The 57,671-nt window shown below is 62.4% G+C and carries 33 protein-coding genes and 1 pseudogene (1 of these 34 running past the window's edge); 14 read left to right on the top strand and 20 right to left on the bottom strand.

What is annotated here, in order from left to right; translation table 11 throughout:
- A pseudogene (locus tag ABWY06_RS23235) lies at nt 1-236 on the top strand (IS4 family transposase); the annotation flags it as partial.
- A 132-nt stretch (nt 237-368) separates the two neighbouring features.
- On the opposite strand, the gene ABWY06_RS23240 reads toward ABWY06_RS23235, so the two are convergent.
- The 10 genes from ABWY06_RS23240 to ABWY06_RS23285 all read right to left on the bottom strand — a co-directional run bounded on the left by ABWY06_RS23240 (nt 369) and on the right by ABWY06_RS23285 (nt 32,164).
- Nucleotides 369-749 (bottom strand): hypothetical protein, encoded by a 381-nt coding sequence (locus ABWY06_RS23240; RefSeq protein WP_353927966.1) that lies wholly within the window; start codon nt 747-749, stop codon nt 369-371.
- Between the two features lie 9 nt (nt 750-758).
- Nucleotides 759-4,973, bottom strand: a complete 4,215-nt coding sequence (locus ABWY06_RS23245) for an RHS repeat-associated core domain-containing protein (protein ID WP_353927967.1) — start codon at nt 4,971-4,973, stop codon at nt 759-761.
- Nucleotides 4,974-5,094: 121 nt separating this feature from the next.
- Nucleotides 5,095-10,992: a putative Ig domain-containing protein gene (locus ABWY06_RS23250; RefSeq protein ID WP_353927968.1), complete on the bottom strand. Its 5,898-nt coding sequence runs from the start codon at nt 10,990-10,992 to the stop codon at nt 5,095-5,097.
- 304 nt (nt 10,993-11,296) lie between these two features.
- On the bottom strand, nt 11,297-11,929 hold the full coding sequence (locus ABWY06_RS23255) for a hypothetical protein (RefSeq protein WP_353927969.1): 633 nt from the start codon (nt 11,927-11,929) through the stop codon (nt 11,297-11,299).
- Nucleotides 11,930-11,962: 33 nt separating this feature from the next.
- A complete protein-coding gene (locus tag ABWY06_RS23260) occupies nt 11,963-16,195 on the bottom strand; it encodes an RHS repeat-associated core domain-containing protein (protein ID WP_353927970.1) in 4,233 nt (1,410 codons plus the stop codon).
- A 112-nt stretch (nt 16,196-16,307) separates the two neighbouring features.
- A complete protein-coding gene (locus ABWY06_RS23265; protein ID WP_353927971.1) occupies nt 16,308-26,561 on the bottom strand; it encodes a hypothetical protein in 10,254 nt (3,417 codons plus the stop codon).
- 1,523 nt (nt 26,562-28,084) lie between these two features.
- The gene (locus tag ABWY06_RS23270) at nt 28,085-28,882 is read right to left on the bottom strand and encodes a transglutaminase-like domain-containing protein (RefSeq protein ID WP_353927972.1); all 798 of its coding nucleotides are present in this window, start codon (nt 28,880-28,882) and stop codon (nt 28,085-28,087) included.
- Nucleotides 28,845-29,552 (bottom strand): hypothetical protein, encoded by a 708-nt coding sequence (locus tag ABWY06_RS23275; RefSeq protein ID WP_353927973.1) that lies wholly within the window; start codon nt 29,550-29,552, stop codon nt 28,845-28,847. Before ABWY06_RS23275 ends, ABWY06_RS23270 begins: the two co-directional genes overlap by 38 nt.
- Nucleotides 29,542-31,350 carry a type II secretion system secretin GspD gene (gene gspD, locus ABWY06_RS23280; protein WP_353927974.1) on the bottom strand — a complete coding sequence of 603 codons (1,809 nt, stop codon included), beginning with the start codon at nt 31,348-31,350 and terminating at the stop codon, nt 29,542-29,544. The genes ABWY06_RS23275 and gspD overlap by 11 nt, the downstream gene beginning before the upstream one ends.
- A 1-nt stretch (nt 31,351) precedes the next feature.
- Entirely contained in the window at nt 31,352-32,164 is an 813-nt protein-coding gene (locus ABWY06_RS23285) for a type II secretion system protein N (protein ID WP_353927975.1), read from the bottom strand.
- A 542-nt stretch (nt 32,165-32,706) separates the two neighbouring features.
- Here ABWY06_RS23285 and ABWY06_RS23290 point away from each other — a divergent pair.
- Entirely contained in the window at nt 32,707-32,991 is a 285-nt protein-coding gene (locus ABWY06_RS23290) for a hypothetical protein (RefSeq protein ID WP_502948241.1), read from the top strand.
- An 87-nt stretch (nt 32,992-33,078) separates the two neighbouring features.
- Here ABWY06_RS23290 and ABWY06_RS23295 read toward each other — a convergent pair whose 3' ends face one another.
- The gene (locus tag ABWY06_RS23295; RefSeq protein ID WP_353927976.1) at nt 33,079-33,663 is read right to left on the bottom strand and encodes an NUDIX domain-containing protein; all 585 of its coding nucleotides are present in this window, start codon (nt 33,661-33,663) and stop codon (nt 33,079-33,081) included.
- Nucleotides 33,664-33,739: 76 nt separating this feature from the next.
- Here ABWY06_RS23295 and ABWY06_RS23300 point away from each other — a divergent pair, with 76 nt between their 5' ends.
- Nucleotides 33,740-34,516: a DeoR/GlpR family DNA-binding transcription regulator gene (locus ABWY06_RS23300; protein ID WP_353927977.1), complete on the top strand. Its 777-nt coding sequence runs from the start codon at nt 33,740-33,742 to the stop codon at nt 34,514-34,516.
- A gap of 52 nt (nt 34,517-34,568) precedes the next feature.
- On the opposite strand, the gene ABWY06_RS23305 is transcribed toward ABWY06_RS23300, so the two are convergent.
- Nucleotides 34,569-34,784, bottom strand: coding sequence for a hypothetical protein (locus tag ABWY06_RS23305; protein ID WP_353927978.1), 216 nt, complete (start codon nt 34,782-34,784; stop codon nt 34,569-34,571).
- A gap of 270 nt (nt 34,785-35,054) precedes the next feature.
- On the bottom strand, nt 35,055-35,366 hold the full coding sequence (locus ABWY06_RS23310; RefSeq protein ID WP_353927979.1) for a DUF1652 domain-containing protein: 312 nt from the start codon (nt 35,364-35,366) through the stop codon (nt 35,055-35,057).
- A 430-nt stretch (nt 35,367-35,796) separates the two neighbouring features.
- On the opposite strand from ABWY06_RS23310, the gene ABWY06_RS23315 reads away from it, so the two are divergent.
- On the top strand, nt 35,797-37,326 hold the full coding sequence (locus tag ABWY06_RS23315; protein WP_353927980.1) for an RICIN domain-containing protein: 1,530 nt from the start codon (nt 35,797-35,799) through the stop codon (nt 37,324-37,326).
- 78 nt (nt 37,327-37,404) lie between these two features.
- Here ABWY06_RS23315 and ABWY06_RS23320 read toward each other — a convergent pair whose 3' ends face one another.
- The 4 genes from ABWY06_RS23320 to ABWY06_RS23335 all read right to left on the bottom strand — a co-directional run bounded on the left by ABWY06_RS23320 (nt 37,405) and on the right by ABWY06_RS23335 (nt 41,911).
- The gene (locus ABWY06_RS23320) at nt 37,405-37,914 is read right to left on the bottom strand and encodes a DinB family protein (protein ID WP_353927981.1); all 510 of its coding nucleotides are present in this window, start codon (nt 37,912-37,914) and stop codon (nt 37,405-37,407) included.
- Nucleotides 37,915-38,233: 319 nt separating this feature from the next.
- Complete coding sequence (locus tag ABWY06_RS23325) at nt 38,234-38,680, bottom strand: hypothetical protein (RefSeq protein WP_353927982.1); 447 nt, start codon at nt 38,678-38,680, stop codon at nt 38,234-38,236.
- A 454-nt stretch (nt 38,681-39,134) separates the two neighbouring features.
- Nucleotides 39,135-40,145, bottom strand: coding sequence for a copper resistance protein B (locus tag ABWY06_RS23330; protein ID WP_502948242.1), 1,011 nt, complete (start codon nt 40,143-40,145; stop codon nt 39,135-39,137).
- Nucleotides 40,146-40,156: 11 nt separating this feature from the next.
- Entirely contained in the window at nt 40,157-41,911 is a 1,755-nt protein-coding gene (locus ABWY06_RS23335; RefSeq protein WP_353927984.1) for a copper resistance system multicopper oxidase, read from the bottom strand.
- Nucleotides 41,912-42,148: 237 nt separating this feature from the next.
- On the opposite strand from ABWY06_RS23335, the gene ABWY06_RS23340 reads away from it, so the two are divergent.
- Nucleotides 42,149-42,550, top strand: a complete 402-nt coding sequence (locus ABWY06_RS23340; protein WP_353927985.1) for a hypothetical protein — start codon at nt 42,149-42,151, stop codon at nt 42,548-42,550.
- A 123-nt stretch (nt 42,551-42,673) separates the two neighbouring features.
- The gene (locus ABWY06_RS23345) at nt 42,674-43,564 is read left to right on the top strand and encodes a serine hydrolase domain-containing protein (RefSeq protein ID WP_353928013.1); all 891 of its coding nucleotides are present in this window, start codon (nt 42,674-42,676) and stop codon (nt 43,562-43,564) included.
- 152 nt (nt 43,565-43,716) lie between these two features.
- Here the strand turns inward: ABWY06_RS23345 and ABWY06_RS23350 are convergent, their stop codons facing one another.
- The gene (locus ABWY06_RS23350; protein WP_353927986.1) at nt 43,717-44,709 is read right to left on the bottom strand and encodes an AraC family transcriptional regulator; all 993 of its coding nucleotides are present in this window, start codon (nt 44,707-44,709) and stop codon (nt 43,717-43,719) included.
- Nucleotides 44,710-44,836: 127 nt separating this feature from the next.
- Here ABWY06_RS23350 and ABWY06_RS23355 point away from each other — a divergent pair, with 127 nt between their 5' ends.
- From ABWY06_RS23355 to ABWY06_RS23385, 7 genes are all read left to right on the top strand, one after another.
- Nucleotides 44,837-46,570 (top strand): N-acyl-D-amino-acid deacylase family protein, encoded by a 1,734-nt coding sequence (locus tag ABWY06_RS23355; protein ID WP_353927987.1) that lies wholly within the window; start codon nt 44,837-44,839, stop codon nt 46,568-46,570.
- 322 nt (nt 46,571-46,892) lie between these two features.
- Nucleotides 46,893-47,183 (top strand): hypothetical protein, encoded by a 291-nt coding sequence (locus tag ABWY06_RS23360; RefSeq protein ID WP_353927988.1) that lies wholly within the window; start codon nt 46,893-46,895, stop codon nt 47,181-47,183.
- Nucleotides 47,184-47,305: 122 nt separating this feature from the next.
- The gene (locus ABWY06_RS23365) at nt 47,306-48,754 is read left to right on the top strand and encodes an AlkA N-terminal domain-containing protein (RefSeq protein WP_353927989.1); all 1,449 of its coding nucleotides are present in this window, start codon (nt 47,306-47,308) and stop codon (nt 48,752-48,754) included.
- Nucleotides 48,755-48,756: 2 nt separating this feature from the next.
- The gene (locus ABWY06_RS23370) at nt 48,757-49,260 is read left to right on the top strand and encodes a methylated-DNA--[protein]-cysteine S-methyltransferase (protein ID WP_353927990.1); all 504 of its coding nucleotides are present in this window, start codon (nt 48,757-48,759) and stop codon (nt 49,258-49,260) included.
- 99 nt (nt 49,261-49,359) lie between these two features.
- Nucleotides 49,360-50,691: a deoxyguanosinetriphosphate triphosphohydrolase gene (locus ABWY06_RS23375; RefSeq protein WP_353927991.1), complete on the top strand. Its 1,332-nt coding sequence runs from the start codon at nt 49,360-49,362 to the stop codon at nt 50,689-50,691.
- 4 nt (nt 50,692-50,695) lie between these two features.
- On the top strand, nt 50,696-51,760 hold the full coding sequence (locus ABWY06_RS23380) for an FUSC family protein (RefSeq protein ID WP_353927992.1): 1,065 nt from the start codon (nt 50,696-50,698) through the stop codon (nt 51,758-51,760).
- Between the two features lie 104 nt (nt 51,761-51,864).
- Entirely contained in the window at nt 51,865-54,819 is a 2,955-nt protein-coding gene (locus ABWY06_RS23385; RefSeq protein WP_353927993.1) for an HD domain-containing phosphohydrolase, read from the top strand.
- Nucleotides 54,820-54,968: 149 nt separating this feature from the next.
- Here ABWY06_RS23385 and ABWY06_RS23390 read toward each other — a convergent pair whose 3' ends face one another.
- Nucleotides 54,969-55,313, bottom strand: coding sequence for a YggL family protein (locus ABWY06_RS23390; protein WP_353927994.1), 345 nt, complete (start codon nt 55,311-55,313; stop codon nt 54,969-54,971).
- A gap of 236 nt (nt 55,314-55,549) precedes the next feature.
- Here ABWY06_RS23390 and dacB point away from each other — a divergent pair, with 236 nt between their 5' ends.
- A complete protein-coding gene (dacB, locus tag ABWY06_RS23395; protein WP_353927995.1) occupies nt 55,550-57,013 on the top strand; it encodes a D-alanyl-D-alanine carboxypeptidase/D-alanyl-D-alanine endopeptidase in 1,464 nt (487 codons plus the stop codon).
- Between the two features lie 58 nt (nt 57,014-57,071).
- Here the strand turns inward: dacB and rlmKL are convergent, their stop codons facing one another.
- On the bottom strand, nt 57,072-57,671 hold the 3' portion of the coding sequence (gene rlmKL / locus ABWY06_RS23400; protein WP_353927996.1) for a bifunctional 23S rRNA (guanine(2069)-N(7))-methyltransferase RlmK/23S rRNA (guanine(2445)-N(2))-methyltransferase RlmL. The gene runs 1,671 nt beyond the window's last position; only the last 600 of its 2,271 coding nucleotides appear in the window; its start codon lies off the right edge, out of view; the stop codon is at nt 57,072-57,074.

The following is a 57,671-nucleotide window of genomic DNA, read 5'->3' on the forward strand; positions in this document are numbered from 1 at the left end:
TGATCGCCGCGTTGGCCAACTACCTGATTTTGTTGGTGGGTTTGCAGGCGCGCCAGTTGGGCCATGAACGGCGCTTCCAGAGCAACAGCCTCAGGCGTAAGCGGGTCCTGTCGCTGTGGCGCTTAGGCCTGGAGTACGGCCGAAAACACCCTGCGACCATGACTTGGCGCGTCTTGGAAGACCTGGAGCGCCGACTACGCGTCGATGCGCAACAGCAGAGCATGACGGAGGGTTAAATATGTGGGGATCACTCAGACTCTGCCCCCTATTTCGCTGACCCCGAGGGATCTGGTTGAAAAATAGGCTTTCACCAGTGTTAAAATAACTCCGATCCGATCTTTATCCCCTCTATTTGCTTTCCTACTTCCTTACATATCATCACTTGGCAAACCCTTACCATCTCGCAAAGCTAAAGCTGTACGAATCAACCCAAATACAACAAAAAAAACCACTAAACCCAATCCCCACCGCACATAATAGGGCAAGCCATCAAGCATTGGTAAACCGCCATCTGGCATTGGGAAAACTACAACAGCAAACAGAACAAAACCAACGACAAATATCTCAAAGGCCGAAATCAAAAGAACCAATCGAACGAATTTAATTACGGCGATAACCTGCACCCCCCCAACGATCAACAAGATCAAATTTGAAAGTCTCAAACCAACAACACATATTGACGCAAGAGAAAAAGCAACCAATACAAAACTCACAGAAAAAGCAACTAGATGCGGTGTTTTTCGTTCCATTTCGTCCTACTACTTAAGGCACTGGCAATTTTTTAAAGGCTTCCAAGGTGCAGGTGTAAAATAGTACTCCGTCATCGAATCAGTTGCACCATCATATCCCGCCTCCATCGCATCGAGAGATGCAGGGGAGTGCATGTTTATATCGAAAAAATTCTCGAGATACCTAAAACCTTGCCAGCCAGGAGTAGCAATAAGCGCCATACCCATCCAATCAATAAAAACCAAGGCGCCAGGCTCAACAAAAGCATAATTAGTTATATAATTTTCAGCATCTCTCAAATCTTTTCCTTCTGGGGTAAGCGCTTCCCAATCTCGCCTCATTCGCGCTATCCTAAGCTCACTATGAGCACGATCACGATTACCGCAATTATTTATAAGCGCATTATCTACAAGCTCTCGAGCTCCACTACTGAGCAAGCCATATATATCCATATAACCACTTGGATTCCCCTTAACATATCCATAGGTGTTCAGCCCGCCCGCTAGCCCAACTGGATCGGTCTGCATATAGCGTCCAAGCGTCGAATCATAGTTCCTATAGTAGTTGTAGTGCAAGCCCGTTTCCGCATCCCAATATTGCCCAGGGAAACGCAGCGGGTTATTAACGTTTCCTTCCTGAACTAGTCTATCGCCAAAAGCACCCGACTTGGCCCGCCATGTCACTTCTCCACTTTTCTCAAAAGCCGCTTCCGGGGTGCCCAAATGGCTGGTTGCAAAATAGCTGACCGTCCATCGCTGATTATCATGACGCTGCGCCCGGGTAAACAACGGCTGGCTCATCCAAAGCTTAGTCGGATCGTAGGCATATTCCTGCTGAAGCTGACCTTGGGCGTCGTATTCACCCACCAAACCTTCTGCGCTGTATAAATAGTATATGCTTTTGTTGCTTGGCAGCAGGGTCTTACTGATACGCTGACCTAACGGATTGTATGCGTAGCGAACCAACAATTGGCCGTTTTTCTCTACTTCAACCAACCGCTCGCGACTGTCGTAACGATAGAACCAGTGGTCGACAGCTCCGTACTGACTTAGGCTCTGGTCGGCCTGCAGAGCGCCCTTTTCGATCAAGTGGCCGTCCGCGTTGTAGCGATAACCGACTCCATTTTGGCTGACCAACTGGTTATGAGCATTATATTGCCACTGGCCAATATCCAGCTCAGCCTTGCTAGTCTTGGCATCCAAGCGGTTACCTACACCGTCATAAGCATAGGCCTCGTTAGTCCGGCTATCGCCTTGCGGGTACTTCGCTTCAGTAAGCCGATAAAGCTTGTCGTAACCGTACTGGGCCTGACCCTCTTGGGTCCTGATGCTGCTGATATTACTGACCGGATCGTAATCGTAGCCGTAAGACTGGATCAGCTTGCCAGCCGGGTCCTTAAGGGTACGGTTGGTATAACGCTGCAAACCGTCGTATTTTACCGCCAAGTTACTTCCACCCGGGTAGATAATATTTTGCGGCAGCAACCAGCTAAAATCCTGATAGGCGAGACTACCTTCGCCCGGAATACTTACTCCTGCCAATTGCCCGTGGGCGGTATAACGATAGCCATAAGTCTGCTGTTCCGGGCTGGTATAACTGTCCTTGCGACCATTGGCATCGTAGGTATAGGAAAAGGTTTTGCTGAAGACCGGACTGGCGGTCTTATAGGTAACGGTGCTGCTGATCACCCGGCCCAGAGCGTCGTGCTGGTAAACCGCCTTACTTTCCTCGTCCTCGTAGTTCTTTAACCGATTGAGTTCAGTATAGCTATAACTGGTCGTACGCTCAGCAGTGCCTGCTCCGGCCAATATCGTATTGGCATAGTGCTGGCTCTGAATTAATCGATTGGCATCGTCGTATTGGTATAAATTAATATGACCATCGGGCGTGATAGCTTGCTTGAGGTTGCCTACCTTATCATAGCTATAACGCCGCTCAGTACGAGGCGTCTGGGCATCGTCCGGCTTGATTTCGGTAATTAATGCGTCGCGAGCGTCGTAGCGGAACTGGGTAATATGTCCAGCCGGATCCGTCACTTGTAACAGGCTGTCACGGGCGTCATAAGCAAAGCGGGTAATGCCGCTTTCGGCGTTCTTGCTCTCGTTCAGCCGACCTAATCCATCGTACTGACCTTCTGTGGTGTTACTCGCGGCATCCAGCCAGCGATCCATCTGGCCGTCGGCTAGATACCAGTACTGATCTGTCAGGCTTTTGATTTCGCTCCCTTGGACAAACTCACGGGTCTCGCTTTTGATCTGATCGTTGTTATCGTAGGCATAGTTTTCCCGAAAAGTCGGAAAATCCACCCCTGTAAGTCGTTCTTTATCATATCGATATTCAGTGAGATTGCCCGCTCCGTCTTTCTGGCTAAGCAGTCGGTCAGCGGTATCATAACGACGCTCCCGACGATTACCCAAGGGATCGATCACCGCTACTAGACGCTGACTGGTGTCGTATTCAAAGAGTGTCTTGGCATTGGCCGCATCGGTGATGGTTTTCGGCAGGCCGGCGGGAGTGTACTCAGCGATCCTTTCAGCGTTATTGGGCGCCACTATCTTGGTGCGCTGACCCAGTTCGTCATAGTGATGAGTAACCTTTTGCTCCAGCGGATCGGCCAGGCTGGTCAGGTTGCCCACCGCATCATAGGTACTGATCCAAGTCTTATTAAGCGCATTGGTCAGCGTCAGCACATTGCCCATCACATCATGGGTATAGGTGGTTTCGTGATTTAGCGGATCAATAACAACTGTACGGTTACCCTTGTTGTCGTAACGGTATTGCCACTTGGCATCCGGGGTCTCGCCACCGCCTGGTTTGCTCACTTCGACCAGTCGGCCCAGGGGATCGTAGCGATAAGTGGTAGTACGTTGCTCGGGGGTACCCGCCGCCTCGATCACCTGGCTGCGGTTACCCGCGCCATCGTAGCGGTACTGGGTCTTGACCCCCCGTTCGTCGACCTTTTCGGTAAGCCGACGGGTCTTGCCGTCGTAGCTGCGGGTTACCACGCTGGCGTCTGGGTACTGGATACGGGTGATCTGGTTATGCCGGTTGTATTCGGTGATGGTCTGCCGGTCCTCGGCGTCTGTTTCCACCCGTTTGACCACATAGGTCGGAATCGGCGGCGAGCGGTCGCTGCGCACGGCCGCGCCGCCGACACTGCCGGTACTGCGGCCCGAGATGCGATAGCCCTCGGCCACCTTGCCCACGTCATGGGTCTTGTCCGACAAGGTGTATTCCCGGGTGAACTGCAGCTCGCCATTGATCTGCTCGCGCACCACATGGCCCAGGCGGTCGTGCCAGCGCTCGGTCACCAGGCCGGACTGGTCCTCCTGACGCAGCGAGTACTGCTCGGTCTTGGTATCGTAGCCGCGGCTGTAGCGGGTCCAGCGCCCGTCCGGACGCCGCAGCTCCTGCAGGCTGTCGCCGCCCATCGACAGGGTGGTGCGTTGCTTCAGCGGGTCGGTGTAACCGGCCAGCACCTTGCCCGAGTAGTGGTACTCCCAGCGCTGGCCCAGCACATCGACCACCGCCATCAACTGGTGATCGGTGTACTCGTAGGTGACTGTGCGGCCGCTGTAATCGGCGACCTGGGTCAGGTCGTCGTCGGTGTAGGTAAAGGTCACCAGGTTGGTGCCCAGGTGGTCCTTGACCGCCAGCAGCCGCTGCTGGGCATCGCGCAGCATGCGCACCTGGATGCCGTTGAAGAACACGTACTGGGTCAGTCGGCCCTTGGGGTCGTAGTCGTTGCGGTTGCCGTAGATGTCCTGCCAGCGGTAACCGGACTTGCCGCGCTTGAGCGCGGTCAGGGTACGGAACGGCAGGTTGCTCAGCACCACGTCGGCATCCGGGTCTTCCGCCACGGCGCCACTGCTGCCGCCACTGCTGCCGCCGGCGCGCACATAACTCTTACCGGCGTGCATCACCGCGTATGGACGGCTCAGGGTGCCCACCCCGGTGCTGGGCGTTTCGCCGGGCGGCGTCTCGGTGCCGCCGATGATGCCCAGGTCGCCCCACTGCTCGTTCCACACCCACTGCCCATTGACCCAGCTGCGCTCGATGCGCACCGGGGTCGAGCCCAGGGCCTTCACCTCCAGGTCGCGCACCACCAGGTTCAGGCTCTGGTCGGTGTAGTGCGGGGTGCCGAACCGATGGTCCAGCCCTGGAACCGCGTGGACCCATTGGCCGGCGCCGGCCAGCAGGGTACAAATCAACAGACCCAGACGGGCCAAAGCGTTGCACTTCACGTACGGCTCCCTATTGGCGGCCCCTCCCGGGGCGGCCTTATGTCATTTACCAGCGCTTGCGCCAACGGCAGCGCACACGCCCAAAACGCCAGGCCCGCGCAGCGACGCGGGCCCTGGTCGGTCAGAGCTTGATCCAGGCCTGGCCAAGCGCAGCGGTAAGCTGGCTTTGCTGGGCCGCCGTGCGGGCGGCCGGATCCTGGGGCATGGAGGCCATCAACTGCTCCAGTTGCGCGGCATGGTTGGCCGGCAGGCGCCAGGCCTTGTCCAGCTCGATGGTTTCGACCAGGTTGTTGGCCGAGCCATAGACCCCGACCAGCACCACACCATCGGCGCTGCCGGTGACCAGCACCTGCAGATCGGCACCGACCTTCTTCAGCCAGATTTGCGTCGGCGAACCTATGCCTTCCAGCACCAGCGCATCCTGGTCCGAGGCGGCGCCCAGCTCGGTGAGGCTGTCCAGGCCATCGCCCGGCGCGAAACGGTAAGTGTCGTTCCCGGTCCAGCCGTACAGCTGGTCATTGCCGGGGCCGCCGCGCAATACATCGGCGCCCGCCGAGCCGCGCACCTGGTCGTTGCCGGCACCGGCGTCGATCAGTTGGATATTGAGCAACTGGGTGGCACTGAAATCCAGGGTATCCGCCTGGGTGGAGCCCAGGATCTGGTTCACCCCGCCGCCGCCGTCGATCAACTCCAGGGCGGCTTCCGGCAGGAAACGGGTCAAGCCGATCTGGGTGTTGCCGGCATCGCCCAGGATCCGGTCCTGGCCGTCGCCGCCAGCGATCTGGTCGAAACCGTCGCCACTGCCGACGACCAGGAACACATCATCGCCGCCCTCGCCCGAGAGGATATCGTTACCCGCCCCGCCGCGAACCCGATCAGCGTCCACCGAACCAAACAAGCTGTCATCGCCCTTGCCCAGGTCGATGTCGGCAATGGCGATCAGCTGGGTCTGGCGCAGGTCAAAGGTGTTGGCCGCATCGTCACCCAGCAGCCGGTTGATCCCACCGTCGCCGTCGATCCACTCGGTGCGGCTGTCAGCGCCGAACCCCTGCAACCCGAACACGTCATCGCCGGGACCGCCCTTGAGGCCATCGCGACCGGCGCCACCATTGACCACATCGAAGCCGGCGTTGGCACCGGTCAGCAGGAACACATCGTCGCCACCTTCGCCGTACAGGCTGTCGTTGCCGGCACCGCCCTGGATCAGGTCATTGCCCGCCGACCCAGCGATAGTGTCATTGCCACCCAGGCCATCGATACGGGCGATATTGAGCAACTGCGTCTGGCGCAAATCGAAGATATTGTCGCCGTCGTCGCCGGTCAGCAGGTTCACGCCCTCGGCACCGTCGATCAACTCGACACCGCGCTCCGGGTTGAAGGCCTTGAAGCGCAGCCAGTCGTCCTCGGCGCTGCCGAGCACACGGTCGTTGCCAGCACCGCCGGACACCAGGTCATGGCCCTCGCTGCCGACATAGACGAAGGTGTCGTCGCCGGCATTGCCGCTCAGGATATCGTCCCCTGCTCCACCGCGGATCCGGTCATTGCCGGCGCTGCCGAGAATGGTGTCATCCCCTGCCAGGCCGTCGATGGCCTCGATATTCAGCAACTCGGTAGCGCTGAAATCGAGCAGGTCGGCGTCGGCCGTACCTTCGATCCGGTTGCTGCCGCCACGCCCGTCGATACGTTCGACCCGCTGCGCGTCGGCAAAACGCTGCATGCGAATCACATCGTCGAGGTCGCCTCCGAGGATCTGGTCGAAGCCGTCGCCGCCCGCGAAGATATCCGCCGCGGTGTCGCGGCCGATGATCAACAGCGTATCGTCGCCCGCCTCGCCCATCAGCACGTCGGCACCACGGCCGCCGATCAGGGTGTCGTTACCCGCACCGCCCTTGAGGGTGTCGTTACCGTCGCCACCGTCAAGCAGGTCATCGCCGCTGGTGCCCACCAGAGTGTCGTCGCCCTCCTGGCCCGGCGTGACCGGCGCGACGGCACCGGGGCTGATCGCCCAGTGCAGGCGGCTGGCCTGCAACGGCTGGTTGGCCGGCTGACGCAGCACCAGGGTGTCCAGCGACGGGCTGCGAACCGCATTGAGCACAGCGCCGAATCGCAGCGGGCTGGCACCCGACAGCCCCAGATCACTGCCCTGCAGGGTAGGTACGGCGGTGGCATCGACCAGCGCCGCGCCCGTATTGGACAGCTCCGGGCGCAGGGTGAAATTCGCCTGGCCGTCGGTGCCGATCTCGCCGCGGCTGACCAGTTGATAGTTACAAATAAACAGCGTCTGCCCAGGCTGCTCGTTGTCCGCGGTGCTCAGCAACACATCGGCGGGGTCTAGCCCGGCGAACGCGGCGTCGCGGCTTTGCAGCGGCAACAGTTGCAGGCCAACAGGCTGGCTGCCGTCGATCAAGCAGTCGTCGACCCCCTGCACGCGGATACGCTGCGGGGTCTGCCAGTTTTCGGCGGTGAAATGCAGGAAGGCCGGTTCGTTGAGCAGGCGGGCTTCGCCCGTATCGCTCAACGCCAGGTTCAGGCTGACGCTTTCACCGGCCTGGGGCGCGCGGTTGAGGCTGACTTCCACCTCGGCCACGGCCTCGCCATATTCGTCCAGTTGCAGCGCGGTGAGCGGCCTGACGCTGACCTCGGCCGCGGCCGGCAGCAGCGTCACGCTGCAGCAGGACTCGACCGTTACCTGGGACGCGGCATCGCGAATCACCGCCTTGAGGCGATAAGTACCCGGTGCCACGCCGGCCAGCGACCAGCTGTAACGGTCGGCGTCGCCGTCGTCGTTTTCCTGCAGGCCCGAGGCGATCAGCAGCTCGTTGGCGTACAGGTCGAGGGTGGCCGCGCTGTCCGGGTCGGTGTCGGTCCACTGCACCAGCAGGGAGCCGCCAGTCAGCGAAACATCGCTGGCCGGCGCGACGAACGCCAGGCTCGGGGCATCGTCGCTACCGTTTTCGTTGACGAAGAACTGTTGCCAGGCGCTCCAGGCCGACATCAAACCACTGCTGTCCAGCGTCCGCACCTGCCAGCGGTAGGCATGGTTGTCCTCCAGGACCACGGCGGGCGTCCACTGCGGGTCCGCACTCAGCTGGGTGGCCAGGGTGACATCGCCCTGCACCTCGGCCAACACGAACTCGTAGCTCAGGCTGTCGCCATCCGGATCCTGGGCCGGGTGCACTTCCAGGCGCGGCGTGCGCACCTCCACCCAGGCGCCGGACGCCGGGTTGGCGATGGTCGGCATCGGCGGCGCTTCGGCGGTTTCGCTGACGCGGAACTGGCCGCTGACCCAGGCGGACTCCTGCACGCCATCGCTGGCACGGGCCCGCCAGAAATACAGCTGGTTCTCGCTCAACTCGCCCGGCACCGTCCATTGCAACGGCCCCTGCTCGCTGGCGAACCAGTCGGAATCCTGCAGCCCCAGGGAGTCGAAACGCTCGTTGAGGTCCAGCTGGATACGGTACTTGAGTGGCTGCCGCTCGGGGTCCTGGGCGGCGTCCAGGCGCAGGGCCACGGCGCTGCGTTGTTCGATGCGTTGCTGCTGCAACGGCCAAGCCAGGCCAGGGGCGCTGGGCGCCTGGTTGCTCAGGCTGACGCCGAACAGGCTTGGCTCGCTGCGTTTGACCGCGCCATGGCTGTCGCGGGCCTCGACCAGCCACAGGTAGAAGCGCTGCTCTTCCAGCGCCACTGGCGAACGCCACTGGGTGACGCCATCGGCGCCGGCCAGCAAACCCGAGACCTCGACCACCGGATCGCTGAAATCGTCATCGTCTTCGCTGAACACCCGCACCCGGTAACTCAGCTCGTCCTCGTCCAGGTCCAGGCTGTTGCTGAACTGGAACAGCGGCGTACGCTGGTCGGTAACGCCCATCGGCGTGGGGCTCAGCAGCAGCGGCGCGCTGGGGGCGTCGTTGGCGGTGTTGATGAAAAAACGCCCGTTGAGCCATTCGCTATGGGTGTCTTCATGACTGGCGCGCACCCGCCAGTAATAGCGGGTGTTGTCGCGCAGCTGGGCACCGGGCTCGAGCTGGTCGGCCTTGACCACCCACTCGGTGGTGGTGCTGCCCTCGGCCAGGGCCTGGGACTTGGCCAGCAGCTCGCTCATGCCGGCATCGGCGTACAGCTCGAAGCTGTAGGTCAGGGCACGACCGGCGCCGTTGCCGCTGTTTTTCACCCGCAAGGCCGGGTACAGGTCGGCGGTGTGCGCATTGTCCTGGGGCTCGTGCAGGGCCGGCGGCAGAGGCGCGGCTTCCACCACCTCCGGGTCGCTGCCCTGCTCGAACTCGTCCACATCGCTGATGCCGTCGCCGTCGAAGTCGCCGCTGCCATCGCGGTCGAGGTTGCCGAAGTGCTCCAGCTCCCAGGCATCGTCCATGCCGTCACCATCGCTGTCGCCCACGGCAAAGACCCGGATACCCACCGGCAACTGCGTCTGCAGCAGCTCATCACTGGCGGTGAAGGTCACCACATAACGCCCCGCCTGACCGACCAGGGGGTTCCAGTAGAAGGTGCCGCGGCCTGGGCTTTGTTCCTCGAAGATGGCGCCCGTGGGCAGGCCTTCCACCATAAGGGTTGGCAAGGTGCCATTGGGGTCGCTGGCCTGCACCACAAAACCCACCTGCCCGCCTTCGTGGGTGCTGCGGTCCATGATCGGCCGAAACACCGGCGGCTTGGGCTCGTTGCTCAAGGCACCAAACTGCACCTGGTACTCGCTGTCCGGTTCGAGGTCGAACAGGTTCAGGTAGTAATTGAATTTGTGCGTATCGCCCTTGTCGCGTTCCTTGCTCAGCCAGGCGTTATGCGGCGACAGCGCCACGCCATTGCTGCGCAGCACCCGCTGCAACGCCTTGGTGCCATTGTAGGGATCGGGCACGCGTACGTATCCGAAGCCTGGCTGCGCATCGACGGCCAGGGTATTGCCGCTGGCGCCGCGGGCCAGGGTCGCGCTCAGCTGATTGACGAAGGTGCAATCGACGCAGGGGGCATTCTCCGCCTCGCCCGAGCGATCGGACTCGAACACATACAACTCGTCGCCGACATAACCGAGGAAATCACGCACCAGGTCCTTGGTCGGCGCGTCCACCAGCACGTCGTGCAGCAGGAAATGCGCATTGGCTTTGTCGAGCACCGAGGTCAGGCGCCCGCCCAGCTCGTCGGGGTGGGAAAAGGACGCGGTGAAATCGACAAAACGACCGGACAGGCTGCTTTCCATCAGCCAGCGTCCGTGGCGGCTGCTGTTCGCCGGAATCGTACCGAAGTCCAGCAACAGGGTCGGCGCCGCCGGCGTCTCGTCGACAAAACTCTGGGTAATACGAAAATCGATGGCCAGGCCCAAGTCGTTCTCGACGATCTTCGGCTGCGCGGATTCCAGCTTGATGCCCTTGGCCTCACCACGGCCGCTGTTACGCACGCGCACGCCCAGGGTATAAGGCTCCGGGGCCTCGATGGAGGGGGTGAAGGCGTCGTCGGCGATCACTTCCTGGGTCAGGAAATAATCGAGGGTCAGCTGCGGCTGGGGTTTGACCGTGATGGTGTCGGGGTCCACCGTCACGGACTCTTCCTTGCCGCCGGCGTTATAGCTAAGGCTGGCACCGACCTTGTAACGCTTGCCCGCCAGGCTGTTGCCGGCGGCACCCGCGGTGGGGATGATCAGCCAGCGCAACACGCCACTGGCCTTGGCCGGGATCTTGCCGTGGGTGATGGCGCCGGCTGCGCCGGTCTGCACCGCTTCGACATCCTGGCTGTCGTCCAGGCGAATAAAAAACGCCGCGTCCTCGGCATCCGGGTCGGAGCTGGCCTTGATCAGGTTGCCGCTTTCGTCCTCGAACTGGATGGCCACCTCCAGCTCGTCCAGGGCAATGGTGTCCAGGCCGTTGTTGATGCGCATGGTGGCCTCGAACCCCTGCCGCTCCAGGGTCAATTCCTGGACGATCTCGATCACCACCACCGCGCACAAATCCTCGGCCCAGGCCCCGGCACTCCACAGTGCCAGCAGACCGACCATCCATTGTTTGAACATCATCCCCGATTTCCCCACACAAGCGGCGCAAAAGGCGCCATTAAAATTCTGCAAAAACACAATTTAACGTGCTAGCGCATAAATCCAACCGCTAACTACCCAACATACATCTTCAATGCCGAACCGAATTATTTGAAAATCATTAAGAACGGCGTTTATGGCCGCGCCGCACGACATAAAGCACCTAATCCTCACATCACAACCCTTGGCAATCTCGCCATTGCAAATCAACCTACATTAATACCATTCCATTACAAACCCGCAACCAAAAATACACTCTCACCCAAAACCCTTCAACATTAAAAATTTAAATCACCCCCGACATTTTATTCCGATGCCTAATATGCGCGTCAATCACAGCTTCAACAGGAGAACTAATATAATCAAACAAACTATCCATTGCCAATATGCGAGCTTCGTCTCGCTCAGAAACCTCATCATATTCAGCAGGATCTTCAAGTTCAACCAAACGAATCAAATCTTGCTCTTCAAGCTTAGCCAAGAGAGAACAAACAGTTTTTGTATGCTCAAAACAGTCTCTATGAGAGTCTCTGAAAATTCTGAAAAAAACATCCGAAGAAAATCCATCTTTTTTAAAAGAAGCATTTACCTCACCTAAAAAATTTGTACTCCTGCGCCGATAGCGAACCTCCATATTAATAAGAAAACGAACGGGGTCCTGACATCCCCAATCAGCAGGAACACCTATCTCAGACAATACCTCTTCAACAAGAAGATGCAGTTTTTCAAGAACTTCATCCCTCGTCACACCTCGAGCAACGCACCGCTTACGCAATGATTCTCCCGTATCCTTACGAAATATTTTACCATTTGCAAACCAACTCCCTTCCGCCAAACAACACACAGTAACTTCTGAACGAAAAAAGTCCGTCTCTAATTGCTCAAATCTTTCATCATGAACCTTTTCAAAATCAATCATATTCGCCTCTCCCAACATCAGCACGTCAACTAACTAAGGCTCACACCTATCTTCCTCTCCCGGACAATTCGCTGTAGCCTCCTCAAGCTGCTTGAGCTTTTTCCTAATTTTCTCAATTCTCGGCTTGTGAAGCCTTTCCTGCTCTTGATTACCAACACCATATCTCTCTCTACCCTTCTGCAAATTTAGCAGCTGCCTAGTAAGAGCTTTTTTCAATATCGATATTTTACTAATATTTTCAACGCAATATTTATCCCCCATCCCAATACGCTCTTCCAGAACTTCATTTTCAAGATCATGATTATCCGCCTCTTCACTATCATCCCATTCAAGCCCTCCAGATATAGCGCTGTACCCCTGATTTGCCAGGCTAATTGCTCTATAAAGTCGATAAGCTCGATAAGAAGTATAGGCAAGAGTCGCACCCTCCCACGCTAATGGAATCAAAAATGCAAATGTACCGTGCGGATCCGTATACCTGAGAGAATTTGAATTTCCGTAATTATATTGATTGACTCCTCCATTCATCCCAATCGGATCAGCCTGAATATATCGGCCAAGCACTGCATCATAGTCCCTTAAAAAATTATAATGCAGCCCTGTTTCCTCATCAAAATACTGACCAGGGAAACGCAACTCATTATCAATAACACCAGAACTCAAAACAGCATTACCAAACACCTGAGTCTTAGCGCGCCAAGTAACCTCACCACTTTTCTCAAATGCTACATCTGGTGCTCCCAGATGACTAGTACCAAAATAGCTAACTGCCCACTTCACCGTATCGCTACGCTTGGCTCGAGTAAACAGAGGCTGACTCATCCAGGGTTTGGTAGGATCGTAAGCGTATTCCTGCTTGAGATTGCCTTGCTGGTCATACTCAGCAACTAGCCCTTCTTCGCTATAAAGGTAGTAAATAACCTGATTGCTTTGAGCCAAATTCTTGCTGATACGCTGACCCAAAGGGTTATAAGCATATCTAACTAATAGCTCGCCATTTTTCCGTACCTCGACCAAGCGTTCACGGCTGTCATATTGATAATGCCAATGGTCGATACCGCCACTCTGGATCAGGCTGAAATCACCCAGCAAGGCGCCCTTTTCGATCAGGTGACCATCCGCGTTGTAGCGGTAGCCGATTCCATCACGCTGGACCAACTGATTGTGAGCATTGTATTGCCACTGACCTATATCCAATTCTTCCGGCTTGCTGGCCTCGTCCAGACGGTTACCCACCCCGTCGTATACATAGGCTTCATTGGTTCGGGCATCACCTTGCGGATAGCGAGTCGCGGTCAGACGGTGGAGTTTGTCGTAGCCGTATTCGATTCTTCCATCCTGGCTGTCGATGGCGGTGATATTGTTGACCGCATCGTAGCTGTAGTCCTGGGTCTGGATCGGATTGCCGGCCGGGTCCTTCAAGTGGCGACTGGTATAGCGCAACAGGCCATCGTATATCACGCTCAGTGATCCACCTCCCGGATAAATAACACTCTGCGGTTGCAGCCAGCGGAAGTCCTTAAAGCTAATGCTGCCCTCGCCAGGAATACTGACGCCCGCCAATTGACCGTGGGAAGTGTAAAGATAAGCGTAGGTTTGCTCTTCCGGATTTGTATAGGTAGCTTTGCGGCCGTTTGCGTCGTAGCTGTAGGCGTAACTCTTGCTAAAGTTCGGACTAGCCGTCTTGTAGGTAATAGTGGTTTCGCTCACTCGCCCTAGAGCATCGTGTACGTAAACCGCCTTGCTTTCTTCATCCTCATAGCTTTTCAGATGGTTAAGCGCGGTGTAGCTGTAGTCGGTGGTCCGTTCGGCCTGATTGTTATCTACTAGAGTTATATTGGCAAAATGCCGGGTCTGGATCAGTCGGTTAGCGTCATCGTAACGGTACTGACTAACACGACCATCCGGGGTAACCGTTTGTTTAAGATTGCCCACGGCATCGTAGCTGTAACGCCGCTCGGTACGAATCGCAGTAGCATCGCCGGGTTTGATTTCGGAGATCAACGAATCACGGATATCGTATTTGAACTGAGTAATACGTCCGAGCGGATCGGTTACTTGACTCAGATTTCCGCGTTTATCATGGGCGAAATGGGTGGTACCACCTTCGGCATCGCTACTGCTGATTATATGCCCCAAGGCATCGTAACCATTACCTGCGGGATTATTGGCCGCATCCTGCCATTGTTCCAGCAGCCCGTCGGCCAAGTAAGTGTATTGATCGATCTGATTTTTGGTTTCTTCGCTCTGAGCAAACTCTCGAGTCTCGCTTTTAACTTGGTCACGACTATCGTATTGATAACGCTCGTTATAAGTCGGGTAATCGATACCGCTTAAACGCGATTTATCGTACTGATAGTGGGTTCTGTTATTGGCCGCGTCTGTCTGATCAAGTAGGCGACCACGATTGTCATACTTGCGCTCATTACGATTACCCAACGGATCGATCAACGCTATCAGACGTTGACTGGAGTCGTATTCGAACAGCGTTTTCGCATTGGCCGCGTCAACAATGCTTGTGGGTAAACCGGCCGCACTGAACTCGATGGAAAACTCAGCCTCGTTCGGTGCAATCACCTTGATACCTTGGCCCAGCTTATCGTAGTGATAGATCACCTTCTGTTCGAGCGGATCGGCCAAGCTGGTCAGGTTACCCACCGCATCATAGGTACTGGCCCAGGTCTTATTAAGCGCATTGGTCAGCGTCAGCACATTACCCATCACATCATGGGTATAGGTGGTTTCATGGTTTAACGGGTCGACAACGACCGTGCGGTTGCCCTTGTCGTCGTAATGGTACTGCCACCTGGCATCCGGGGTTTCGCCACCGCCGGGCCGAAGCTCCTCGGCCAGTCGACCCAGGGGATCGTAGCGATAGGTTGTAGTACGTTGCTCGGGGGTACCCGCCGCCTCGATCACCTGGCTGCGATTACCCGCGCCATCGTAACGGTACTGGGTCTTGATACCCCGCTCGTCGACCTTTTCGGTGAGCCGACGGGTCTTGCCGTCGTAGCTGCGGGTCACCACGCTGTCGTCCGGGTACTGGATACGGGTGATCTGGTTATACCGGTTGTATTCGGTGATGGTCTGCCGGTCCTCGGCGTCCGTTTCCACCCGCTTGACCACATAGGTAGGAATCGGCGGCGAGGTGTCGCTGCGCACGGCCGCCCCACCCACACTGCCGGTACTACGACCCGAGATGCGATAACCCTCGGCCACCTTGCCCACGTCATGGGTCTTGTCCGACAGGGTGTATTCGCGGGTAAATTGCAGCTCGCCATTGATCTGCTTGCGCACCACATGGCCCAGGCGGTCGTGCCAGCGCTCGGTCACCAGCCCGGACTGGTCCTCCTGGCGCAGCGAGTACTGCTCGGTCTTGGTATCGTAGCCGCGGCTGTAGCGGGTCCAGCGCCCGTCCGGGCGCCGCAGTTCCTGCAGGCTGTCGCCGCCCATGGACAGGGTGGTGCGTTGTTTCAGCGGGTCGGTATAGCCGGCCAGCACCTTGCCCGAATAGTGGTACTCCCAGCGCTGGCCCAGCACATCGACCACCGCCATCAACTGGTGATCGGTGTACTCGTAGGTGACCGTGCGGCCGCTGTAATCGGCGACCTGGGTCAGGTCGTCGTCGGTGTAGGTAAAGGTCACCAGATTGGTGCCCAGGTGGTCCTTGACCGCCAGCAGCCGCTGCTGGGCGTCGCGCAACATGCGCACCTGGATGCCGTTGTAGAACACGTACTGGGTCAGCCGGCCCTTGGGGTCGTAGTCGTTGCGGTTGCCGTAGATGTCCTGCCAGCGGTAACCGGACTTGCCGCGCTTGAGCGCGGTCAGGGTACGGAACGGCAGGTTGCTCAGCACCACATCGGCATCCGGGTCTTCCGCCACGGCGCCACTGCTGCCCCCACCGCTGCCGCCGGCGCGCACATAACTCTTGCCGGCGTGCATCACCGCGTACGGGCGGCTCAGGGTGCCCACGCCGGTGCTGGGCGTTTCGCCAGGCGGCGTTTCGGTGCCGCCGATGATCCCCAGGTCGCCCCACTGCTCGTTCCACACCCACTGCCCATTGACCCAGCTGCGCTCGATGCGCACCGGGGTCGAGCCCAGGGCTTTCACCTCCAGGTCCAGCACCACCATGTTCAGGCTCTGGTCGGTGTAATGCGGGGTGCCGAACTGGTGGTCCAGGCCCGGCACCGCATGGGCCCATTGGCCGGCGCCGGCCAGCAGGGTAACGATCAACAGACCCAGACGGGCCAAGGCGTTGCGCTTCACGTACTGCTCCTTGTCGGCCGCCCCTTCCCGGGGCCACCGCTTGCTAAAAAATGCGAGCCCTCGCGCTGAGCGGAGCTCGTCTGTTCATCAGGCGCTCAGGCGCTGGCGAACACTATTGCGCGCCGCCGCTGTTGCCACCGCCATGGCTGCCGTCGCCGCCGGCAAAACCGCCGCCCTTGGCGTTGCAGGTTTCGCAGTCCGGCGGCGGCGTGCACTGTTGCGCGCTGCCCATCCCCGTTGGCCGGGCGATAAACCCGCCCGAGCCGCCCCAGCCGCCACCGCCCAGCCAGCCCCAGGGCCCCGAGGGGCCACTCGGATTCGAACTATGGGTGCTGCAACTGGTACCGCTGGAACTCCAGGCCACGCCGGCACTGCCGGGCACCACCATGCCGTTGGCGCACATGCTGGAATAGGTGACCTGGCCCTGGTAGGCGAACGCCCAGCAGCCGGCCGCGCCATTGAGCGGGTCATCGGGATCGAAGCTCTGCAAGGCCAGCACGCGGTAGGGAACGACCACCACGTCGCCGGACTCCAGCGTATCGGGCACCGGCCGCAGGTACTCGAGCTTGGCCCGCGCATCGCCGCTGGGCAGTTTCGCCCTGACGTTGTCCGCCCGCACCAGGCCGTAGTTGGTCAGGGTCAGTTCGCCCTGCATCACATCGCCCTTGCGCATCTTCGGCAGATTGATCGACAACGGCTCGATCAACACCACGGCCGACGGCACATTGGTCTTGAAGGTGGCGTTGAGGACCACCTCGTAGCGGTCCTCCAGGGTGATCTCGCGCACCGACCATTCCACGGTCACCAGCTTGTTCATCAGGAACACGCTTTCGGCCTGGGTCAGCCCGGGCTTGATCCAGACCTGGCCCGAGACATCGTTGTGGTCCCAGGCCGAGACCCGGTAGCTGTATTCGCCGGCCGGGATATCGTCCAGGTGCGCCAGGCCCTGCTCATCGCTGGTCAGGCTGTACTCGGAGCTGAGCACCTTGCGGTTCTGCAGCTTGATGCGCGCACCCTTGAGGCCCAGCACCCGCGTGGCGCCGTCCAGGGTCCCGGTGTAGATGTCCTCGACCTTGAAGGCCACGCCGCCGCGGCCCGACTGATTGAGCACCGCTTGCATCGGAATGTTCACCACCGGGTGGTTATCGCTCTCGATGCGCAGGGTGAAGAAGTAATCACCCTCGGGCACGCTTTCGCTGGGCCGGAACGCCACGGCGATCGGCGTGGTGGCGCCGACCGCCAGGTTGCCCGGGCGCTCGCTGGTGCGCAGGCTGACCCAGCTCGGCGCGGGGCCGCCCTGCTCGTCCAGCAGGCTGAGGCGTACATTGCGCAGCAGGTCCAGGCCGCCGTTGCTCAGGGTCAGGTTTTCCACTCGCTCGCTGCCCCGCTCCAGGCCGGTCTGCAGCTGCAACGGGCTGACCTTGGCCATGGGCCGTGCATCGACCAGGGTGTACTGGATGCGGGTCTGGCCCAGCGGCTTGCTCAAGCCCTCGGCGACGATCCGGTAATCCAGCAGTCCCGAGGGCGCCGCGTTGTTGTCGGCGCTGATGCGCAGCGTCAGGCTGCCGCGCTGTTTGGCCGCCAGGTTCAGGGGCATCCCGACCAGTACCTTGACACCCGCGGGCAGGCCCGTGACGCCCTCGGGCTGCACGTATTCCAGGCGCAGGTTACGCAGCGGCGTATCGGCGCCGGCTTCCAGGGTAACGGTCGCCAGCTGTTCGTAGTTGCGCGGGAAGGCCAGGTTGAAGCGGGCCGGCGAATAGGTCGCGCCCTGTACCAGGAAGCGTCCCTGCTGCGGCCGCGTCTGGATGCTCGGGTGGACCACCGACACCTGATATTCACCGGCATCGGTGGACGCCGAGGCATGGCGATACTCGAACGCCCCGTCGCCATCGGTGGTCAACTGCACCACCTGTTCGAACCCCTGGCCGGCCACGACCAGCTTGAGTTCGCTATTGGCCTGCGGCGTCTTGTCGGCGCGTGTTAGTGCCCGCCCCTTGATGGTCACGCTGTCGCCGGCCTGCAGCGTCTGCGGCACGATGCTCTCCACTTCGGCGTAGTACGGCGCCTCCACCAGGGTGAATTCAGCGCTGCTGGCCAGGCCACCGATCTGCAACTCGCCGCTCAAACCGGTCTGGTAGTGCAGCGCGTCGACCTGCAGGCGCACCCGCACCTGGTCCGGTGCACCACTGGGGATCGGCAGGTTGAACGGACCGGTCTCCAGCACCGCCTTGGCGCCGACACGGGCCACGGTCCGCCCATCGCGTACCGTGATCAGGCCATTGCCGAGCGCCGCGTTGATCGGCTCGGTGGCCAGCACGTTGCCCTGCAGGTCTTCCAGGATCAGGCGCATCTCGGGCGACGCCTGCTTGCCGTTATTCAGCGCGGTCACCAGTTCGGTGTCCACCGCGCTGGGGTTTTCCAGGCGCAGGCGCACCTGGCCGATACCGCCGCGGGTGAACTCATCCCCCAACAGTTGGACCAGCAAGGCGCCCTCGCCAGCGTTTTGCGACTGGTTGCGTTGCAGCGTGACCTCTTCGCCGGGCTGGGGGGCATAGACCAGGGTGGCACTCAGCGGCACCACGCCGGGCAGCTGCTGGTAACCGGCAACGATCACCGGCACCTCGCTGACACTCCCCGCGGCCACGTCGAAGGCCTCCGACAGGTGTTGTTTCACCTTGCCGGCCACGTCCACCTCGACGCGCAACCGCACACGCTGCACGCCCTGGGTACCGGTGTTGCTGACCCGGTATTGCAGCGCATTGAACAGACCACGCTGGAACACCTGATCGGCGCGCAGCTCGGCTTTCAGCGCCGGCAACAGCAGGCGGTGCGGCAGGCTTTCGACGCCTTGGGCATCCACCGCGGTGACGCTGTAGTCACGCTCCGAGGTGACCGGCAGAACCACCCCGGTATCGACAAAACTTTTCTCGGTCAGCGGCGCCAGGTTGAGTTTCTGCGGCGGTGTGCCCAGGTAGAGGTTGTAGCCCACCACGTCCTTGCCGTTATGGTCCCACTTCAGGCGCGGCGGCTGGCCTTCGATCAGGCTGATGGCCAGGTCGCGCACCGGCAACAGGCCGGCGTTCAGGTAGGCGCTGGTAGCCGGCGCCGACTCGTTGCCCGCCGCATCCACCGCGGTCACGGTGTAGGCGTGCTCGGTGTCGGATGGTTTGTTGTCCAGCACGACCAGCCCGGCAATCTTGCTCCACAGCGGCGTCAGTCCATCGATTTCGACCGGCTCGCCCTGGCCGACATTGGCCCGGTAGAGGTTATAGGTGTAGGTGCCGCCTTCGACGGGCGGCTGCCAGCGCAGCACGACGCCCGCGCCATTCAGCTCCACCGCCAGCTCACGGGGCGCGCTGGGCGCCTGGCTGACCACCTGCACTTCGACCGCTTCGCTGGGCAGGCCCAGCACTTCGGTGCCTTCGTGCTCGCGAATGCTCGCCACTCGATAGAAATAGCGACCGTCGCCCAGACCGGCCGCCGGCAGGTTGTCCTCGAAGGCCAGTTCGCGCACTCGTCCAATCGGCGCGAAGCTGCTGTCCGTGGCCGCGCGGCGATAGACCTGGTAGGCGCTGGCCTCGGTTACCGCGCGCCATTGCAGCGCCACCCGGCCAGCGGCCAGGGCTTTGCCCGTCAACCCCTGGGGCATGTCCAGCGGTGGCAGGTCGCCCTGGTACACCTGGAACTCGCGGCGCCCCTGAATACGTTTGCTGATATTGCCCAGGTCGTCGCGGGCTTCGTAGGTGAAGCCCAGCAGTTGCGCCTTGGTCTTGCCGGCCTCCGCCGGCAGGCGGAAACGCCCCGTGTAGACCGGCGCACCGGGCTGGGACTGGTCGTCCTTGAGCAGCGCGATCGCCGCCGGCTGGGTCGCCAGGGGCAGCCCGTCCAGGTGGGGGACCAGCTGCGGCGGTTCGACCGGCTCTTCGTTGAGCCGCAGCACCACTTGCAGCTCGCGGCCCTGGTCGTCGACCAGCAGATTCTTCACCGGGTGTTCCGGCAGCAACGACAGTTGCTGCAGTTCGGGGCCACGGGTATCGACCGGCAGCGTCTTGCCCTCGAGCACCTCGCTGCCTTCGTTACCCACCGCATCGAACAGCAGCGTACGGGCATAGAGCTGGCCCGAAGGTATATTGGCACCCAGGTCGAAACGCCCCTGATAGACCTTCGGCTCGTTGGCCACGGCCGTCATGCGCAGCGCAATGGAAGCGCCTTGCGGCACGTCCAGGCTGAAGAACGGCGCATTGCGCAGCGGTTCGCTGACCTGCAGGCGCACGTCCACGCTGGCGGGGCCATGGCGGCCGTCTTCGGCCACCTGACCTTGCGTGGTATAGAGAATCCGCTCCACCTTGGGCGCCAGGCGATCGGCCACCGCTGATTTCTGCATGGACAATGCGCTCTGCACCCCGCCGGCCTTGACGCTGGCGACCCGGTAGTAATAGGTCCCATCCTCGGTTGGCTGATGCAGGTAGCTGGTGGCGGTCAGCGGTTTGTCGTTGACCTTGGCGACGCCGCCGGCACTGGTCGCGGCGAAGGGCTGTTTGGCCACGTAGAGGTCGTAGCCGGCGACCGAGGGGGTGGCGCTCCAGTTCAGTTGCACTTGGCCCAGGGGTTTGCTCAGTGCCTGCAGGTTGCCCGGGGCGTTCGGCAGTGCGCTGTCCAGCACGATCTGCAAGGGCTCGCTTTGCGGGCCGAACAGCTCGCGATTGGCGTAACGCAGGTTCGCCCGCAATTGGTTGTTGCCCTGCACCAGGGTCACCGGCAGTTCCGCCCGGCCGCTGCCGTCGAGACGCACGGCCTCGGCGTATGTGGCGCCATTGAGCAGCACCTTGGCCAGGGTATTGGCTTGCCCGACGATGATCAGACGCTGCTGCGGCTCGTTGGTCTGGCTCAGCGGATTGTGCAGGCTCAGGCTGGGCTTGCCCGGGGCCGCCAGATTGACCTGCAGGGTCACGCTGCTTTCGCTGAAATTATCCAGGGTGTCGTACAGTTTGATACCCAGTTGGTATTCACCGTCGACGACGCTGCTCACATCCCAGGCGTAGCGGTAATCCGCGTCGACCTGGTTGGCCTGCCCCAGGGGCTGGCCATTCAGGCTCAGTTCCACCCGGCCGATACCGGATTGATCCTTGGCCTGGATACGCCATTCGCCGATCTGTTGCAGCTCGCCGCCCTGCAGCAGGTCCTGCTCGAGCTCAGCGCTTTTCCAACCCAGGCCAAGCAATTCTGGCCCCTCGCTGTCCAGCACCGGGGTGACACTGGCCGATTGCACCAGCGGGTTCTCGCCGCCCGAGGCATTCACCACGGTGACGGCCACATGGTAGGTCTTGTCGTTGAGCAAACCGGCCACCACGGCACTGGCTTGCGCGGCGCTGGTCATGAGTTTGGGCTTGAGCCCGACGATGGAAGTGAACGGCGCGTCCGCCACGTACACACGGTAACCGCCTACCCAGGCGGCCGGCTGCACGGCGGTCCATTGGGCCTCGAAACGGTTGGCCTGGGGTTTGAGTTCCAGCCCCTGGGGGTTGTCCAGCCAGGTAATGCCAGGGTTGCGCACACCGGCACTTTCATTGCCGGTCGTGTCCAGGGCCACCAACCGTAGCGGGTTGGCGCTGGCCGGGCTCAAGCCTTCCAGGCGATAAACCAGACCGGCGCCCAGGCCAGCCAACGGCAAATCGATGCGCTGGGGATCGGTTTCGCCGACATACAGGGCGTAACCGGCCAAGTCACCGGCAAGGTTGGCGCTGGTCTGCCAGTTCAGTTGCAGGAAATCGGCGCCGGACACCACGCTTAATCCACCCACCTCTTCAGGGGCCTGCTTGTCGACCGGGGTCGCCGCTTGGGACTGCACGCTGCCCACGGCCAGGCCCTGCTGGTCCTCGGCCACCACCGCGTAATGGCCCAGCACGCCGCGTGGCAGGTTTTTCAACAACGCCTCTTTGACACCGGCACCCACGCGCAACAATGGCTGGGCCTGGCTCAGCAGGGTAAAGGGTTGCGCGGCACCGTACAGCACGTACTGCTTGATGTCGTTGCCATTGGCCGCTTCGTTATAGTCGGGCCAGCTGAAGGCCAGCTCCGTGCCGCTGCCATTGGGGTCGATGGTGAAGCCCACCAGCCCCGGGGCCTCGTTGTCGAAGCGCACGTTCACCAGCACCTCGGGGCTCTGGTTGCCCGCGGCATCGGTCTGTGTCAGGCGGAACTGGTTGTCGCCGGGCACCAAGGCCCGGAAGAACACCCAGTGTGTGTCATAGCCGTTCTGTGCAGAAAGTACGTTGCCAGCGCCGTCGAGCAGCTGCAGCAAGCTGCCGCTTTCCTTCAGGCCGCTCAAGCGGAACACGACGTTGGCGGTGACGGCCGGGTAGCCGTCGACCACCGGCGCCGCTGGCGCGATGTAATCCAGGTCGAAACTGAAGTTTCCAACCCGTTTATTGGCAGCCTTGTCTTGCAGGCGGACTTCCAGCGTATAGGGCCCCGCCAACAAGGTTGCATTGGGACGCAGGCGCAGGGTGTCGCCCTCCAGGCTCAGCTCCCCGGAGAGGCTGTTGCCGCCGTGTTTAAGCAGCAGCAGGCTGTTGGCCAGGTCCAGGCCGGTGCCGGTCTCGAGAAATTTCACCGAGATCAGCTCGGGGGCGACACGGATGGCGCCACTGGGTACAACGCCCTGAATGCTGGGCGCGACGCTGTCCACGCTGAACTTGAGCAGCGTGGCCGGCGACAGGTTGCCGGCCAGGTCACGCATCTGCACCTGCAACTCGCTATCGCCTTCAACCAGCTCGTAGTTGTCCAGCACCCAGGCACCGCTGCCGCGCGCCACCTGTACCTCGCCATCGATCAGGATCGCCGTATCATCTTCACGCTCGCCGCGGATATCGACCTTGCGCAGCGTCAGGCTGTTGATTGCCGGGGCTACCGCCGGCTGGGTCACCACGGGTGCGTCGGTGGCCTGGCGATCAACCACGAAGCCCAGGGTAAAGACGTCGTCCGGCTCGTTTTCGATGCCATTGCCGTTCTGGTCCATGCCATGGCCCTGGGCCGAGCGAATGCCCGGTCCGACGCGCAACGTGTACGCGCCATCCTCCAGGGGCGTGGCCAGGGTGAACTGGTAACGCACCGTATTCAGTGCCTGGATAGTGGTCAGCGACACCGGCCCCAAGGGGCCTTCGAGTTTCACCTGCTCGGCCGTTACCGAGTCAGGCAGCACCGCATTGATAAAATCGACGGTGAATTCACTAACCTCACGGCCTGTCACGGCCTCCAGGTTGGTACCGGCCACCGCGGTGGCCACCACCCGGTTTTCCAGATGCAACGAACCGGCACCGCCTGGAAAACCGTTTACGCTGACGCCACCGTTAACACTGATCTGGCTTAGCGGATCGAAGCCTTGCAGGCCTGCATAGTAAATGGCGATACGACCGCCGCCACCTGAGCCGCCGGACGCATTGTCCCTGGCAGAACCACCCCGGGCAAAGATACGCGTCGTCGCGCTGCCCGCTATAAGCTGGGCTTCAATCCACAGCGACCCGCCGGCACCGGCACCAGTCGAAGACCAGCCACCGATACCGCCACCGTCGGCCAGCAATTGCCCGTCGATTTGCAGCGAACGCGTTACCAACTTGAGTGCGCCGCCGCCACGAGTGACTACTGTGCCGTAGGTGCCGCCGCCCAGACCCAGGCTGACAGGGGTCAGGTACTCCCCGTAAACAGGATTGGGAACACAGTACGGTGCTCCGCCGAGGCCCCCGTGGCTGGCGCCACATCTTGAATCCATGCTGTCAGGTGCCAATAGCCCCTTGCCGCTGACATCGATACGTGAGGTGGCATCCACCAAAATCTCATCCGCGCTCAGGGTAATGCCCTGGGTAGCCCCGCTCACCACTGGCCGCATGCTGAGCACGCCGCTGTTGATAACGCGAATCTTGGCTATCTGAATATCTTTCGACAGTTCGAGGGTAAAACCGTCCACCAGCAACTCGTCGCTGGCGGCATTGAAGACGCCGCTCATATCGAGGGTACTGCCGCCGAGCAGGCTGTAGCTGTCGGCCGTCAGGGCAAAACCGCCCTGTCGCCAGGTACTGGCGCTCAGGTTCAGCTTCAGCGCGTGCAGCTCACCCGCTTGGGTGAGCTGGCTATTGCTGGCCTGGAGATGGGCGATCTGCGCCACATTCAAGCTAGCGACGCTGTCCCTGAACACCACAGTGCCCAGCTTGGCGCCAATGATTTCCACATTGGCGTTGATCACTGTCAGCTTGCTGGACAGCTCGCCCGAGATACCCAAGTCCAGTACCGTCTTGGCCGACTGGGCTTTATCCAGCCCGCTATTATCGATGACCAATTCCGATTGATCGCTGCCCAAATCGTGCAAAAACAAGGTGCCCGCCGCGCCGGACTGTGCGCGTATACCGGCGGCGCCCTTGGCCTGCAGCGCTGCAAGCAACGCCGTTTTGTCCAGCGCCCGATACTCGACGGCGATTCGCCCACCACTGCCGCCTCCCACAGAGCAACAGATACTGGCCGCGCCTGCGTTGGCGTGAATCCGCGCGGCAGCACCCAATTCGAGTGCTTCGACCCGCAACCACAAGGATCCACCGCTGCCAGAACCAAAAGACTCGGCCGCTTGACCGTTTGCCAACAGCTGACCTTCCAGTTTCAGCAGCTTGGCCGTCACCGTCAGCGCACCACCGCCACGACTGAAGCCATTGCCGCCATCCCGACCACCCGAGCCAAAATCGACAGGTTGGCGGAAATCGCCATGAATGCCGTTGCCGCCACCGTTGCCGTAAATCCCACCCCAGCCGCCGTGACTGCCCCCCGCATAGGCGCCCATCGCACTGGTGCCCAGGTCGCCCTTGGCGCTGACATCGATGCGTGAAGTGGCATCCACCTCGAGTACGTCGGCGGTGATGCCGATGCCTTGGCTAAAGCTATCGGAAGCTTCAGGGGTGGTGATAACGCCGCCATTAAGTACTCGGACCTTGTTCCAAGTACCGCTTTGGTGCAGGACCAGGGTAAAGCCGTCCACCAACAGGTCGGGGCCAGTAAGACCATTAAAGGGGCCGCTCATGTCCAGGCTATTGCCCAGGAATTGGTGCCGATCGGCGGTCAGGGCAAAACCGCCCTGTATCCAGGCGCCTTTATTGATACGCAGGTCGGTCACTTGCAACGCGCGGGCCTGGGTCACCTGACTGTTGGTGGCCTGCAGGGTGGTAATACTGTCCACCGCCAGGTTGACCACACTGTTGGTCAGCAGCAGTTCGCCGATAGCGGTGTCGACCAGTTCGACGCGGGCGTCGATCACAGTCAGTTTGGCGGTCGGCTCGCCGTTGCCGGGCAGGTCCAGCCGCGTGGTGGCGACGGTACCCTGTTCAACGCCGCTGTTATCGACGATCAATTCGCTCTGATCGGTCAGGGTATTTTTCAGGTACAGGGTGCCCGCCGCGCCGTTGTTTCCGCCGCTGTTAGAACCACCCTTGGCCTTTAGCGCCTTGATCAGTGCTGTGCGGTCCGACGTTTTGGAATAGACGGCGATACGCCCACCACTGCCGGTGCCGCGTCCCGTGCGCCATGCGGGCGAGCCGCCATTGGCTTCAATGGAGGCCTGGGCACCAATGGTCAGGGTGTCCGCGCGCAACAAAATGGAGCCGCCACTGCCGGTGCCGTAATCGTTATAACTCTGACCGTTGGCCTGAAGACGACCCTCGACCGTTAGCTTTGGCGTGATCAGCTCCAGTACGCCACCGCCATAGATGAAATTAGTTCCAGTTCCGCGACCGCCGGTTCCAGGGTCCCGCGGCTCCCGAAAATCACCATAAGGGGTGTTTGTCGATTGATTGGTCGCAACGCCGCCCTTGCCGCCGTGGCTACCGCCACTGTAATTGCCAACGTCTGTCGCGTCTTGTCCTTGTCCTTGTCCAGTGGCATCGATTCGCGAGGTCGCATCGATATGGATTTCATCGGCGGACAATTGCAGGCCCGACGGTGAATGGACCGTGATAACGCCGCCGTTACGCACCCGCACAGAGGAAAAATCCCGCTCTCCGGCCAGATACACCTGAGCCCCGTCGACGACCAAGTGTTTACCTTGGTGTTCGATGCCTATCCATTCCTCAGTGCGAATGATGAGTTCTTTGGCCTCAACGGTAAACTCATGACTCTGCTCGCTGCCCAGGCTTTTGCCACTGCTGGAAGTCAACGCGCCGTCGAATACCACCTTATAACGGCCGTCAGATAAACGGTTGGCGAAATACAGCTGGATTTTTCGTTCATCGACGTCGGTCGACGTAATCGGCACTTCGATCCAGCTATCGGCAGCGGCACCGGCAGTATAGAAATGTACCAGGCCGCCATCGAGGGCATTTTCGTCCATGGCAAAATTGAATTCAAAATCTAGACGCTTGGGTGCTCCTTCAAAAAGTTCTAATAGCCCTTCGGTTTTAAGGCGGAAAAGTCCGGTAGCGGACGGACGACCGAAAGCAATACCCTCACCCACGCGTTCAGCCAGATCGTTGCAATTACCTTGCTCTGCTAGGCAACGCACCTCGATACTTTCTGGGGTTGTATAATAGTTGTCAGTCCAAAGTCCTTCTGGACGCGAAAGATAGTCGTTATAGCCGGGCAGCCCATCGAATGCCCACAGATCCTCAATGGCACCGCCAGCCTGTTTGACATGGGCGTCGATTGTAAAATCCCGTGGTGCAGGGTTGCCGCTTGCCGGATAGAGAAAACTGACGAACCTGTCGCTACCGCGCTGCTCACTAACATCGCGATAATTGCCAAAGTGGATTTGTGTGTCACCCCAGCGTTCTATATACAGTGGATAATAGCTCCGCGCCGCCATCGCCATGACGATTCGCAGCATCTCTGTTTGGCTGGCATGTCGCCGATCCTCCTGCGGCGGTACAGGATCTGGAACGGGCTCGTCGTCGCTATCGGTGGGTTCGACGGGTTCATCAGCGGGTTCATCGAGCTCACATACTCGTGCCAGCGAAGGAGGACCGAAGGTAGAAGGAGGCGTTAACAGTGGCACAGTTTTGCGCCCGGGTAATCCCGCCGTACGAGGAACCACCGACCCAGGGAAACTCTCGTTCTGACCCAACCAATGAGGATGCCACGACTTAAGCGACTCAGCGTCCAGCACTATCAGTTCGTCTATTTTCCCTCTAAAGCCCGTCGCATCAAGGCCAAGCAGGTCGCGGCTGGCTGCCGAGCAATTGCCCAACTGTATGGTACTGTCACGCAAGGCCGGCCAGTCTTCTATCAGATACTCGCCCAGCACCTGATCGATACCGCTGTAGATGGTAATCCCCGCCTGACTGAAAACCAGATAAATGCCATGTACACTTATGGAAGTACTTGTTTCGGATACTGTGGGACTTTGCTCTCCCGCTTGATAGAGCGTAAAACCACTTCCGTCGGAACGTACGGTCATGGCGAATTGATCGCCAATCGACAGCAGGCACTGACTGTCAGTCGAGCCGCTAGTTGGCAAGTTTGCGAAAAAGCCTAATACCTGGGTAACGGGGTTGGCAGCGTTGTCCGACAGGAAATTTGCCTCCAACTGCAGGGCTTCAAATCCGGAAAACTGCAATGCCTTACCGGCATGCGCACCGAGAAAACTCGCCACGGGCGTCAAGGGCTCAGGGGAAATCAGCTGCAGGCGAGCGGAACTGGTTCCGCGATTTAGACCCCTGCCCTCTTCATCCGTCCCCTCGCCTTCACCTTCACCTTCAGCCGTATCCTCACTCTCCAGGCTGTCCGCGCCGAAATACACCAGCGGGCCCATCTTCAGGAGCTGGTCGGACATCTCGCTGGCCAATGCATTGGCGCAACCGGCAATCAACAGCCAGCCAAGGGCAAGACTTTTGAGTCCTTTCATATAAATCCTTATGACTAGCGCAGGTAAAGCTGCAGTCGTGACGAGTCGAGAACGAGGGGTTCGAGGCCGAGCTGGTGGCTGTTTTGGTAAAACATCAACGCGATATAGTGCTGCTGAGCGGTCGAGCCCAAAACACGCCGGGAGGAGTCAAACACTAGCCAGGTGCCATTATCCTGATATTCGATCCAGTTATGCAAGCTTGAAGCTGTTATATGAGTACGATCTTTATCAACGGCCACCCCCAGTACCCGCCGAATTGTGAAGCCGTTTCGCTGCAGCAACTCGCCGGCCAGCAGCATATGCTCGGTACAGTCGCCCTGACCGTTCAGCAAGGCGTGCTCGGCGCCGTCGATACCGCGGCGAATGCCGGAAAATACGATATTGTCGACCATCCATTGATGAATCGCCGCAACACGGGACGTTTCGGGCAAGGCGCCGAAACGCTCGGCGAGAGCCAATAACTGTGGGGAAGGCGCCGCTGTCAGGTCGTAATCCGGCGTATAGGCCTTGCCCCCTCCCTCGTCCGGCGCCAAGGGTTGCCACTGCAGCCTGATCTGCTGACTCTGGTACGGGCCGAAGGGCTCGAGCGCCAGGCAGTATGGGTTGCCAGCCAGCGCGGGCCCCTCGGCGCGGGCCACCTGCCAACGATACGCCACGCCATTCAGCGCCAACGGACGCACCCCACACAGGCGCGCGCCGGACACCAGCGCAGCGCTGTCGTTGCGCACCCGCACGGCCAGCTCGAATGCCGGCGCCGTTACGGACCACACCAGACTAATTGCAGTAATAATCGAACAGGTGTGCTTGATCATCCGCCGACACGCTCGCATGAAGACTCAATGCACGCTGGACCTTTTGCGCATCGTCGAATGACAGAAATACCCCCGGCAGGGGATTGGCCGAAAAAAACGCCATAAACGGCTGTTGAAGCTCGGCGCCGACAAACAGCACCACCGGCTGCACCTGCCGCTGCCCGCGCTCGATCAGCAGGGTTGCCACTTCGGCAGGATCGGTCAAGGTCGACTTCTCGAAGCCCTTGCCCACCACCGATTGCCCCTTGCCGATAAAGATCCCTTGCAAGCCCCCGGAAAGCAGGTTGGTGGCCAGGTTATCCACCGGCACCACCAACCAATCCCAGGCCGACACACCCTGCTGCGCCAAATAGCGCTCACGTCCACCCACGACCAACTGGGCATGCCGCAGATTAGCGGCGCTCACCTGAGCACATAGGCGTTGCGTCGCCAGCAGATCGTAGCCCGCCACCAGCAGACCCACGGGGGCCGTCGAACGCTGCAGGCGCGCATTCAGCTGGGTGCTCGAGACCGTCCAGGCACCCTGCACGGCGCCACTGCCGTCGACATCGATCAGTTGCGCCGGCTCGCCCAGCGCCCAACAGGCGGCCGGTATCGGAGTCGCCTGGGCCATCGAAGCGATGGTCAGCCACAGCACCAGGCCGAGCCCGGTAAGTTGCTCAGCGCGCATCGAGCTCGTACCCCATGCGTTGCGCCGCTTGGTCGACATAGCGGTAACGACCGCCCGTGACTACCTGGGCATCGTCCGTATCGCGGATGATGGTCGGGCGAATAAAGATCATCAGGTTGCTTTTTTTCGCACTGGTGGCGGTATTTTTGAACAACAGGCCGATAAGGGGGATCTTGTTCAGGTAGGGAATGCCCGAGTCGCCATCCTGGGACTCATCGGAAATCAAGCCCCCCAACACCAAGGTCTGACCGTCCTCGACCAGCACTCGGGTTTTCACCGACCGGGTATTGGTGATGATGTCCTGGGCTTGCGCCACCTTGGCGTTGGAGACACTGGAGATCTCCTGGGTGATCTCCAGGGTGACCGCATTGCCTTCGTTGACCTGGGGCTTGATCTGCAAGGTGATGCCCACATCCTTGCGTTCTATTGTCTGGAAGGGGTTGTCCACGGGTGTCGCCGCGCTGGTCGAGCGCCCGGTGACAAAAGGCACGTTCTGCCCCACCACGATCTTGGCTTCTTCGTTGTCCAGGGTCACCAGGTTGGGCTTGGACAGGATGTTCAGCGAACTATTGGTTTCGAGCGCCTTGAACAAGGCCCGGAGTGAGCCGTTGCGATAAAAACCCATGGACAGACCCGCCAACAAGTCGGGCTTGCTGTCAGCCGCCCCGGCCCCCGCGCCGTCACGGAACAGGGTACCGCCATACCAGCCATCGCCGCCCTTGGCGCTGTCGGAGGTGCGCCACTCGATACCCAACTCCTCGCCATTGCCCTCCATCACTTCGACTATGATCGCCTCCACCAGCACCTGAGCCCGGCGGATGTCGAGTTTCTTGATGATGTACTCCACCGAATCGATCACATCGGCCGGCCCGGTGACCACCAGGGCGTTGGTTGCCTCGCTGGCCTGTATATTCACTTCGATGGCCGTGCCCTTGGCGTTAAGCGCCTGCTTCTGGATGCTCGCGCTGAGGCTCTGCACCACCGGCAGCGTATCGGCAGCGCGCAGGTAGTGCAGGTAGAACACCTTGGTATTGCCCACCCCCTCGACCTTGCTGTCCAGGCGACTCACCACATCGCGCACCTGCCGACGCAGGACCTCGTCGCCGGCCACTATGATGCTATTGGTCCGTACGTCGGCACCAATCGAGAAAAAGCCTTCCGGGGTCTCGGCCTTGGGCTTGGGAAACAAGCTGGTGACCATGGTCAGGATATCCTGAGCATTGGCGTAGCTGAGAGGCAGTACGTCAGTACTGACTTCCCACTGCTGATCCAGGCGACTGACCAGATCATCGATCTTGGCAATATTCACCGCTCGGTCCGCAACGATGATGTAGTTACGATCCGGGTAGGCGGAGATATAGGCCGATTGCGGGACCATCGGCTTAAGCAGCGTGACCAACTGGCCAGCTGATACATTTTTCAGCTTGAACAATTTGACTACGTTGTCACCCGCCGCGGCATCACGCTCGTCCACGGGCAAGCTGGACGACTTGGCGTCCGCTTCAGGAATGACCTTGTAAATATTGTTTTCCTTGATCAAGGCATAGCCGTGCACGCTCAACACCGAACTGAGCAACTGATTAAGGTCCTCGGGTTCCACGGCTTCGCTGGTCACCACCGTGACCTGCCCCTTGACCCGCGGATCGATAACAATGTTCTTCCCCGTTTGCTCAGCCACCCACTCGATCAACGTACGAATATCCGCATCTTTCATATCCAGATCGAGTGCCTGACTTTGCTCTTCGGCATAACCGCATGCGCTGAATATCACCAACAGACTTACTACTAGCCAACGCATGTCAAAGTTCCCCACCCGCTACTGACTTCAATTTATTCAACTTATCCAACAAGTCGGGCCTGGCCGTCGGCAGCCCCGACGCCACAGCGCCGCGTGGCTGACTGGGCGGCACAGTGTCGACCGCCGCCGTGGACACTGGTTGTGCAACCGCGCGACCCTCGACCAGGCTGATGCTTTCCAGCATGCCGTTGCGCTTGATCAGCACCTGCCGCGCCTGCACACGAACCAACTCGACGCCGGGCAGTACTTCGTCACCGGCGAAAAAAAGCTTCTGTTTATGCTCGCCGCCGGCGAGCACCGCGGCGGAACGCCCTTTGGGCGAAACGAAACTGGCCAACAGCTTGAGCGAAAGTCCACTTTCCTTGACCGGCGCCGCAACAGGCATCGTATTGACGGTGCCGAACAAGGGGGGAATGTTCGCCGGGTCAACCACAGGCCCCAAGGCTACCGCTACCGGCACCGAATTCGAGGCAATAGCCGTCTCGTGTATCAGGGTTTGCCGCCAGGACCAAAAACTGAACCCGTAGAACGCCGGCAACAGCAGCAGGCAGGCCGCACACAGCCAGGGCGCCAGTTTGCCCGCAATAAAGTTGCCCCTCATTACCACCCCATGGCCAAAACCAAAAAAAATCAGCGGGCAAACACCAGCGCCGCGCGTGACTTGGGCATTGCGCACAAGTGGGCAGGCACGAATTAAATATGTAAAGGTCATCCAAACAAGGTCGGAGCGCCATGCCAGCCATACCTGGCATCGCAGTCGTACGCCCCACTTATCCCATAGGTAAAACCGGCGCGGAAAATACCACAGATTCACGCCCAGAATCCGTGCTTCATTCAATTTTCAGGCAAAGTGATATCACTCCTGGGGTAGGCGAACACCGTCTGGCGCATCCCGTTGTTACTAATTTCAGCAAAATTAGGCACTTAACCACGCCCCAAGATCGCTCGGCGACAAACTGCACTCTGCAGTGCCCACATTTGACGACCCTGCCCGGGAAGCGTGGCGGGATAAACTCAGTCGAGCAGCGTCTTATCGCCTCGAGGCAGACCGAGACCTACGGGCCCTTCCAGCGGTTGTACATTGCAAAACAGCCGGCATGGTCAATGCTCAGCCTCCAGCAAGGCGATGGTATACGCGGGGGTGTATCGGCAGGATGGCGGTTCAATCGCCCCCAGGATAGCGACGTCCGCTGAACAATGGACATTGACCCGCTCGCCAAGTCCGAGACTTCAAAAGCAACCGCTGGGCGGCGACACTTGGCCGTTTCGGTGCGGTTAACGCACAATATGCTGATAAACGTAGTGTATCGCTGTATACGCCTGCTCCGGCCATCGTCTTTTTTGGGGAACCTTTCGTTGAGCTCCACACCAATTTCCGAAGCGGAAATGCGCCGCGCCCTGGGCCTGGAACCCACCAAAACGCCCGATACCGTCAAAGCCAAAGGCAAGCTCAAAAGCCCGAAGCGCTACACCCTGGTGGAACTGAGCGTGCGGGACAAGTCAGGCGGTCCTCCCTTTCGCTTCGAGCACCGCTCCAGCTCCATCAGCACCCTGACCGCGCAACTCGAAGCCGAGCAGGCCGCCCGCAAACAAGGCCTGGACGTCTGGGTAGTGCTGGATATCCGCCAGATCAGCGAGTAGCCACCCGCCGCCCCTGCCGGCGGTACCACCCGTGCTCCTCGCTGCACAGGGCTTCTTGGAAGGCGCTGCACGCGCCAGCGGGCTCGCTCAGCGCCGCTGCTCCAGCGCCAGGTACTGCAGCAGCATGATGGTTTTGGCGTCGACAATCTGCCCGCTGCCAATGGCCGCCAGCGCCTGCTCCAGGGGCATTTCCAGCACCTCCAGGTCCTCGGTCTCGGCCTCCAGCCCACCCCCGGGCCCGACCTTGGAACGGGCGTCGTAGTCGGCCAGGAAAAAATGCAGTTTCTCGGTCACCGAGCCGGGGCTCATAAAGGCCTCGAACACCTTGCGCACGGCACCGATCCGGTAGCCGGTTTCCTCTTCCGCCTCGGCGCGGATGCGGGCCTCGGGCGCGGCCCCGTCGAGCAGTCCCGCCGCCGCCTCGATCAGCAGCTGCCGGTAGCCATTGACGAACACCGGCATGCGAAACTGCCGGGTCAACACCACGGTGTGGTGCTGGGGGTCGAACAGCAGAATCACCGCGCCATCGCCGCGGTCGTAGACCTCGCGGCTCTGGCGTTGCCAGCTGCCGTCGTTACGCAGGTAGTCGAATGTGATTTTTTTCAGCAGGTACCAGTCGTTCGACAGCAGGCTGGTCTCGGCGATTTTTACGCGCTCGGCAAGGTCAAGCATGATCGGGTTCTTCCTGGTGGGGCGGTGCGATTTATGCTAACGTGCAAAAACATGCAGATACAAGAAAAAACATGCAATGACTAATCTTGGCGTGCAACGCAAAATCCTCATCCTCGAGCTGCTCGCCAGCGACGGCCAGGTTCTGGCCAAGGACCTCAGCGAACGCTTTGGCGTGTCCGAGGACTCGATCCGTCGTGACCTGCGCGACCTGTCCAAGGAAGGCCTGTTGCAGCGGGTGCACGGTGGCGCGCTGCCGGCCTCGGCGGCGGTCGCACCGTTTCGGCGGCGCACCACCCTGGACACCACGGCCAAGCAGGCCCTGGCCACGGCCGCCCTGGCATTGCTGCGGCCCGGTCAAATCCTGCTGATTGATGGCGGCACCACCTGCGCCGAGCTGGTCCGCCAGATTCCCCGCGACCTCGCCCTGACCGTGGTGACACACAGCCCGAGCATCGCAGTGGAGCTGGTCGACCACCCGCGGGTGGAGGTGATCATGCTCGGCGGGCAGTTGTTCAAGCACTCGATCGTCAACCTGGGCGCGGCAACGGTAGAGGCCATGGCGCATATTCGTGCCGACCTGTTTTTTATGGGGGTTACCGGCGTGCACCCCACCGAGGGCTTGAGCACCGGCCATCTGGAGGAGGCCCATATCAAACGGGCGCTGGCTGCCCGCGCCGCCGAGACGGTGGTGATGGCTTCGAAGAGCAAACTCAATGCCGCGTCCAGCTACACCATCGGCCAGCTCGGGTTGATCCAGACGCTTGTCCTCGAGGCGGACAGCAGCCCCGCGTTGATCCGGGAGTTTCAGGCGGCGGGCCTGAGCGTCGTGTTGGCCGCCGCGCCCCCGCCCTGATCGGTGCGGTCGTCCAGCGTCAGGTGAGCAAGGGGCGGGTGCAGAGGCGGGCTCAGGCGCGCTTGATGCTATCGCCAGGGACCGTATCCTTGGCGGCGCGCAGCTCCAGGGCCCCTTTGTTCAATCGGTATACGACGGTCAGCAAGCGCTGGCGCAGCAATCGGTCGTTTAGTTGGTCAAGCGCGCGCATGACTTCCAGCGCCGCCGCTTCGTTGTCGGTGGCGACCGCGCAGAGGGTTCTGCGCAGTGTTCGGGTCGAGTGGTTCACGGGGAAAAGTCCTTTTTTAACAAGCCTGAGGCCTTAGGGCAGTGGCACCAGGGAATAATTCTTCCGTCTGTCCGGCCAGCGACGATAGCCCAGAGTGGCGGGCGGCGCTGAGGGCTCGAGCCTGGCGGAGTCGGCACTGGGCGGTCAGGAAAAGCGCGCGGCGCACGGCGCAGGCCAGCCCCCATGGCGGTTCAGATCAGCGCAGCGGGATGCGTCAATGGCCTGACCAGGTCGATGGCTGACCGCTCGAGGCGGCAATCACCGACAGCCTCAAGCGGTAACGGGGGTCAGCGGCACCCGCGAGATGCGGCCCTGGCTGGCGCGATCCAGCGGGCGGCCCTGGTTTTTCCGGGCCAAGGTGGCGTAGCGCTGGCGAACCTCCAGAACAAGCTGGGCCAGGGCCCGCTTGGTGGTGAAACGAGCCGCGCTGATGGCGTCCAGCTGCAGATAGGTGGTGCCCGCCTGGTCGAACAGGCGAATGGAAATATCGCCTTTGTCGTTCTTCTGGCATTCACAACTGAGCGGGGAAAACGACGCTTCGACGATGCCACGGCTTTCTTCGAATGCCAGCAGCTTGATCATGACTTCACCTCTACGTCCTGACGTGTCCAGCTCCCCGATAGAACGCGCCGCCACGGCGACGCATTCCGGCCCCGGAAGCGTGATCATTGGCCCTTGCCCCTCTTTGAAGGGACCGGTCATGGCAAGTTTCAGTTGCACGACGAGTGGCCGACAGGCCGTCCTGGGCCTCCGCTCACACGAAAAATTCCGCCGGCTGTGAACTGGCCGAGAAGAACGCGCAGCGTGCGCAACGCAATTGCGAAACAGGGCACAGTTACCTGAACGCCCCTTCGGGGGCTGCGTTGTCCCGGCGCCAGTATATGGCTAGCATCGCCCGCTTTACTAAATCAGCCACTCGAACGTCCGGTAGAACAGTATGCCATTGACCCCTCGCCCCCTCCCGCCAACGGCCGCACGCCCGTTGCAACGCCTCGCGGTCCTGCTAACCCTGATGACGGCCTCTACCCTCAGCCTGGCGGCAAACTGCTCGCAGCCACCCGTCAACGGTGGCCTTTACAGCATCATCAGTTTCGGCAACGGTGCTGCCCTGGACATCGCCGGCCGCTCCACCGCGGCGGGGGCCAAACTGCTGGGCTGGGACTACTCGAACAGTCGCCATCAGCAGTTCTACCTGGAGGACCTCGGCACTGGTTACTGGACGATCAGGGCGGCCCACAGCGGCCAACCGCTGGACGTACTGAATTTTTCCACGGCCGAGGGCGGCGCCATCATCCAGTGGCCGGCTACCGGCGCGGCCAATCAACAGTGGCTGTTGAAAAAATCCACCACGGGGGCGTACAACATCGTCTCTCGCCTCAGCGGCAAGTCCTTGAGCGCGTCGGCGAATGCCCGTGGCGCGAGCATCGTGCAGAAAGCCGATCGGGCCCTGGGTTCACAGCGCTGGTACTTCAATCCGGTGGGTGCCGCCTGCGGCAGTTCCACCCAGGTCAACGGCTTCGCCGCCCAGCCCGGTAACGATGGCCTGGCGTCCACCACCGGCGGTGGCGCTGCCACGGCGGTGACCGTCACCAGCTGCGCCGAGCTGATCAGCGCGCTCGCGGCGCCGACGCCCGCGGTGGTGCAGATCGCGGACAAGACCACCCTCGACTGCCACACCGCACCCCGTCCCCAAGTGGCCTGCCCGATCAAGTGCGCGGCGCCCCAGGACAATCCGAACAAGGTGTTCTACCGCGTACCGGTCGGCTCGCAAAGCTGCTCATCGCTCGGCTCGACCTCGGACGCGCTGGTGGCCAGAAGCCGCAACGAAACCCTGATCCGGGTGAAATCCGACAAGACCCTGCTGGGCCTGGGCGCCGCCTCGGGCATCAGTGGCGCGGTGCTGGACCTGAGCAATTCGCGCAACGTGATCATTCGCAACCTGACCCTGGAGGAGGTCAACCCCGAGCTGGTCGAAGCCGGTGATGGCGTGACGCTGAACAACAGCAGCCATGTGTGGCTGGACCACCTGCGTTTCAAGCGGATCAGCGACGGTCATGTGGATATCAGCGCCAGCCGCAACGTCACCCTCAGCTGGAACCAGTTCGACGGCTACAACACTGCGGTGTGCGGCAACCAGCATCACTACACGAGCCTGGTGCAGGACAGCCAGGTCAGCCTGCACCACAACCTCTGGCAACGGGTGTCCGGGCGCAACCCGAAGATGACCGGCCCTGCGACCCGCGCCCACCTGTACAACAACCATTGGCAAGACGTCAGCTACTTTGCCGTGAGCGCGGACGCCGGGGCGCAGGGCAAGCTGGAAGCGAACTTCTTCGAGAACAGCGCCAAGCCCCACTGGAACCAGGGGAACGGCTACCTGGAGGCCAATGTCTCGAGCAACCGCTACACCGGCATCTCGGAAACCGACGCCTACAAGGACACCGGCAGCAAGGCGTTGACGGACACCCCGCTGTACCTCTATCACGCCGACCCGGTCGACAAGGTGCCTGAACTGCTGCGCAACGGTTCCGGCCCGCGCTAAGGCGCGCCACGCCCAGCGGAGGCCGGCCTGGGACATACCAGGTGATGTCGGTGTTCCGCTGACGGTTCGCCCGCCGGGTCAGTCCCGGGCGGCACCGGCGCGCTGCTGGGCCAGGAACACCGGCAGGTCGGTGGTGGGCGGAACGAGCTGATGGTGGTACAGCATGTCGGCCACGTGCCCCCGGTGGTAGGTGCCGTGATTGACCACGTGCAGCAGGATTTCCTGGCGCGACAGCGCACCGCCGCCCCCGCCGATAAATTCGAACCGCACCTCTTCGGCCAGGGCTTGCTCATCCAGGGACTCGGCATAGGCCAGGTACCACGCGTTGATCTCCAGCTGGCAGGCGTGCAGCTCGGCAAACGGCGGGTGTTCAAGCGGGTTGCGCGTCGTATATCCGTGGGTTTCGCCCAGCAGGTGCGCCTGCCAGACCCGGTCCATGGCGTAGGCATGGTGCAGGGTGCGAATCAGGCTGCCGAACAGGATCGGCTGCGGCGCCAGCAGGTCCGCGGCGGGCAGCTGGGCTAGGGTCGACCAGAACAGCGCGTCGGCCCAGGCCTTGTAACGGGTCAATAATCGGACGGTGGTCATGGGCGCTCCGGAGGATTCGAGGGGTAAGTGCAGAATCGGCCCCCGCCAAGCCGGGCATGATCCAGCAGGCACGACACTTTACCTCGAGTCGTTTGGCCGGATAACCACCCGCTGATTTCCGCCGGACGATAGCCCCGTTCCCCAGGAAGGGACTGACTCTCCTGGGGTCCGGACCGCGCAGACCGAGCACAGCGATACTCAGCCAGTCAATCCGGGGCCGGTTGATCCCCTCTCCCCCTCAGGGCGAGGAACACCTCCTGCCGCTCGGCACACCAGGACCGGGCGCGACGCGACTGGGGTTGGCCCCGATGCGCGGTGTTTAAGGAATCAGCCCCAGTCGGCGTTTTTCGGCATCGCTCAAGATGCGCTCGCCGCTCGCTTGGCTGTCGCGGCTACTGACGAAACGCAGGTCCATATGGCCTTCGTTGTTGTCGAAGTAATCGTCGTTGATGGACATCCACAGGTCCATGCCGGCCTCCACCGCGAAGCCGATATTGCTGTACCCTTGCGCGGCGCCGTTTTCACCGTTTCTCATCACCAGTTGCCCGACGTAGGCGTTGGCTCCCTTGTAGGGGCAGCCATCGTCCGCGTCCACCGGGGTGGGCCAGTAGTTGGTTCTGCTGCCGACCGCCCCGGTGGCATCGCAGGTGCGATCTTCCCGTTGCGGGGTGCGGAAGCACCACATCCCCTCGGCGTATAGCTTGCCGTTCTCGGCGACCTTGCCGATGTGCTGCCAGCCTTTGTTGGCGTAAACCCGGGTTTCCATGGCGTCGTTCTCCTGTGTCGATGGCGCGCCCTTGACGTGTTCATGGGGCGTCCAGGGCAAGGCTAGGCAAGCTGCGCAAAACTGTCCAAGCGGCGATTTCCGCTGTGCAACCGAGCGCAGCGGCCGATCGCCGAGGCCGGCGAAGGGATGATCATGACTATTCGCACCTCACCCAACCCGCCGCGTGATGCGCACTACCGGCAACGCGCGTCCATCTGCTGCACCGGGTCGAGGATCGGCTGCGGGTCGACGCGGTGCGCTGGGGCTGGGGCTGGGCACGGTCCTGCAGCCTGTGGACACTCGCCAGACGCGCCCGGTTGCCGCGAAAATCGCCCACCTTGCAGGCGGCCCGCTCCTCTTCGGCGCGAGGGCGCGCCTCCCACAGGTTGCAGCAGCCACAGGTTCACCACCCATATGACGAGCCGCCACGCTTCCCCGGAGCTGCGACGCCCTGTCAGAACCACCAGCGAAGCCCAACGACCAGCGCCGTCTCGTCCACGTCCTCGCCCTCGTCGCGCAACAGGTCGGCCGAGCGGCCATGGGCGCGACGCCAGGTCACGCCGAGATAAGGCGCGAACTGACGAACGATTTCGTAGCGCAGCCGCAGGCCCAGCTCGCTGCTGGCCAGGCCGGCGCCCACCTCCCGCGCCGGGTCATTTTGGCCATAGGCATCGAGCTGGGCGCTGGGCTGCAGGATCAGCCGGTTGGTCAGCAACAGGTCATAGTCGGCCTCCAGACGCAGTCCGGTCTGGCCGCGCTCACCGAGAAAAGCCGTGGCCTCGACGTCGACCCCGTACAGCGGCGAGCCCTGCACCCCCAGGGCCGCCCAGGTCTGCGGCGACCCCGGGCTGAAGTCCTGGCGGACCCCGGCCAGCAGGTCCCACCAGGGCCCGGTCGAATGGCCATAAAGCAGCTGCAGCTCGGCCTCGGTGGAATCGCCCTCGGTGCGCTCACCCTCGGAGCGAAACCAGAGGCGGTCGATATCGCCGCCGATCCAGCCCGAGGCATCCCATGCCAGGCGGCTGCCCGCCGCAGCGTCCTGGTACTCGAATTGATCGAACAGCAGCACCCCATACAGGGCCCTGTCGTGGGCCGCGTGCCCAGGCAGGGTCGGGAACGCGGCCAGACGATCCGCCTCGGTCAATACCGGGATGGGGGTGTTCGGTGGCTGAGGCGCCTGTCCATGGCCCATCTGGCTGTGATCCATCTGAGTGGGGTCCACTCGATTGGAAGGGACCGCGGCAGGCGGTCGGGGGGCCTGCCCGTGACTCATCTGGCCATGCCCCATGGCGGAGTGATCAGCCTGCTCGGCTGCGGGGGCCTGGGCCGCTTGAGCAGGGTGGGCATGCACCTGCGTCTCGGCGGCCAGCGCCAGCGGGCCCGCCAGCAGGCTCAGGCCAACGACCAGCGCCCTGGCCGGGTTTCCGCGCGGCGCAGTAACGGCACGGACTGGGGCGAAATTCATCACGATCGTCTTCATTCTTCCACCCGGACTTCGCGCATCATGCCGGTTTCCATATGCATCAACAGGTGGCAGTGGAACGCCCAGCGCCCCAGGGCATCGGCGGTCACGCGATAACTGCGCCGGGTGCCGGGCGGCATGTCGAGGGTGTGCTTGCGCAGCATAAAACGCCCCTGCTCGTCCTCCAGGTCGCTCCACAGGCCGTGCAGGTGAATGGGGTGGCTCATCATGGTGTCGTTGACCAGGGTGATGCGTACCCGCTCGCCGTATGTCAGGCGCAGCGGCTGGGCGTCGGAGAACTTGACGCCATCGATGGACCAGGCGAATTTTTCCATATGACCGGTGAGGTGCAGTTCGAGGGTGCGGCTCGGCTCGCGGCCATCCGGATCGGCGAAGCGGCTTCTCAGGTCGGCATAGGTCAGCACCCTCCGCCCGTTGTCCCGCAGGCCCACTCCTGGGTCGTCGAGCTTGGTGCTGGGCCGCAGGGTCTGCATATCGACCAGCGGGTTGTCCTGCTCGGAGTTCGGGTGGGCCTGCAAAGGCGCGCCCTCGCCCGTCATGTTCGAGTGGTCCATACCGGCCATGGCGCTGTGATCCATGCCGGCCATGTCCACCGCGACGCCGCTGTGACCCGCATCCATTTGAGCATGGTCCATGCCCATATCCGCCATGCTGAGCAACGGCCGTGGGTCCGGCTCGGGCACGGCTGCGTCAAGGCCTACGCGCTGGGCCAGGGTGCCGCGGGCATAACCGCTGCGGTCCATGGATTGGGCAAAGATGGTATAGGCCTGCTGGTCGGCGGGCTCGACCAGCACGTCGTAGGTCTCGGCCACGGCGATGCGCAATTCGTCGACACTGACCGGCTCGACGTACTGCCCGTCGGCGGCCACCACCGTCATCTTCAGGCCCGGAATGCGCAGGTCGAAGTAGCTCATGGCCGAGCCGTTGATCAGGCGCAGGCGCAGCGTTTCGCCTGGCTTGAACAGCCCGGTCCAGTTGGCGTCCGGGGCCTGGCCGTTGAGCAGGTAGGTGTAGGTCTGGCCATTGACGTCGGCCAGGTCGGTGGGGCTCATCCGCATGCGGGCCCATTGTGTGCGGTCGGCCATCGCCGCCGCCCAGCCCTGGGTGCCGACATCATCGATAAAATCGCCCAGCGTGCGCTTGTGCAGGTTGTAGTAATCCGACTGTTTTTTCAGCGTGGCCAGCACCCGTGCCGGGTCTTCATCGGTCCAGTCGCTGAGCAGCACCACGTAATCACGCTGGTAATGGAACGGTTCGGGCTCGCGGGCATCGATGACCAGGGCGCCGTAGACGCCGACCTGTTCCTGCATCCCGGAATGGCTGTGGTACCAGTAGGTGCCGTTCTGCCGGACCTTGAAGCGGTATTCGTACAGGCCATCGGGAGCGATGCCCTGAAAACTCAGGCCCGGCACGCCGTCCATATTGGCCGGCAGAATAATGCCGTGCCAGTGCAGGGAGCTGGCCTCGCGCAGGCGATTTTTCACCCGCAGGGTCACGGTCTCGCCCTCGCGCCAACGCAGGGTCGGCCCTGGGATCGAGCCGTTGATCGCCATCGCGGTGCGCGGCGTGCCGGTGATATTGACCGGCAGCTGGTCGATGACCAGATCGAAGGCGTTGCCCGCCAGCACCCCGGGTTGAGCCGGCCCCTGCAGCGCCCAGACCGGCGTGCGCCACAGCCCCATACCACCCAGCATGCCGGTGGCCATAAGGCCCTTGATAAAGGTGCGTCGCGACGTGCTGCCAGGCATAGCGGGGTACTCGAACCGTCAGAGAAAACCAGGCGCAGCCATGGGCTGGTCGGTGGTGGGGGCCACGTGCAACGCGGATCCGCGGTGCCACATCGGGATGATGAAAGTGCCACAGATGCACCGCTGGCGTGATTACATTTCTGTCAGGTTGGCGGCGGCGCCGCAGCCCGGCCTTGCGTCTTATTTCCGGGTAACCCCCTGGGCAAGGGCGCTCGGGGATCGTTATGATCCTGGGCCATGACCGCCCACTTGCCCACTCGCTCACCCTGCCCGCCCGGCGCCTGCGATTGTCAACGCGAGCAGCTGCTGGACACCCCTGGCGCCGACCTGCGTGTGCTGTGCCTGACCCGCCAGGAGGAACAGCGCCTGCTCGATCGCCTGGAAAATATCCAGAGCCTGGCGGACCTCGAACACCTGCAACGGCGTATTTATGAGCAGCTGGGCATCCGCCTGAACATCGCCCCGGGCGCCAATGAAGTGCGCAGCATGCGCGGCATCGCCATCCAGATCGACGCCCTGCCGGGCCTTTGCCGTAAGACCCGCCAGTCGATCCCGGCGGCGATTCGCCGGGGCCTGGAGAAAACACCGGAGATCGCCTACCGGCTGCTGGATGCCCATGACCTGTTCGGTGGTCTTTAACGCCGAGGTCCCACCGCTGTCGACGCGGCCGCGGGCATGGGCGATAGTGCGGCCCCGCCCGGGTAGCGGCCGATGCTGTCGCCTCCTTTCGATCAGTCGATCCAGACCTCCACCGAGTGTTCCCTGATGTTTTCCCTGGTTTGCAACGGTGCCGCGCTGGCGCCTCGATGCCCGGTTACGCCGGTACCCTGGTGGAGCTTTGGCAAGACGGTGTTGGCGGCGGTGGCCCTGACGCTGGTGCGCGACGGCCTGCTCGCGCTGGACGATCCGCTGCCCGAAGGCCCCTTCACCCTGCGGCAACTGCTGCGCCATGAAGCCGGGCTGGGCGACTATGGCGCCCTCGCCGACTACCCGCTCGCGGTGGCCCGCAACGATGCGCCCTGGCCATTGGCTGAGCTGCTGCAACGCCTGCAGGCGGCCGGCTTGAACAGCGTGCCAAACGGCGACTGGCGTTATTCGAACCTCGGCTACCTCCATGTCGCCCGCCTGATCGAACGACTGACCGACCTGCCACTGGCCGAGGCGTTGCGCCAACGAGTCCTGGTACCGCTGGGGCTGCCCCATACCCGGCTGGCCAGCACCCGCGCCGACCTGGACGGGGTGGACCTGGGCGCCGTGTCCCGCTACGAGCCCGGCTGGGTTTACCACGGCCTGCTGGTCGGTCCGCTGGACGAGGCGGCACTGTTGCTCGAACGCCTGTGCAACGGGGCGTTGCTGCCCGCCGACCTGTTGCGGCAGATGCGGCAACCCCGCGTGCTTGGCGGCGCCATGACCGGACGCCCCTGGACCGCCCCCGGCTATGGCCTGGGGCTGATGCAGGGGCCGGTTGAGGGTGGCCTGAGCCTGAGTGGCCATACCGGCGCGGGGCCTGGTAGCGTCATCGCGGTCTACCACTGCGCGGTCGGTGACGACACGGCGACCTGCGCGGTGTTTCATGCCGGCGACGACCAGGGCGCCGCCGAGCATGAGGTGGTCAGGCACCTGCGCGCCGCCTTGCTCGCGGGTAAGCCATAAACCGCGAGTGGCGCCGCGAGGTATTCACCGCCCTGTTTCGTCGATCCTCCCCACTCTTGTGGTCTGCGGGCATGGACGCGGAGCGTCCAAACCGGGGTTACCACGCCGGAGCGTGGGAACCATCGAGGCAAAATTCGGCGCGAGCGTCCCGCTCAACTGGCATGCGCCTGACGCCACTGACGGGGCGACCGGCCAAAATGGCTGCGAAAGGCCCGGCTGAAGGCGGACAGGTCGGCGTAGCCGAGCATGTGGGACAGGCGGGTGATATCCAGGCTCGAGGCACGCAAGTGCCAGCAGGCGGTGTTCATCTTCACCTCCTGCAGCAGCTGCTTGAAGCACAGCTGCTGCGCCGCCAGCCGCCGCTGCAGGGCCCGTGGGTGCAGGCCCAATAGCCGGGCGATATCGTCCAGGGCCAAGCGCTGCAAACCCAGGGTCTGGGCGATCAGGTTGCGGACCTGCAGCTCCAGGTGCTGCCCCAGGCCGTCGCGAATGGCGGCCCACCGCGGATCGACGGACGCGCTCGGGATAACCTCAGGCCGGCGCATGGGATGATCGAACAGGGTGCCGGGATAGACCAGGCAATCGCACTCCTGGTCGAACAGCACCTCACAACCGAAATAGGCCGTGTAGGTTTTCAGCGACGAGACCGCACTGTGGGCGAACTCGATCCGCCGTGGGCTGATGTCGCTGCCGCCCAACAGCCGCGCCAGGCGGTGAAAGACCGCCAGCGCCATCTCCCTATACTGCTGGGCCGGGTGGGCGGACAAAGCATGGTCGGTTCGGTAGATGCGCACATGGTCGCCGTACTGCTGCATGCGCCAATATTCCGCCGAGCTGTGCAGCGCCATATGGTTCTGCGCGGCGCCGAAGGCCTCTCGCAGGGAGGCCGCCCGGGTGATCAGCAAACCCAGCACACCGAGCATCTCCAGGCCCTGGTGGCGGGCCACGCGCAGGCCCAGGTCCTGCCGGCCCAGCCGCCTGGCCGCCCGCTCCATCAGTGCCTGCAGCGGCTCGACATCCAACAGGCGGTCGCCGTCCTGCAATTGCTCGAGGCTGAGGGTCGTGCCCTCGAGCAAACCCGCCAGCGCGCTGCCGACTTCCGCCTGGAAACCGGTCAACGCCGCGCTGCGCACTTGATAACGCATGGAGCCAGCCCTTCCGAACCGCGGCCGATGGAACACGCACGGTCGCCAGACTGTCGCCTTATGTCAAGTACCGTAGCGGCCGGCGGCATAGGCTGCAGGCTCGATAACAAGAACCGGGGGTCATGCCATGTACGACATCATTATCAACAACGGTCGTTACTTCGACGGTACCGGCGCCGCCGCGGCGATTCGCAGCCTGGCGGTGCAGGACGGCAGGATCGCCCTGATCAGCCCGCAGCCGATCGACCCCCAGCTCGGCAAACAGCTGATCGACGCCAGCGGGCAATGGATAACCCCGGGCTTTATCGACAGCCACACCCACTACGATGCCGAGCTGATAGTCGCCCCCAGCCTCTCGGAATCGGTGCGCCACGGTGTCACCACCGTGCTGGTCGGCAGCTGCTCGCTGAGCATGATCTGCTCCGAAGCCGAGGACGCCTCCGACATCTTCACCCGCGTCGAGACCGTGCCGCGGGACAAGGTGTTGCCGATCCTGCGCCAGCACAAGACCTGGACCGGTCCGCGGCAATGGGCCGAATTTATTCAGCGCCAGCCCATGGGCCCCAATGTCATCAGCTTCCTCGGCCACAGCGACCTGCGCGTCGGCGTGATGGGCCTGCACCGCTCCACCGATCGCGCGGTGAGCCCCAGCGAGGCCGAGTTGCAAGCCATGGAGCGCATCCTTGGCGAAGCCTTGGACGTGGGGTTTCTCGGGCTGTCGACCATGTGCCTGAAATGGGACAAGATCGACGGCGACCGTGAGTGGTCGAAAAGCCTGCCCAGCACCTATGCCCGCTGGGGTGAAGTGCGCCGCCTGAACCGACTGCTGCGCCAGCGCGGCCGGGTGCACCAGGGCGCGCCCAACGCGGCCAACCCCCTGCAGATCGTCCAGTACCTGGCGCAGGCCATCGGGCTGCTGCGCCGGCCGCTGAAGACCACGCTGATTTCCTGGCTCGACCTCAAGGGCAACCGCACCATCGAACCCATGGCGCGCTTTTCCGCCTGGCTGACCAACCTGCTGGGCGGTGATTTTCGCTGGCAACTGCTGCCCACGCCCTTTGCCATCTACGCCGACGGCATCGATATCATCCTCTTCGAGGAATTCGGCGCCGGCGAAATGGCCTTGAACCTCAAGGGTGAAATCGAACGCAACGCCCTGCTTCAGGACGAAGGCTACCGACGGAAATTTCGCCGTTTCTATGCGCAGAAATTGTCGCCGCGGGTCTGGCAGCGCGACTTCGGCGACGCCACCATCCTCGGCTGCCCGGAGGCCGTGCTGGTGGGCCGCAATTTCGCCGAGATCGCCACTGAGCGTGGCCTGCACGTGGTGGACCTGTTTCTCGACCTGGTGGTGCAATACGGTCGCCAGTTGCGCTGGTTCACCGTGATCGGCAACCACCGCGAAGCGGTACTCAAGCGCATGGTGCGCAGTCCCAATAGCCTGATCAGCTTTTCCGACGCCGGCGCGCATATCCGCAATATGGCGTTCTACAACCTGCCGCTGCGCTTTCTCAAACTGGTGCAGGACAGCATCGACGTGGGGACACCGATCATGAGCATGGAACGGGCCGTGCACCGCCTGACCGGCGAGCAGGCTGACTGGCTGGGAGTCGAGGCCGGCAGGATCCGCCAGGGCGACCGCGCCGACCTGGTGGTACTCGACCCCGCCGGCCTCAAGCAGAACCTGGTCCAGGAGAACTGGGCGGAGATGGAAGGCTTCGATATCCAGCGCATGGTCTGCCGCAACCCGGGCTGCGTGCGCCATGTGCTGATCAATGGCCGATTGGCGGTGCAGGACGAACAGGTGATGCCCGAGCTGGGCCGCGAACCGGGCTTCGGCCAATTCCTGGCGGCACGTTAGGCGGCAGGAGTTGCACAGCCCTGCGGCGAGGGCGCTTGCCGGGAGCCCCCGGTCATCGCCAGCGCGAGTCACGGTGCGCAAAAAAGGACACCAAGGGCGGACGCTGGGCGCGGGCAATGATCAGGCCCTAGCGCCTGGTCGCTGCAACAGGGCTGTTGATCACCGCCAGTAAGCGGGGCGTCACGAACCGCTATCGGAGTTGGCCGAGCGTTAGCGAAACGTTTTGCCTCCAACCGGATCCACTACTGAGCCGCACATGACATCAGCCTTGGAAAACCACAGTCGGACCCCACCAGACCGCCTAACCGCTCAGGAGCCTCCCATGAAGTTCGCCCCCTTGCTCGCTGCCCTGCTCGCCGCATTGACCGGCACCAGCGCCCTTGCCGATGCCAGCGATGGCGCCGCTCAACCCTCAGCGCCCAGCGTAGCGCCCCAAGCGCCGAGCCCGCCCCAGGCACCACTGGCGCCGCGAGCGCCCAATGCCCCCGAGCGGCCCGCCCATAATCCAGCCCAAGGCACTGGCGACGCCGAGCCGGCGGCCGAACCCCTGAGCCTCGAGGAGCAACGCCGACAAAGTGGCGAGCGTATGGAAGAGCAACGCACCAGCCCCTGACACCTATTCCGCGCCGCGGGCGTACCCGGCCAGAGCCGACGCCTGCGCGCCCAGCAGTCACACCAAGGGGAGTTGTCCGAAAACGGCCAGTCGCAGGCGCCGATCAGGCTTAAGATGGGGCCATGAACCTCGATCCCCAGCACTGTTATGCCGCGCTGCAGGCGCGCGACGTCCGCTTCGACGGGCTATTTTTCGTCGCGGTCTCGACTACCCGTATCTATTGCCGGCCTATTTGCACGGTGCGTCTGCCGGGCGCTGATCGCTGTACCTATTACCCCAACGCGGCGATGGCGGAGCAAGCCGGCTACCGACCGTGCCTCAAATGCCGCCCCGAACTGGCGCCGGGGGCAGCCGTGGTCGACAGCGTGCAACGGGTCGCACGCCAAGCCGCCGCACGCATCGCCGAAGGCGCCCTGACCGACTCCAGCCTGGACGCCCTGGCCGCCAGTTTTGGTCTGAGCAGCCGTCAACTGCGGCGCACCGTGGAGCGTGAGTTCGGTGTGCCGCCCATCGCACTGGCGCAAACCTACCGCTTGCTGCTGGCCAAGCAGCTGCTGACCGATACCGCGTTGCCGATCACCGACATTGCCTTTGCCAGTGGCTTCGCCAGCGTGCGGCGCTTCAATCATTGCTTCCGCAGCCAGTACCGGCTCAACCCCGGAGCACTGCGCCGGCAGCAAGTGCCGACGCCCCCCGACAGGGGCATCGGCCTGCGCCTGGCGTATCGTCCGCCTCTGGCCTGGGACCGCCTGGTCGCTTTCCTGATAGCCCGCGGCAGCGCGCGAATCGAACATTACGACGGTACGGTCTACCGCCGTACCCTGCGCCTGGGGCGGGAGAGCGGTTGGATCAGTGCCCAACCGCTGCCTGGCAAAAATCAGCTATGGGTCCAGGTCGCCCCCAACCTGCTGAGCGGCTTGAACCAGCTGCTGCCAGCGATCCGTCGCCTGTTCGACCTGGACGCCAACCCCGCGGTGATCGAAGCCAGCCTGTGCCAGGACCCGCAATTGGCCGGTTACGTGACCGCCGCCAGCGGTCTGCGGGTGCCCGGTGCCCTGGAGGGATTCGAGCTGGCATTGCGGGCCGTGCTGGGCCAACAGATCAGCGTGAAAGCGGCCACCACCCTGTTCGGTCGCTTCGTGAATCAGTTCGGCGAGCCGCTACAGACCCCCTTCACCGGGCTGGATCGCCTGCCCCCGACCGCTGCGGCCATCGCCGACGCTTCGCTGCAGCAGTTGGTCGACCAGGGACTGACCGGCAAACGCGCCGCCACCCTGCATGGCCTGGCCCGCGCCATCGCCGATCGGCGTATCACGCTGGACAGCGGCGATGATCCCGAACAGGTGATGCAGGCCCTGCAGGAGCTCCCGGGCATCGGCCCCTGGACCGCACACTATATCGCCATGCGTGCGCTGTCGGCACCGGACGCCTTTCCCCACGCCGACCTCGCCCTGCTGCGGGCCATGCAGCTGCAGCGCGGTGCGCAGCTGCTGAGCCGCGCCGAAGCCTGGCGCCCCTGGCGCGCCTATGCCGCGCTGCATATCTGGAACAGCCTGAACGGCGGAGGATAATCATGACCTACTACTCGCTACGCCCCAGCCCCTTCGGTGAACTGCTGATGCTCGGTAATGGCCGGGCCCTGACCGCCCTGTATATGCCACCCCATCGCCACGCACCGCAGCTCGATACCCCGGCCAGCCTGGACTGGCGCCGCGACGACAGCCTGTTCCATGAAGCCGGACTGCAACTGGACGCTTATTTCGCCGGTCAGCTGCAACACTTCAACCTGCCGCTGGCCGCCACCGGCACACCGTTTCAACAGCGGGTCTGGCGCGAACTGCTGGCGATTCCCTTCGGCGAGACCCGCAGTTACGGTCAGCTCGCGCAACGCCTGGGGATGCCTGGCGCCTCGCGCGCCGTGGGCCTGGCCAATGGGCGCAACCCGCTGTCGATTATCGTGCCCTGTCACCGGGTGATCGGCGCCGACGGTAGCCTGACCGGCTATGGCGGCGGCCTGGAACGCAAGCGTTGGCTGCTGGCCCATGAACAGGCGCACTCGCCCTATCGTTTGAATTGAGCCCTGCCCGGCCCCCGGAAAAACACCTGAAAACCTTGCGGCGCCGGCCGCGAACCCTGAAGCTAGGGTTTTGCAGCCACTGAATGGCGAGGACTGGCCTTGGATTGGCAAACCCTGCTTACCCGCGAACGGCTCGGCAAACCGGTGCACAGCGCCGATGAGCTGGGCCGCAGCCCGTTTCACAAAGACCACGACCGGATCATTTTTTCCGGAGCGTTCCGGCGCCTCGGGCGCAAGACGCAAGTCCACCCGGTGTCCAGTAACGATCATATCCACACCCGGCTGACCCACTCGCTCGAAGTCAGTTGTGTCGGTCGTTCGCTGGGCATGCGCGTCGGTGAGGTGCTGCGTGACGCCCTGCCCGACTGGTGCGCGCCTTCCGACCTGGGCATGATCGTGCAGTCGGCCTGCCTCGCCCACGACATCGGCAATCCACCCTTTGGACATTCTGGCGAAGACGCCATTCGTCATTGGTTCCAGCAGGCTGCCGGGCGTGGCTGGCTCGACGCGATGAGCGAAGCCGAGCGAAGCGATTTCCTGAATTTCGAAGGCAATGCCCAAGGCTTCCGGGTGCTCACCCAGTTGGAGTATCACCAGTTCGAGGGCGGCACCCGGCTGACCTATGCCACCCTCGGCACCTACCTCAAATACCCTTGGACCGCGCGCCATGCCGATGCCCTGGGGTACAAGAAACACAAATTTGGCTGTTACCAGAGCGAACTGCCGCTGCTTGAGCAGATCGCCCGCAAACTTGGCCTGCCGCAGCTGGAAGAACAGCGTTGGGCTCGCCATCCGCTGGTGTACCTGATGGAGGCAGCGGATGACATCTGCTACGGCCTGATCGACCTGGAAGACGGCCTGGAAATGGAGCTGTTGGAGTACGCAGAAGTCGAATCGCTGCTGCTCAACCTGGTCGGCGATGACCTGCCGGAAACCTATCGCCAACTGGGCCCTAAGGATTCGCGCCGGCGCAAGCTGGCGATCCTGCGCGGCAAAGCCATCGAACACCTGACCAATGCCGCCGCACGGGCCTTCGTCGAACAGCAGGCGCAATTGCTGGCCGGCGGTCTGGAAGGCGACCTGGTGGAGCATATGCACGGCCCGGCCAAACGCTGCGTGTTGCAGGCCAAGGCCATGGCCCGGGAAAAAATTTTTCAGGACAAACGTAAGACCTTGCACGAGATCGGCGCTTACACCACCCTGGAAATCTTGCTCAACGCCTTTTGCGGCGCCGCGCTGGAGCAGCATGGGGGGCGCACGCCATCCTTCAAGAATCGGCGCATCCTCGACCTGCTGGGCAGCAATGCCCCAGATCCACAATGGCCCTTGTACCGTTCGTTCCTGCGCATGGTCGACTTTATCGCCGGCATGACCGACAGCTATGCCACCGAAATGGCCCGGGAGATGACCGGCCGTTCCAGCCCGGTATGACCCCATGAGCCAATTGCTGCGCGAGGTCCTCGCCTGGCGGCCCGGACGCCCTGCCTGGGGACCGGCCATGGTGGCCGGTTTTGGGTGCGCGCTGCCGCTGCTGCTCGGCCTGTTCAGCGGGCACCCCGGGTTTCTCTGGGCGGCGGCCGGGGCTTTCCAGGCAGCCCAGGCCAACCCCCTGCACCGTTTTGGCATGTTGCGCCTGATGCTGCTCACCGGCCTGGGCGCCTGCAGCGCCGGCCTGGGCTTCTGGGCAGCGCCGGAGCCGCTGCTGAGCCTGTCACTGTTTGCCGCCTACGGTCTGTTGTTGGCCTGGCTGCAGCGTTTCGGCGCCGAGGCCGGCAAACTGGGCCTGGGACTCGCGGTATGCCTGTGCCTGGGCCAAGGCCAACACGACATCGGTAACCTGAGCAACGCCTCGGCAGTGGCGGCGCTGTTTGTGTTGGGCGGGCTCTGGGTCGCGCTGCTGGCGTTCGGCCTACGCGGCGTGCACGGGTTACGCATGTGGCCGCATATGCCGCGCCTGATCAGCCTGCTCAAGGTATTACGGCGGCATGCGCGGCGCCTGCCCCAGCGACAATGGCGCTGGCACGCGTTGGCCTGCACCCTGACCTTCGCCCTGGCCGGCCTGGTCGTCAACCTGGCCGACTTGCCTCGGGGTTATTGGCTGACCTTGACCGTGGCCACCAGCCTCCAGCTGCAGCTGCAGCTGCAGGGCAGCCTGGTTCGCGGCCTGCAAACCGGCCTGGGGAGCCTGGCCGCGGCCGGCCTGCTGATCTTTTTTGGCCACAGCCTGCAGAGCCCGCCGCTGATGGTCGCCACGCTGTTGCCCTTGATCCTGTTGAGCCGGGCGTTTCAAGCCAACCACTACGGCCTGTTCGTGATGCAGACGACCCTGTGCTTCGTGTTGCTGGCCGAAAGCCTGTCCAAGGATTGGCACCTGGCCCAGGTCCGCCTGCTCAACGCGCTGATCGGCATCGTCCTGACCGTGCTGGTGGCCTTGCTCGTCCACTGCCTTCGTGATCACCTGGAAAAACGCGGGGTGGCCAAGCCAGCGGTAACCCCCTGAGTCGATCGGCGCCGCCGCCCCCAGGCCGCAGGTAAAAGCTGATGCAGCAACGTGCGTCCACTATGCTTGCCCTGCGTGCCGAGTCCGTCATGGAGTAGCAGCCGATGCCCAGCAATACCTCGCCCGCGGAACGGCGTTTCCCCCTGCATGTGCACATCAGCGCGCTATTCACCCTGTTGCTGTTGCTCACCGGCGTAGTACTGGGCCTGTTCAACTACCGGCAGACCAGCGCCATCATCCTCTCCAGCAGCGCCCAGCTGTTCGGCCGTATCCAGCAGGAGGTGCAGCTCGACCTGGAGCGCACCTATACACCGATTCGCCATACCCTTGGCCTGCTGGCACTGCACCCGGCCAGCGACGCCGCGAACCTGTCGCAACGCTTGTCCCTGCTGGCGCCTTTCGCCCAGACGCTGAGCGACAACCCCAAATTGGCCTCGCTCTACCTGGGCTATGAAAATGGCGATTTTTTCATGGTCAGGCGCCTGCGCGAGAGCCAACGGATGGCCTTGCAGGCGCCCTCCGAAGCCGCATTCCAGGTCTGGTCGATCGAGCAGAAGGGCGACGCCCGCGTCGCGCAATTCCTGTTCTTCGATACGGCCCTGCAGCTGATCGAGGGACGGAGTCCGGACAGCGAAACCTTCGATCCACGCGTGCGCAGCTGGTACCAGTTGGCCCGCGACAATGACCTGCAAATCACCACCGCGCCCTATGTGTTTTTCTCCACCGGCGAGATCGGCACCACCCTGGCCCGACGCACACCGGGCAAGGCCGTGCTGGCGGCCGACATGACCCTGGTCGACCTGTCGGCGACCCTGGCCGCGCACAAGGTCACACCCGCCACCGAAGTGCTGCTGTTCGATGCCCAGGGCCGGGCGGTGGCGTATCCGGACAGTACCCGCCTGGTGGTAACGAGCGAATCGGCACAGCTGATCAAGGCCGGCGCGCTCTCCGCCCCCCTGGCTGCGCTCCTCGACCAGCATCTGGCACTGATGGGCCAGGCGCCACGCAACCTGCGCCTGGGTGATCGGCAGTGGGTGGTTTCGCTCAGCCATATCGCCGAGGGCGGCCCTGAAGGCCTTAACCTGGCCTTGCTGGTTCCGGAGGACGAACTGCTGGTGGACGCCTACCGCATCCGTTGGCAAGGCGGCCTGATGACCCTGGGCATCCTGCTGCTGTGCCTGCCGCTGGGCTGGCTGAGTTCGCGCCTGGTGGTCAGGCCCTTGCGCGCCCTGGTGCAGGATGCCGAAGCCATCGGGCGCTTCGACTTCCGGCAGCCCAGTAGCGGACGATCGCCGGTGCTCGAGGTGGATCAACTGGCACTCTCCATGGCGGGCATGAAAAAAACCCTGTCGAGCTTTCTGGAGATCGCTGCCAGCCTGTCCGCGGAGACCCACTTCGAATCCCTGCTCAAGCGCGTGCTGCAGGAAACCGTGGCGATCAGCGCAGCCAATGGCGGCCTGCTGTACCTGGTCGATGCCGACAGCGGGCGGCTGGAGCCTCAGTGCCTGTTTCTCGGTACCACCCAGCACAACCTCGATGCCCACCACGTGCCGGTCTATGCCTCGACGGACGACAATATGCCCGCCTGGTTGCGCCAACCCGCCGCGGGCGGCGCCAGCGCGACGACGTCCCTGGGTTTCGACCAGGCGGGTGACTTTCGCAGCCTGTTGCAGACGCTCGACAGCCCACGGGCGCACCTGCTCGCCACCGGCTTGCACAACCGGCGCGGGGAAACCGTCGGCGTGCTGGTGCTGTTGCACCGCGACAATGGCGATGCGGCGGACCTGACGCTGCATCGCCCCGAGCGCGTGGCATTCGTCGAGGCGGTCTCAGGCGTCGCGGCGCTGTGTATCGACAGCCAACGCCTGCTGGAGAAACAAAAGCAGCTGCTGGACGCCTTTATCCAGCTGCTGGCGGGGGCCATCGACGCCAAGAGCCCCTACACCGGCGGCCACTGCCAACGGGTGCCGGAGCTGACGTTGATGCTCGCCCAGGCCGCCGCCGACTGCGACGAGCCCGCGTTTGCCCACTACCGACCCGGCCCCGAGGAATGGCAAGCGCTGCACACCGCCGCCTGGCTGCATGATTGCGGCAAGATCACCACCCCGGAATATGTGGTGGACAAGGCCACCAAGCTGGAGACCCTGTACGACCGTCTGCACGAAATCCGCATGCGCTTCGAGGTGCTCAAGCGCGACGCCTGGATAGACTATTGGCAGGCGTGCTGCGAGGGCGGTTCGGCCCTGGAACTGGCCGCGCAGCGCGACCGCCAACTGGCCATCCTGGATGCCGAATTCAGTTTTGTCGCGCGCTGCAACCTGGGCACCGAAAGCATGGCGGGGGACGACCAGCAACGCCTGCAGCGCATCGCTGCCCGCCGCTGGACGCGCACACTGGACGATCGTATCGGGCTCTCCTGGGAGGAAAACCAACGCCAGGAGCGCACACCGGCGCCCCCCCTGCCCGTCGAGGAGCCGCTACTGGGCGATCGTCCCGCGCACTTGGTCGAACGCCTGGACAGCGAACGCATGCCCACGGACAACCCCTGGGGGTTCAAGCTGGACGTGCCCGAGTACAAGTTCAACCGCGGCGAGCTGTACAACCTGTCCATAGGACGTGGCACCCTGACCCGCGAAGAGCGTTTTCTGATCAACGACCATATGGTCCAGACCATTCGCATGCTCAGCCACCTGCCCTTTCCACCCCACCTCAAGCAGGTCGCGGAAATTGCTGGCGGGCATCACGAGAAAATGGATGGCAGTGGCTATCCGAAACGGCTGAAGCGTGACGAGATGAGTTTGCCGGCGCGCATGATGGCCATTGCCGACATCTTCGAAGCCCTGACGGCCGCGGACCGCCCTTACAAAAAGGGCAAGCCCCTTAGCGAAGCCCTGGCCATCATGGCCGACATGTGCCGCACCGGACATATCGACCCGGAGCTGTTCGGCCTGTTTCTGGGCAGCGAAATACACCTGCGCTACGCCGCTGCTTTTCTCAAGGCAGAGCAAATCGACGCAGTCGATACCGAGCAACTATTGGAGCGGGCCGGAGTGCGCTGAACCGCGCTGGGCGAGACGAGCGTCGTTGAGGCAGGGCGTGCGGGACGCGTGGCCCGGTGCAGCGGGCCGGTCGAATGACCGGCCGGTGCGGGCCGATGGGACCTTGACCGGAGTGACCCGGTACGCCCACCAGCCGTTCTTCAGAGGCTTCAGGCAACCGGGGTGATGGATTTTTCCGGGTACCAGACATCCATCAGCGGGCTGAGTGTGTACTCGGTCAGCTCTTTGCGACCTTTCAACCAGCTGTCGACCAGGGTGCGCTGCTCTTCGGTGACCGAACCGCGTTTGCCCAGGCAGACCAGACCGTAGTCGTCGCCGCCGATATAGCCCAAGCCGTTGGCCTCGATGGCCTGCTCTTCGAACTGGTCGAGAAAGGCTTCGATGACCTCGTCGGCCAGGTCTTCCTGGTAATGCAGGGTCAGCTCGAATCCGACTTCCTGGAACTCGTCGACACAGAGTTTTTTACGCAGGCGGCGGGAGCGGTTCGTAGCCATGAAAACTTCCTCTTACTCATAAGTGATAACGCGCGGCACTTTAGCAGGTTCGCCTCGGCCTTGCCCGCCTCAGTGCCGAGGGCACCGACGGCAAAGCCGCTAAAAAGGCGCGATACGCTGGTCGCAGAGCGGCCCAGGGGGCAATCGCTTGAGGCATAATGCGTCCCACTTTCCTGGGCCTGATGTGAACTCGCACGCAGATTCAGTTTTATCCGCCCTCGCCTAAAGGGTTTCTGATGCGCCAATTTTGTCGTCGCCTGGCCTTCGCCGGCCTGTTGTTACCCCTCGCCCTGCCGCTCGCCGCGGCCCCGACCCAGAGCCAGCTGCCCGCCAAGGTGCAGCAGGCGCTCAAGGCCAACAAACTGGGCAATAACGCCCTGTCGCTGGTCATGCTGCCGTTGAACGGCCCCGGCCAGGCCACCTTCGTCAATGCCGACGTCTCGGTCAATCCGGCTTCGACCATGAAACTGGTCACCACCTACGCGGCACTCGAACTGCTGGGCCCGACCCATCAGTGGAAAACCGAGTTCTATACCGACGGGCCGCTGAAGAACGGCGTGCTGCAAGGTAACCTGTACCTCAAGGGTGGCGGTGACCCCAAGCTGAACATGGAAAAACTCTGGCTGCTGATGCGCGACCTGCGGGCCAATGGGGTGCAGCAGATCACCGGCGACCTGATCCTGGACCGCAGTCATTTCGTCCAACCGCAGTTGCCAGCCTTCAACGACGACGGCGGCGACGCCAACAAACCCTTCCTGGTGACACCCGACTCGCTGCTGGTCAATCTCAAGGCCCTACGCTTTATCGCCCGCAGCGAAGGCGGAAAGGTGCATATCGCCGTCGAGCCTCCGATCGCCAGCATCAAAATCGACAACCAGGTCAAGGCCCTGAAAGCGGCCAAATGCCCCAGCTGGCCGGACGTGCGCTACAACCCGGTGAGCCAGTTCGATGGCACCACGGTGGTGGTGAGCGGGCAGCTGGCCGACGGCTGCAGCGCCCAGACCTACCTGTCACTGCTCGACCACCCCAGCTATGCAGCCGGAGCCGTACGGGCGATCTGGCAGGAATTGGGCGGCAGCATCCAGGGTCGCGACCGTATCGAAGCCGTACCTGCAAAAGCACGGTTGCTCGCGCGCGCCTCCTCACCGGACCTGGTGGAAGTCATCCGCGACATCAACAAGTACAGCAACAACACCATGGCCCGGCAGCTGTTTCTCAGCATCGGCGCGCAATTTCGTGACAAGGCCGATACCGACGACGCCAAGGCGGCGCAACGGGTGATCCGCGCCTGGCTGGCACGCAAGGGGCTGATCTCGCCCCACCTGGTGATGGAGAACGGCTCCGGCCTGTCGCGCGCCGAGCGGGTCAGCGCCCGGGAAATGGCCATGATGCTGCAAGCGGCGTGGAACAGCCCTTATGCCGCCGAATTCATCGCATCCCTGCCCCTGGCAGCCATGGACGGGACCATGCGCAAGCGCCTCAAGCGCACCGCGCTGGTGGGTGAGGCGCATATCAAGACGGGGACCTTGAACACGGTGCGTGCCATCGCCGGCTTTACCCGCGACAGCAACGGCAACAGCTGGGCGGTGGTGGCCATCCTCAACGATCCGCGGCCCTGGGGCGCCTCCGCGGTACTCGATCAGGTGCTGGTCGAGTTGTACAAACAACCCAAAACCAGCGGCGCCACGGCCCAGCGCTAAAGCACCTTCCCCGCACCAAGGCGTTCAGGCTGGGTCCCCAGCCTGACTAGGTGCGCCCTTATCGCGCCGTCAGGCGCCAGGCGCGATGGATCTTCGGGTTGCGCACGAAATCCGGGTCCAGGGTCGCGGCACTGATCTCCTCGACCGCATAGCGTGCCGCCAGACCCGGATCGAGCTGGAACTTGCGGAAGTTATTGGAGAAGTACAGCACTCCACCGACGGCCAGGCGTGCCATCGCCAGGTCGAGCAATTCAACATGGTCGCGCTGTACATCGAACACTCCCTCCATGCGCTTGGAATTGGAGAAGGTCGGCGGATCGATAAAGATCAGGTCGTACTCTTCGCGATCGGCCGCCAGCCATGCCATGACATCGCCCTGCTCCAGGCGATGGCGATCGGAAAACCCGTTGAGCGACAGGTTGCGTCGGGCCCAGTCCAGATAGGTCTTGGACAAGTCCACGCTGGTGGTGCTGCGCGCGCCGCCCTTGGCCGCATGCACGGTGGCCGTCGCGGTATAGGCGTACAGGTTGAGAAAGCGCTTGCCAGCCGCTTCCCGCTGCAAGCGCAGACGCAAGGGCCGGTGATCGAGGAACAAGCCGGTATCCAGGTAATCCGTCAGGTTGACCAGCAACTTGACCCCGTGCTCGAGCACCTGGGT

It is taken from the genome of Pseudomonas sp. (assembly GCF_040514055.1).
Taxonomy (GTDB): domain Bacteria; phylum Pseudomonadota; class Gammaproteobacteria; order Pseudomonadales; family Pseudomonadaceae; genus Aquipseudomonas.

What these genes read in the sequence shown, in the direction of transcription:
- ABWY06_RS23240 (WP_353927966.1), bottom strand. Translation starts at nt 749, where the DNA reads ATGGAACGAAAAACACCGCATCTAGTTGCTTTTTCTGTGAGTTTTGTA.
- ABWY06_RS23250 (WP_353927968.1), bottom strand. Translation starts at nt 10,992, where the DNA reads ATGATGTTCAAACAATGGATGGTCGGTCTGCTGGCACTGTGGAGTGCC.
- ABWY06_RS23255 (WP_353927969.1), bottom strand. Translation starts at nt 11,929, where the DNA reads ATGATTGATTTTGAAAAGGTTCATGATGAAAGATTTGAGCAATTAGAG.
- ABWY06_RS23265 (WP_353927971.1), bottom strand. Translation starts at nt 26,561, where the DNA reads ATGGACGAAAATGCCCTCGATGGCGGCCTGGTACATTTCTATACTGCC.
- ABWY06_RS23270 (WP_353927972.1), bottom strand. Translation starts at nt 28,882, where the DNA reads ATGATCAAGCACACCTGTTCGATTATTACTGCAATTAGTCTGGTGTGG.
- ABWY06_RS23275 (WP_353927973.1), bottom strand. Translation starts at nt 29,552, where the DNA reads ATGCGCGCTGAGCAACTTACCGGGCTCGGCCTGGTGCTGTGGCTGACC.
- gspD (WP_353927974.1), bottom strand. Translation starts at nt 31,350, where the DNA reads ATGCGTTGGCTAGTAGTAAGTCTGTTGGTGATATTCAGCGCATGCGGT.
- ABWY06_RS23295 (WP_353927976.1), bottom strand. Translation starts at nt 33,663, where the DNA reads ATGCTTGACCTTGCCGAGCGCGTAAAAATCGCCGAGACCAGCCTGCTG.
- ABWY06_RS23300 (WP_353927977.1), top strand. Translation starts at nt 33,740, where the DNA reads ATGACTAATCTTGGCGTGCAACGCAAAATCCTCATCCTCGAGCTGCTC.
- ABWY06_RS23310 (WP_353927979.1), bottom strand. Translation starts at nt 35,366, where the DNA reads ATGATCAAGCTGCTGGCATTCGAAGAAAGCCGTGGCATCGTCGAAGCG.
- ABWY06_RS23315 (WP_353927980.1), top strand. Translation starts at nt 35,797, where the DNA reads ATGACGGCCTCTACCCTCAGCCTGGCGGCAAACTGCTCGCAGCCACCC.
- ABWY06_RS23320 (WP_353927981.1), bottom strand. Translation starts at nt 37,914, where the DNA reads ATGACCACCGTCCGATTATTGACCCGTTACAAGGCCTGGGCCGACGCG.
- ABWY06_RS23325 (WP_353927982.1), bottom strand. Translation starts at nt 38,680, where the DNA reads ATGGAAACCCGGGTTTACGCCAACAAAGGCTGGCAGCACATCGGCAAG.
- ABWY06_RS23330 (WP_502948242.1), bottom strand. Translation starts at nt 40,145, where the DNA reads ATGAATTTCGCCCCAGTCCGTGCCGTTACTGCGCCGCGCGGAAACCCG.
- ABWY06_RS23335 (WP_353927984.1), bottom strand. Translation starts at nt 41,911, where the DNA reads ATGCCTGGCAGCACGTCGCGACGCACCTTTATCAAGGGCCTTATGGCC.
- ABWY06_RS23340 (WP_353927985.1), top strand. Translation starts at nt 42,149, where the DNA reads ATGACCGCCCACTTGCCCACTCGCTCACCCTGCCCGCCCGGCGCCTGC.
- ABWY06_RS23350 (WP_353927986.1), bottom strand. Translation starts at nt 44,709, where the DNA reads ATGCGTTATCAAGTGCGCAGCGCGGCGTTGACCGGTTTCCAGGCGGAA.
- ABWY06_RS23355 (WP_353927987.1), top strand. Translation starts at nt 44,837, where the DNA reads ATGTACGACATCATTATCAACAACGGTCGTTACTTCGACGGTACCGGC.
- ABWY06_RS23360 (WP_353927988.1), top strand. Translation starts at nt 46,893, where the DNA reads ATGAAGTTCGCCCCCTTGCTCGCTGCCCTGCTCGCCGCATTGACCGGC.
- ABWY06_RS23365 (WP_353927989.1), top strand. Translation starts at nt 47,306, where the DNA reads ATGAACCTCGATCCCCAGCACTGTTATGCCGCGCTGCAGGCGCGCGAC.
- ABWY06_RS23370 (WP_353927990.1), top strand. Translation starts at nt 48,757, where the DNA reads ATGACCTACTACTCGCTACGCCCCAGCCCCTTCGGTGAACTGCTGATG.
- ABWY06_RS23380 (WP_353927992.1), top strand. Translation starts at nt 50,696, where the DNA reads ATGAGCCAATTGCTGCGCGAGGTCCTCGCCTGGCGGCCCGGACGCCCT.
- ABWY06_RS23385 (WP_353927993.1), top strand. Translation starts at nt 51,865, where the DNA reads ATGCCCAGCAATACCTCGCCCGCGGAACGGCGTTTCCCCCTGCATGTG.
- ABWY06_RS23390 (WP_353927994.1), bottom strand. Translation starts at nt 55,313, where the DNA reads ATGGCTACGAACCGCTCCCGCCGCCTGCGTAAAAAACTCTGTGTCGAC.
- dacB (WP_353927995.1), top strand. Translation starts at nt 55,550, where the DNA reads ATGCGCCAATTTTGTCGTCGCCTGGCCTTCGCCGGCCTGTTGTTACCC.